Origin of the sequence: Emticicia agri, from assembly GCF_004168285.1 — a bacterium.
GTDB classification, from domain to species: Bacteria; Bacteroidota; Bacteroidia; order Cytophagales; family Spirosomataceae; genus Emticicia; species Emticicia agri.
Window position 1 is genome coordinate 1 of the sequence record NZ_SEWF01000026.1, and the last position, 57,671, is coordinate 57,671.

General features: G+C 36.6%; 52 protein-coding genes and 1 pseudogene (1 of these 53 running past the window's edge). 27 read left to right on the forward strand and 26 right to left on the reverse strand.

Annotated elements, in window-relative coordinates; all coding sequences use genetic code 11:
* Window positions 1-559: transposase (locus EWM59_RS17050; protein ID WP_130022439.1), on the forward strand; the 559-nt coding region annotated here is incomplete at its 5' end.
* A 13-nt stretch (window positions 560-572) separates the two neighbouring features.
* Here EWM59_RS17050 and EWM59_RS17055 read toward each other — a convergent pair.
* Window positions 573-1,467, reverse strand: a pseudogene (locus EWM59_RS17055) (IS982 family transposase).
* 248 nt (window positions 1,468-1,715) lie between these two features.
* Between EWM59_RS17055 and EWM59_RS17060 the strand changes: the two are divergent.
* From EWM59_RS17060 to EWM59_RS17090, 7 genes are all read left to right on the forward strand, one after another.
* Window positions 1,716-2,201 carry an LbetaH domain-containing protein gene (locus EWM59_RS17060; RefSeq protein WP_207220007.1) on the forward strand — a complete coding sequence of 162 codons (486 nt, stop codon included), beginning with the start codon at window positions 1,716-1,718 and terminating at the stop codon, window positions 2,199-2,201.
* Between the two features lie 19 nt (window positions 2,202-2,220).
* The gene (locus EWM59_RS17065; protein ID WP_130022441.1) at window positions 2,221-3,351 is read left to right on the forward strand and encodes an NAD-dependent epimerase/dehydratase family protein; all 1,131 of its coding nucleotides are present in this window, start codon (window positions 2,221-2,223) and stop codon (window positions 3,349-3,351) included.
* Between the two features lie 3 nt (window positions 3,352-3,354).
* Window positions 3,355-4,395 carry a WaaS/CpsH family glycosyltransferase gene (locus tag EWM59_RS17070; RefSeq protein ID WP_130022442.1) on the forward strand — a complete coding sequence of 347 codons (1,041 nt, stop codon included), beginning with the start codon at window positions 3,355-3,357 and terminating at the stop codon, window positions 4,393-4,395.
* Between the two features lies 1 nt (window position 4,396).
* On the forward strand, window positions 4,397-5,305 hold the full coding sequence (locus EWM59_RS17075; RefSeq protein ID WP_130022443.1) for an NAD-dependent epimerase/dehydratase family protein: 909 nt from the start codon (window positions 4,397-4,399) through the stop codon (window positions 5,303-5,305).
* A 185-nt stretch (window positions 5,306-5,490) separates the two neighbouring features.
* Window positions 5,491-6,255: an MraY family glycosyltransferase gene (locus EWM59_RS17080; RefSeq protein WP_262709285.1), complete on the forward strand. Its 765-nt coding sequence runs from the start codon at window positions 5,491-5,493 to the stop codon at window positions 6,253-6,255.
* Window positions 6,256-6,352: 97 nt separating this feature from the next.
* On the forward strand, window positions 6,353-7,750 hold the full coding sequence (locus EWM59_RS17085; RefSeq protein WP_130022445.1) for a phage tail-like protein: 1,398 nt from the start codon (window positions 6,353-6,355) through the stop codon (window positions 7,748-7,750).
* Window positions 7,751-8,189: 439 nt separating this feature from the next.
* Entirely contained in the window at window positions 8,190-9,896 is a 1,707-nt protein-coding gene (locus EWM59_RS17090; RefSeq protein ID WP_229239377.1) for a polysaccharide biosynthesis protein, read from the forward strand.
* Here EWM59_RS17090 and EWM59_RS17095 read toward each other — a convergent pair.
* From EWM59_RS17095 to EWM59_RS17115, 5 genes are all read right to left on the reverse strand, one after another.
* Window positions 9,870-11,351, reverse strand: coding sequence for a capsule assembly Wzi family protein (locus EWM59_RS17095; RefSeq protein ID WP_130022447.1), 1,482 nt, complete (start codon window positions 11,349-11,351; stop codon window positions 9,870-9,872). The genes EWM59_RS17090 and EWM59_RS17095 overlap by 27 nt on opposite strands.
* A gap of 24 nt (window positions 11,352-11,375) precedes the next feature.
* On the reverse strand, window positions 11,376-12,713 hold the full coding sequence (locus tag EWM59_RS17100; RefSeq protein WP_130022448.1) for a capsule assembly Wzi family protein: 1,338 nt from the start codon (window positions 12,711-12,713) through the stop codon (window positions 11,376-11,378).
* Window positions 12,714-12,865: 152 nt separating this feature from the next.
* Entirely contained in the window at window positions 12,866-14,899 is a 2,034-nt protein-coding gene (locus tag EWM59_RS17105; RefSeq protein WP_130022449.1) for a T9SS type B sorting domain-containing protein, read from the reverse strand.
* A 135-nt stretch (window positions 14,900-15,034) separates the two neighbouring features.
* Window positions 15,035-16,237 (reverse strand): DUF1501 domain-containing protein, encoded by a 1,203-nt coding sequence (locus EWM59_RS17110; RefSeq protein ID WP_130022450.1) that lies wholly within the window; start codon window positions 16,235-16,237, stop codon window positions 15,035-15,037.
* A 54-nt stretch (window positions 16,238-16,291) separates the two neighbouring features.
* Window positions 16,292-17,722, reverse strand: a complete 1,431-nt coding sequence (locus EWM59_RS17115; RefSeq protein WP_130022451.1) for a DUF1800 domain-containing protein — start codon at window positions 17,720-17,722, stop codon at window positions 16,292-16,294.
* Between the two features lie 227 nt (window positions 17,723-17,949).
* Between EWM59_RS17115 and ileS the strand changes: the two genes are divergently transcribed.
* Window positions 17,950-21,390, forward strand: a complete 3,441-nt coding sequence (gene ileS, locus EWM59_RS17120; protein WP_130022452.1) for an isoleucine--tRNA ligase — start codon at window positions 17,950-17,952, stop codon at window positions 21,388-21,390.
* A 48-nt stretch (window positions 21,391-21,438) separates the two neighbouring features.
* Here the strand turns inward: ileS and EWM59_RS17125 are convergent, their stop codons facing one another.
* The 10 genes from EWM59_RS17125 to EWM59_RS17170 form a co-directional block, all read right to left on the reverse strand.
* A complete protein-coding gene (locus EWM59_RS17125; RefSeq protein WP_130022453.1) occupies window positions 21,439-22,728 on the reverse strand; it encodes an aminotransferase class V-fold PLP-dependent enzyme in 1,290 nt (429 codons plus the stop codon).
* Between the two features lie 149 nt (window positions 22,729-22,877).
* Window positions 22,878-23,156, reverse strand: coding sequence for a type II toxin-antitoxin system RelE family toxin (locus tag EWM59_RS17130; RefSeq protein ID WP_130022454.1), 279 nt, complete (start codon window positions 23,154-23,156; stop codon window positions 22,878-22,880).
* Between the two features lie 7 nt (window positions 23,157-23,163).
* Window positions 23,164-23,373: a hypothetical protein gene (locus tag EWM59_RS17135; protein WP_130022455.1), complete on the reverse strand. Its 210-nt coding sequence runs from the start codon at window positions 23,371-23,373 to the stop codon at window positions 23,164-23,166.
* A 173-nt stretch (window positions 23,374-23,546) separates the two neighbouring features.
* On the reverse strand, window positions 23,547-25,085 hold the full coding sequence (locus EWM59_RS17140) for a Do family serine endopeptidase (protein ID WP_130022456.1): 1,539 nt from the start codon (window positions 25,083-25,085) through the stop codon (window positions 23,547-23,549).
* A 270-nt stretch (window positions 25,086-25,355) separates the two neighbouring features.
* Window positions 25,356-25,787: an Hsp20/alpha crystallin family protein gene (locus EWM59_RS17145; protein WP_130022457.1), complete on the reverse strand. Its 432-nt coding sequence runs from the start codon at window positions 25,785-25,787 to the stop codon at window positions 25,356-25,358.
* Window positions 25,788-26,028: 241 nt separating this feature from the next.
* Complete coding sequence (locus tag EWM59_RS17150; RefSeq protein WP_130022458.1) at window positions 26,029-26,940, reverse strand: tetratricopeptide repeat protein; 912 nt, start codon at window positions 26,938-26,940, stop codon at window positions 26,029-26,031.
* Between the two features lie 4 nt (window positions 26,941-26,944).
* The gene (locus EWM59_RS17155; RefSeq protein ID WP_130022459.1) at window positions 26,945-27,673 is read right to left on the reverse strand and encodes an SOS response-associated peptidase; all 729 of its coding nucleotides are present in this window, start codon (window positions 27,671-27,673) and stop codon (window positions 26,945-26,947) included.
* 183 nt (window positions 27,674-27,856) lie between these two features.
* Complete coding sequence (locus EWM59_RS28590) at window positions 27,857-28,516, reverse strand: collagen-like protein (RefSeq protein ID WP_262709284.1); 660 nt, start codon at window positions 28,514-28,516, stop codon at window positions 27,857-27,859.
* A 125-nt stretch (window positions 28,517-28,641) separates the two neighbouring features.
* On the reverse strand, window positions 28,642-29,187 hold the full coding sequence (locus tag EWM59_RS17165; RefSeq protein ID WP_130022461.1) for a hypothetical protein: 546 nt from the start codon (window positions 29,185-29,187) through the stop codon (window positions 28,642-28,644).
* A 130-nt stretch (window positions 29,188-29,317) separates the two neighbouring features.
* Complete coding sequence (locus tag EWM59_RS17170; protein ID WP_130022462.1) at window positions 29,318-30,712, reverse strand: BamA/TamA family outer membrane protein; 1,395 nt, start codon at window positions 30,710-30,712, stop codon at window positions 29,318-29,320.
* A 155-nt stretch (window positions 30,713-30,867) separates the two neighbouring features.
* Here EWM59_RS17170 and EWM59_RS17175 point away from each other — a divergent pair, with 155 nt between their 5' ends.
* Both EWM59_RS17175 and EWM59_RS17180 read left to right on the forward strand, forming a co-directional pair.
* A complete protein-coding gene (locus EWM59_RS17175; protein WP_130022463.1) occupies window positions 30,868-32,085 on the forward strand; it encodes an acyl-CoA dehydrogenase family protein in 1,218 nt (405 codons plus the stop codon).
* 12 nt (window positions 32,086-32,097) lie between these two features.
* The gene (locus EWM59_RS17180) at window positions 32,098-32,886 is read left to right on the forward strand and encodes an alpha/beta fold hydrolase (RefSeq protein WP_130022464.1); all 789 of its coding nucleotides are present in this window, start codon (window positions 32,098-32,100) and stop codon (window positions 32,884-32,886) included.
* Between the two features lie 103 nt (window positions 32,887-32,989).
* On the opposite strand, the gene EWM59_RS17185 is transcribed toward EWM59_RS17180, so the two are convergent.
* A complete protein-coding gene (locus EWM59_RS17185) occupies window positions 32,990-34,195 on the reverse strand; it encodes a sensor histidine kinase (protein WP_130022465.1) in 1,206 nt (401 codons plus the stop codon).
* Window positions 34,196-34,401: 206 nt separating this feature from the next.
* Here EWM59_RS17185 and rsmH point away from each other — a divergent pair, with 206 nt between their 5' ends.
* The 15 genes from rsmH (at window position 34,402) to EWM59_RS17260 (ending at window position 50,026) form a co-directional block, all read left to right on the forward strand.
* Window positions 34,402-35,310 carry a 16S rRNA (cytosine(1402)-N(4))-methyltransferase RsmH gene (gene rsmH, locus EWM59_RS17190; protein ID WP_130022466.1) on the forward strand — a complete coding sequence of 303 codons (909 nt, stop codon included), beginning with the start codon at window positions 34,402-34,404 and terminating at the stop codon, window positions 35,308-35,310.
* A gap of 9 nt (window positions 35,311-35,319) precedes the next feature.
* The gene (locus tag EWM59_RS17195) at window positions 35,320-36,303 is read left to right on the forward strand and encodes a glycosyltransferase family 2 protein (protein WP_130022467.1); all 984 of its coding nucleotides are present in this window, start codon (window positions 35,320-35,322) and stop codon (window positions 36,301-36,303) included.
* Between the two features lie 11 nt (window positions 36,304-36,314).
* Window positions 36,315-37,154 (forward strand): glycosyltransferase family 2 protein, encoded by an 840-nt coding sequence (locus EWM59_RS17200; RefSeq protein ID WP_130022468.1) that lies wholly within the window; start codon window positions 36,315-36,317, stop codon window positions 37,152-37,154.
* 60 nt (window positions 37,155-37,214) lie between these two features.
* Window positions 37,215-38,132, forward strand: a complete 918-nt coding sequence (locus tag EWM59_RS17205) for a glycosyltransferase (RefSeq protein WP_130022469.1) — start codon at window positions 37,215-37,217, stop codon at window positions 38,130-38,132.
* A gap of 46 nt (window positions 38,133-38,178) precedes the next feature.
* Window positions 38,179-39,990: a hypothetical protein gene (locus EWM59_RS17210; RefSeq protein WP_130022470.1), complete on the forward strand. Its 1,812-nt coding sequence runs from the start codon at window positions 38,179-38,181 to the stop codon at window positions 39,988-39,990.
* A 24-nt stretch (window positions 39,991-40,014) separates the two neighbouring features.
* A complete protein-coding gene (locus tag EWM59_RS17215; protein WP_130022471.1) occupies window positions 40,015-41,364 on the forward strand; it encodes an NAD(P)/FAD-dependent oxidoreductase in 1,350 nt (449 codons plus the stop codon).
* A gap of 192 nt (window positions 41,365-41,556) precedes the next feature.
* Window positions 41,557-42,501 (forward strand): glycosyltransferase family 2 protein, encoded by a 945-nt coding sequence (locus EWM59_RS17220; protein WP_130022472.1) that lies wholly within the window; start codon window positions 41,557-41,559, stop codon window positions 42,499-42,501.
* 215 nt (window positions 42,502-42,716) lie between these two features.
* Window positions 42,717-43,532: a 3'-5' exonuclease gene (locus tag EWM59_RS17225; RefSeq protein ID WP_130022473.1), complete on the forward strand. Its 816-nt coding sequence runs from the start codon at window positions 42,717-42,719 to the stop codon at window positions 43,530-43,532.
* Window positions 43,533-43,684: 152 nt separating this feature from the next.
* On the forward strand, window positions 43,685-44,017 hold the full coding sequence (nuoK, locus tag EWM59_RS17230; RefSeq protein ID WP_116981554.1) for an NADH-quinone oxidoreductase subunit NuoK: 333 nt from the start codon (window positions 43,685-43,687) through the stop codon (window positions 44,015-44,017).
* Window positions 44,018-44,084: 67 nt separating this feature from the next.
* Window positions 44,085-46,028, forward strand: a complete 1,944-nt coding sequence (nuoL, locus tag EWM59_RS17235; protein ID WP_130022474.1) for an NADH-quinone oxidoreductase subunit L — start codon at window positions 44,085-44,087, stop codon at window positions 46,026-46,028.
* Window positions 46,029-46,070: 42 nt separating this feature from the next.
* Entirely contained in the window at window positions 46,071-47,519 is a 1,449-nt protein-coding gene (locus EWM59_RS17240; RefSeq protein WP_130022475.1) for a complex I subunit 4 family protein, read from the forward strand.
* Window positions 47,520-47,569: 50 nt separating this feature from the next.
* Window positions 47,570-48,964 carry an NADH-quinone oxidoreductase subunit N gene (locus tag EWM59_RS17245; protein WP_130022476.1) on the forward strand — a complete coding sequence of 465 codons (1,395 nt, stop codon included), beginning with the start codon at window positions 47,570-47,572 and terminating at the stop codon, window positions 48,962-48,964.
* 29 nt (window positions 48,965-48,993) lie between these two features.
* On the forward strand, window positions 48,994-49,494 hold the full coding sequence (locus tag EWM59_RS17250; protein WP_310587874.1) for a GtrA family protein: 501 nt from the start codon (window positions 48,994-48,996) through the stop codon (window positions 49,492-49,494).
* Window positions 49,495-49,635: 141 nt separating this feature from the next.
* A complete protein-coding gene (locus EWM59_RS17255) occupies window positions 49,636-49,818 on the forward strand; it encodes a hypothetical protein (RefSeq protein WP_130022477.1) in 183 nt (60 codons plus the stop codon).
* A 28-nt stretch (window positions 49,819-49,846) separates the two neighbouring features.
* Window positions 49,847-50,026 carry a hypothetical protein gene (locus EWM59_RS17260; protein WP_130022478.1) on the forward strand — a complete coding sequence of 60 codons (180 nt, stop codon included), beginning with the start codon at window positions 49,847-49,849 and terminating at the stop codon, window positions 50,024-50,026.
* Window positions 50,027-50,190: 164 nt separating this feature from the next.
* Here the strand turns inward: EWM59_RS17260 and EWM59_RS17265 are convergent, their stop codons facing one another.
* The 8 genes from EWM59_RS17265 to EWM59_RS17300 form a co-directional block, all read right to left on the reverse strand.
* Window positions 50,191-51,129, reverse strand: coding sequence for a hydroxypyruvate isomerase family protein (locus tag EWM59_RS17265; RefSeq protein WP_130022479.1), 939 nt, complete (start codon window positions 51,127-51,129; stop codon window positions 50,191-50,193).
* A 267-nt stretch (window positions 51,130-51,396) separates the two neighbouring features.
* A complete protein-coding gene (locus EWM59_RS17270; RefSeq protein ID WP_130022480.1) occupies window positions 51,397-52,122 on the reverse strand; it encodes an RluA family pseudouridine synthase in 726 nt (241 codons plus the stop codon).
* Window positions 52,123-52,206: 84 nt separating this feature from the next.
* Window positions 52,207-52,539, reverse strand: coding sequence for a LytR/AlgR family response regulator transcription factor (locus EWM59_RS17275; RefSeq protein WP_130022481.1), 333 nt, complete (start codon window positions 52,537-52,539; stop codon window positions 52,207-52,209).
* Between the two features lie 118 nt (window positions 52,540-52,657).
* Window positions 52,658-53,338 carry a DUF3592 domain-containing protein gene (locus EWM59_RS17280; RefSeq protein ID WP_130022482.1) on the reverse strand — a complete coding sequence of 227 codons (681 nt, stop codon included), beginning with the start codon at window positions 53,336-53,338 and terminating at the stop codon, window positions 52,658-52,660.
* Window positions 53,335-53,718 carry a hypothetical protein gene (locus EWM59_RS17285; RefSeq protein WP_130022483.1) on the reverse strand — a complete coding sequence of 128 codons (384 nt, stop codon included), beginning with the start codon at window positions 53,716-53,718 and terminating at the stop codon, window positions 53,335-53,337. The genes EWM59_RS17280 and EWM59_RS17285 overlap by 4 nt, the downstream gene beginning before the upstream one ends.
* A gap of 9 nt (window positions 53,719-53,727) precedes the next feature.
* On the reverse strand, window positions 53,728-54,513 hold the full coding sequence (locus EWM59_RS17290) for a DUF4595 domain-containing protein (protein WP_165372205.1): 786 nt from the start codon (window positions 54,511-54,513) through the stop codon (window positions 53,728-53,730).
* A gap of 40 nt (window positions 54,514-54,553) precedes the next feature.
* Window positions 54,554-55,774 (reverse strand): hypothetical protein, encoded by a 1,221-nt coding sequence (locus EWM59_RS17295; RefSeq protein WP_130022485.1) that lies wholly within the window; start codon window positions 55,772-55,774, stop codon window positions 54,554-54,556.
* A 102-nt stretch (window positions 55,775-55,876) separates the two neighbouring features.
* Complete coding sequence (locus tag EWM59_RS17300) at window positions 55,877-56,239, reverse strand: T9SS type A sorting domain-containing protein (protein WP_130022486.1); 363 nt, start codon at window positions 56,237-56,239, stop codon at window positions 55,877-55,879.
* Window positions 56,240-56,766: 527 nt separating this feature from the next.
* Here EWM59_RS17300 and EWM59_RS17305 point away from each other — a divergent pair.
* Window positions 56,767-57,189 carry a globin family protein gene (locus EWM59_RS17305; protein WP_130022487.1) on the forward strand — a complete coding sequence of 141 codons (423 nt, stop codon included), beginning with the start codon at window positions 56,767-56,769 and terminating at the stop codon, window positions 57,187-57,189.
* An 8-nt stretch (window positions 57,190-57,197) separates the two neighbouring features.
* Here EWM59_RS17305 and EWM59_RS17310 read toward each other — a convergent pair whose 3' ends face one another.
* A protein-coding gene (locus EWM59_RS17310; RefSeq protein ID WP_130022488.1) for a sensor histidine kinase crosses the window boundary here: on the reverse strand, window positions 57,198-57,671 show its final stretch. Its footprint extends 1,668 nt past the window's final position; 474 of the gene's 2,142 nt are visible here — the last part of the coding sequence; its start codon lies beyond the right edge, outside the window — the gene reads right to left on this strand; the stop codon is at window positions 57,198-57,200.

Consider the following 57,671-nt stretch of genomic DNA (forward strand, 5'->3'; position numbering starts at 1 on the left):
TAATGTATCTTTGGTGGATTCATTGCCTATCATGCTTTCCAAACACCCTTATACAGCTAAAGTAGCATCTGAGATAGCAGATAAGGGTTATTGCGATGCAAAAAAACAATTTTATCATGGAGTAAAGCTCCATTTGATAGGTAAGGACAGATTTGAAAAAATACCTAAACCTAACTTTTTTGATTTTACGCCTGCCAGTGTGAATGATTTAACAGCTATAAAACCCATGATTTGCCAATTAAAAAATCAAATTGTGGTCGGTGATAAAGCATATAGTTCAGAAAAATTCAACCAACAACTTTCTAAAAATAACACGGTCGTTTTAACGCCTATAAAATTGAAAAAAAGACAACAATATCTACAATCGGATGATAGCCTATTTTCTAAGTATATTAGCTCTGTTAGGCAACCTATTGAATCTTTCTTTAAGTGGCTCATTAGCAAAACAGATATTCAAAATGCTTCAAAGGTACATTCTGATAGTGCTCTATGGTCGAATTGTTTAGGTAGAATAACTGCTGCCATTTGTTTATTTATTTTTAAACCTTATATTAGTTAACGTGAGTTCGGGATTATCTTTTTATAAAAGTTGTTGGTTTACACTCATAAAAGCAATAAGCTGCCAATGCTCCAAAGATATGTGCTATTGCATTAATTGGACTTCGGTGACGAGTATGCTCAATATCAAAGACAGTCATAAGAATATCATTAACTGATTCAATTACTCCTCTTTTTTTGAGATTGATTTTATCATTGACAGATATGAGCTGATTTTTCATATTTTCTCTAATTTTAGTAACTAAATGTAACCCCTGCTGATAGAAAAAAGTAAAAAGTTTGGAGAGATATCCTTTATCTCCATAACATTTTCCCTTTAATCCTTTAAACATTTTTTTGAGAAGATGCTCATTGTTATCCATCACATTAGCTGGTGTTAGTGTAAAGTTCATAATTTGCCCTAACTCGTTGATAATCAGATGTATTTTCAAACCATAAAACCAACCAGTTGATGATTTGCCTCTTGTAGCAAAGCCAGCAAATACTTTATTGGAATGAATTCTTCGATTATCACAAACAGGCAATTTTTTGCTATCTATAAAATAATGACCCGTCTTTTCGCTTAAAGAGGTCAACACTTTAACGAACATATACAATTTGAGAGTTTGGCGTCCTATTAACTCAATGAAACGATGATAACTCGGTAATTTTGGGAAATAGCTTGTAAAATCTTTTTGTACTAAATGTTCATAATAATAGCGGTCCGCCGCCGCGGTGAAAGTTCTTAAATCCTGACCAATGATAAAAAATCAAGATTGTAATAATTTCACTATCACTTATTTGTGGTTTTCTTGTCAATGAATGACTTCCAATTTGATGATTTTGTAACCACTTTTCATACATCTTATCGAAATCGTCACATGAAATGAATATTTCAATCAATTTATTTTCGTAGTTTAGCTCTGTCATGGGGTTTAAATTTGAGGTTTATGGCGTCGAATACCACAAATATCTCACTTTTTTGCCCTTTTGACTTTTTATTCTAATCCCGAACTCACGTTAGTTAATAAATTTAATTCAGTCCTTATTATTTCAAATTTTATATGCTTAGTCAATATAGTTTTTTACAAATAATTTATCTATTTATCTGCAAACTTAGAACATTTCTAATAAACTCTAAAATACGTCTTATCCGTTTTCCTATTGATATAAGAAATATGTCTCGAATAGACTTTGGCAAAGCACTTACTACTGGAAGAGGCTGTCGTTTAGAAGTAGTAATTTTAGAGAATAATTTACAAGAAAAAAAACTTTTAATTTTTGGAAGTAATATTCAATTAAACGACTATGTGCATATTACAGCAGCGGAAAAAGTGATTTTAGAAGATAATGTTTTAATTGCAAGTAAAGTATATATATCTGATTGTAGTCACGGTACTTATGGCAAGTTTGATATAAATGATCATCCTGATACTATACCTAAAGATCGTAAACTATATAGTATGCCTGTAACAATCAAAAAAAATGTTTGGATTGGCGAGGGGGTTTGCGTTTTAATGGGTGTTACTATTGGTGAAGGTAGTATAATTGGCTCAAACGCAGTAGTAAGTAAAGATATACCTTCATATAGTATAGCAGTTGGTAACCCTGCTAAAGTCATAAAAAAATTTGATACCAATCAACAAAAATGGATTTCTGTTTAATAAAAAATATAAATGTAAAATGCAAATATTAATAACTGGAGGAGCAGGTTTTATAGGGACTTCCCTTTCTTTGGAGCTTGTTAAAAAAGGGCATCAGGTTACAATTTTAGATAATTTTTCTCCACAAATACATGGGAATAATCATAAAAATACATTTTTATATAAAAGAATAGAGAACTTAGTTACTATAGTTGAGGGCGATATAAGAAATAAAGATTTATTAAATAAATTAATTAAAAGCAATGAAGCCATAGTTCATTTAGCTGCAGAAACTGGTACAGGGCAATCTATGTATCAAATTCATAAGTACACAGATGTAAATATTAATGGCTCTGCTTTACTTTTAGATATTCTTGCTAATGATAATCATCATATAAAAAAATTAGTAATAGCTTCTTCCAGAGCTATCTATGGAGAAGGAGCTTATATTTGTTCAGAACATGGTAGAGTTTATCCAGAGCCACGTAAAGAAGAAGATTTAGTAATGGGAAACTTTGCTAATAGATGTCCTACTTGTAATAAAATAGTAGATTTATCTGCTACAAAAGAGAATGATAAAGTAAATGCAAGCTCTATTTATGGTTTGACCAAATATAATCAAGAGCAAATGTTTATTATTATGGGCAAAGCATTAAATATTCCTACAATTGCTTTACGTTATCAAAATGTTTATGGTCCTGGACAATCTTTAAAAAATCCTTATACTGGTATCCTGTCTATTTTTTCAACCCGAATAAAAAATGGTAACGATATAAATATTTTTGAAGATGGCAAGGAGTCACGCGATTTTGTATATATTGATGATGTAGTGCAAGCTACCTCTTTAGCTATAGAAAATACGACTATTATTAATGATATCTTTAATGTGGGTTCTGGCGTTGCAACTACAGTTGAAGAAGTTGCTAAAACACTTTTAGAAAATTATAATTCTAATAATAAATACACGATTTCAGGTGCTTACAGAATTGGTGATATTCGACACAATGTCGCTGATTTATCAAAAATAAGGTCAGTTTTAGGGTATTCTCCTAAATATTCTTTTAAAGAAGGAATTAATAAATTCGTTAGCTGGGTGAATGCACAAGAGATTCAGCAAGACAATTATGATAAATCCATAGAAGAGATGAAAAACAAAGGTCTTTATAAATAGTATATGGAGAGAATATTACTTGAGAAGTTTGCAGGAAAAAAAATAATTCTCTTTTCTGTACAAACCTTTAATTATGAAAAAATTATTGCTGATAAACTTCGGTCATATAATGCTGAAGTATTTTATTTTGATGAGCGCCCAAGTAATTCTAATTTTAGTAAAGGAATTATAAGAATTAAACGCTCGTTATATCAGCAAACAATTGATAAATACTATAAAGATATACTACAAAAAGTTAAAAATGTAGATTTTGACTATTTATTAGCCATAAGAGGAGAAGTAATACCTGGTTTTTTTTTAGAAGAATTTAAGTTAAGGAACCCAAAGTGCAAGCTTATTTTTTATACTTGGGATGCGTTTGCCAATCATAATCATGCTCTTTCTATATTAGATTATTTTGACAGGAAATTTACTTTTGACACGAATGATGCAAATAATTATAAAATTGGTTTTCGTCCATTGTTTTATATAGATGACTATAAGGAAGTATCTTATAAAAGTAAAAATTTTTATGATGTACTTTTTATTGGAACAGCTCACTCTGATAGATATTTAATAAGTAATCAGATATCTGAATGGTGTAAGAAACATGGTTTTAAAAGCTATAATTATTATTACATGCATGGAAGATTAGTTTATTGGTATAAACGCATTTTTGAAAAAGGTTTTGAAAAAGTAAATTTCAGACAATTATCTTTTAAAAGTATTTCGCAACCACAAATAATTACTTTATACAATCAATCACGAATAATATTAGATATTCAACATCCAAACCAGTCCGGTCTTACTATGAGGACCTTTGAAGCAATAGGAGCTAAAAAGAAAATCATAACTACAAATAAGGAAATTTCAAAATATTCTTTTTACAATGAAAATAATATATTAATTATCGACCGCAATGACATTATATTGAATCCTGATTTTTTTAAAACCGATTTTCAGGAAATTGATGAGAAATATTATCTGGCTATGAGTATAGATGGATGGATTAATGAAATTTTCTTTGATGCAACTTCAAATTTTTGGATAAATCAGTTTAAATAATATGAAAACAATTCTTATAACAGGAGCATCAGGATTTGTTGGAAAAAATTTTATAAAAGCTTTTAGTAGTAAATTTCTCATAAAAGTTATCTCGTTGCGTAAAATGCCCGTAGACAACATTAATCTTCAAGGAATTGATGTTATCATTCATTTAGCTGGTAAAGCGCATGATTTGAAAAAAAATTCAAAACCATCAGAATATTATGAAGTAAATACGGAATTAACAAAAAAAATTTACGATAAATTTTTAGAGTCGAATGCTTCCACTTTTATAACTTTAAGTTCAGTTAAAGCAGCGGCAGATAAAATATTAGTTCCATTGACAGAAGAAACTATTCCAGAACCAGAAACACATTATGGTAAGTCTAAACTATTAGCTGAGAAGTATATTTTTTCAAGACCATTATCATACGATAAACAAGTATACGTACTTCGCCCTTGTATCATTCATGGCGAAGGCAATAAAGGAAATTTAAATTTACTTTATCAACTAGTGAAAAGAGGATTCCCCTATCCTTTAGGTTCATTTGAAAACAAAAGGTCTTTTCTAAGTATAGAAAATTTAAACTTTATATTTGAGCAATTAATAAATAGAAAAGATATTCCTTCAGGTATTTATAATGTATCAGATGAAAACCCTTTATCTACTAATAAATTAATTTATATTATGGGGAAATCTTTAAATAAAAAAATTAAAATTTTCTACATTAATCCTAGTATAATTAAATACATAGCAAAGATAGGAAACATTCTTCATCTGCCTCTAAATGAAGAACGTTTACAAAAAATGACAGAAAATTATATTGTGGATAACACAAAAATCTTGAACGCACTAAAACACTCCTTGCCCGTTTCTTCAGAGGAAGGCTTAAAAAGAACTTTTCAAACCTTTATTAATGAAAAATTATAATCTTATAATTTGGGGGACTATTTTTTTTATAGTTATTGAATTAGCTTATTTTAGGATAGCTCAGTTTTTCAATATAATTGATAAACCAAACAAGCGTAGTTTACATTCTGTTAATACTATTCGAGGTGGGGGGATTATTTATTGGATAGCAGGTTTAACATACTTTATATACTCCAATTTTTCTTATCCTTTTTTTTTTTACAGGATTTACTATTATAGCATTTATTAGTTTTCTAGATGACATTTACAGTTTACCAAGCCGTTATCGTTTGATATTTCAGTTTTGTGGAATACTTCTATTACTATGCCAAGTTTACTATTCTAGCCCTTATTCATATTGGCTATTTTTTTTTCTTTCAATTCTAAGTGTTGGGATTGTTAATGCCTATAATTTTATGGATGGTATTAATGGTATTACTGGAATATATAGTCTGATATTAATAATATGTTTAAGTTATGTAAATAATTTTATTACAACCTTTATTGAAGAAGATTTTATTATTACAATAATTTTAAGTGTCTCCGTATTTTTATTTTTTAATTTTAGAAAGAAAGCTATATGTTTTGGTGGTGATGTTGGGAGTGTGGGTATAGCCTTTTTACTTGTTTTTTTTACAGGGCAATTGATAAACACTACTTATGATTGGAAATATTTGTTCTTCTTTTCAATTTATGGGTTAGATACCATTTATACTATTTTATTTCGTTTGAGCAAAAAACAAAATATCTTTGAAGCTCATAAGTTACATTTTTTTCAAATTTTAGTTTACCAAACTGGTTTCTCTCATTTACAAGTCGCAGCAGGTTATGCTATTTCTCAGTTATTACTTAATATTTGGATTATCAATTACTCGGCTAGCAATCCTCTTTTCTATCTACCTATATTATTTTTATTAGTAATTATGCATTTTATAAGGAAAAAGCAAGGTCTTGCCATAACCATTAAATAAAATTTCGATATAATATTTTTTTTAACATAAAAAGCTCATTAATTTAGCATTAAGAAAAATAAGGATTGTTAATTAAAATCAATAAAATTTTTACGTAATGAAAACAAATTTTACTAAGTCGCTCTATGTAGCTGCGATATTTTCAGCAAGTACTTTGGGTGCTTTTGCTCAAAAAGAAAGAGCCAATGTGGGTATTGGTACTACACAACCTCATGAATCAGCTGTGTTAGATATTAAATCTTCTAACCAAGGTTTATTAATTCCTCGTATGTCATTACAGCAACGTAATGCTATTCAGAACCCAGCTAATGGTTTGATGGTTTATCAAACAGATTTACTTTCAGGTTTCTATTTCTTTGATGGTAAGGACTGGAAGCCATTGACATCTGCGACCGAAAATTATTCTGTTGCTGCGGATCCTAACGACTGGACAAAAGCGGGTAACTTGGGTACAAATCCACTTAATGACTTCTTAGGAACCATCGATAATCAACCTTTAGTAATGAGAGTAGCTAATATTCAAGGTGGATATATTGGTGTAGCAGCAACATCAAAGACTTTTTTAGGTATGCATGCTGGAAAAACAGGAACTGGGATACAAAACAGCGGATTTGGGTTCCAGTCACTAAGTAGCTTAACTACGGGAGCTTCAAACACTGGGGTTGGTTCTGGCTCATTAATGTCTACTACTTCTGGAAACTCTAATACTGCTGTAGGTCGTAATGCATTAGGTTTAAACCAAGGTGGTAGTTCTAACGTTGCTATCGGGCAAGGATCTCAATATAATAACATAAGTGGTGCCGGTAACCTAAGTTTAGGTACAAATTCACTTTATGAAGGAACTGCTGCAAATGGGAATATTGGTCTTGGTACACAATCTCTATTTAAAACTCAAGGAACTAATAATATTGCCTTGGGTACTAATGCTGGTTATTCAAATGTTAGTGGTACGCTTAACCTTTTCCTTGGATATAATGCAGGTTATAATGAGACTGGCTCAAATAAACTTTATATAGCTAACTCTACTACTGCTAACCCTCTTATTAAAGGTGAGTTTGATAATAAAAACTTAAAAATTAACTTGGGTGCTACAAAATCAACAACTGTTGGCTTCTTAGCAGTAGGTAACTTTGATGCCGCCTTCGCTATGCCAACAGGTAACCCTTATCGCTTAATTGTACAAGATGGTATTATTACTGAAAAAGTAAAAGTTGCTTTGAAAGGTACTGCTGACTGGGCTGACTATGTTTTCGAACCATCTTATCAATTGATGCCTTTAGAAAAAGTTGAATCTTTTGTAAAAGAAAATAAACATTTGCCAAATGTTCCTTCTGCAGAAGATATGTCAAAAAATGGCTTAGATGTTTCTCAAACAAGTGCTAAATTAATGGAGAAAATAGAAGAATTAACTCTTTATATGATTGAAATGAATAAAGAGATTAAAGCTTTGAAAGCAGAAAATGCTAATTTGAAAAAAGTAGTAGAGCAAAAATAATTCTTTATTGTAAAAAAGCCCTTTGACTAACTTGTCAAAGGGCTTTTTGTTTCTTCTAACCTCAAAAGTTTTATCTTGTATTTATTGTTGGACTTACCGATTAATAAATTTCTTTGCTGTTATTTCTATAAAAACTTGTCACAAATTAAACAGTAGCTATATTTGTTTAATTTTCTAGCCATCACACTAAAACATATTCTCTATGACCAACTTTTTACGTAAACATACCGAAAAGTTCGCTTCTAAGTGGTTAATTCTTTTAGTTGATTTACTTATTTGTTTTGTTACATTTACGATTGCTGTTTTTGTTCATTTCAACTTCGAATTGACTTATGTAGAGCCTCATATCTACAAATATCATCTATTGTTTGTATTAAGTGTCAGGACTATATTTTTTGTATTCTTTAAATCATACGAAGGTATTATCAGACACACAAGCATGGAAGACGCTGCTTTGTTACTTAAGGTGGTAACTATCAGTAGCATTTTTATTTTTCTACTTTCTAATTTTGGTTGTTATCACAATATAGTGTATTTATGTATTCCCCCAAGGATTACTATTATCAGCTATTTTATTACACTTTTTGCTCTTATTTTTAGCCGCTTTTTAGTAAAAAGCCTATATGATTCTTTCTTCAGAAAAATTAAATTAACCAGTTCAGTAATTATCTATGGAACTGGTTATATGGGTCTTATAACCAAAAACAGCTTATTAAATGATAAAGTAAAGAATTATAAAGTATTATGTTTTATTGATGATAATCCGCAAAAAATTAACAAAACTGTTGAGGGTATAAGGGTTCTATCTAGAAATGAGGCAATTGAAAAATACATAACTAATCCTAATTCAAAAGAGGAAAATGTTGAAGTAATTTTTGCGATACAGAATATTAGCCCTTTGGCTAAAGCAAAAATTGCAGAAGATTTCCTTACTAAAGGAATCATATTAAAATCTATTCCTCCCATTAATAAGTGGATCAAAGGAGAATTGACTACTAAACAGATTCAACGAATAGAGATTGATGATCTTTTAGAAAGAGACCCTATTGCTATTAATAATAAGTTTGTAGAAAGATTTATTAATAATAAGAGAATTTTAGTAACCGGAGCTGCGGGATCGATTGGTAGTGAACTTATACGTCAGCTTATAAAATTTTCACCTAAAAAGATTATTTTGGTTGATCAGGCTGAATCGGCTTTATATGATTTAGAGAGTGAATTATTAAGAACATCAACCTCTGAGAATAAAGAATTGCCCAATATAAGGGTTGAAGTATATGATGTAACCAATGAAAAATTAATGGATAATCTCTTTAACGAAGAGTTGCCACAAGTAATTTTCCATGCTGCTGCTTATAAACACGTTCCTTTAATGGAAAAAAATCCATATCAGGCCGTTAGGGTCAATGTTTTGGGAACAAAAATTATTGCAAATCTTGCATCTAAATATGGTACAGAAAAATTTGTTATGATTTCAACCGATAAGGCGGTTAATCCAACAAATGTAATGGGTGCATCTAAGCGTTTGGCTGAAATGTATGTACAAGGTTTAGATAGTCATCATAATAACAATACGAGATTTATTATTACTCGTTTTGGTAATGTGCTTGGCTCTAATGGTTCGGTAATTCCTTTGTTTAAAAAACAGATTGAAAATGGTGGACCTATTACTGTAACTCATAAAGACATCATCAGATATTTTATGACTATTCCTGAGGCTTGTCAATTGGTTTTAGAGGCAGGAACGATGGGAAAAGGCGGAGAAATCTATGTGTTTGATATGGGAAAACCTGTAAAAATCTTAGATTTGGCTAAGAAAATGGTTCAATTATCCGGATTAGAATTAGATAACGATATAAAAATTGCTTTTACAGGTTTAAGACCTGGGGAGAAATTGTATGAAGAGTTACTAAACAGCAATGAAAATACTCAACCAACTTATCATCATAAAATTATGATTGCTAAAGTTGTGCCTGAAGATTACGATTTGTTAAATATTGCTATAAAGAATCTTGAATCAACATTGACCAGATTAGATAAAAATTCAATTGTTTTAGAATTGAAAAAATTAATTCCTGAGTATATCAGTAATAATTCTGTCTATGAAGATTTAGATGAATTAGAAGAAAGTTCGTTGAATACCTAAATAACCGCCTAATGATGAGGGAAATAATGTTCCTTCATCAAAGGATAGGTAAGAAATAAGAGAAAACTGAGGGAAATTATATTTTACCTTATACAAAAACGAAAACTGTTTCGCATTAATCGGCACCTGATAAGTTCCTAAGTTTTTATTAAAGATAAGTTTTGTATAGTAATTTATATTTTTGCCTTTCCCTTCAATGGCCAGTGAAAAAGCTTCAACTCTATTTAAAATATAATACGTTGAATATTTCTCTAAGTCTTTATTAGCAAGAAGCTTTTTATCAACTGAATTAATGGGTGTTAATAACGGTGTCCCAATTGTATTTCCCCCATAAGTCCATCCGTCAGTATAAACGCCATTATTGAAATAATTATCTGCTCCTCTTAACTGAGGAATATCATCATATCGGTCTTGCAAGCTACCTCCCTGATTGGTTGTATGTAAATATTCAAAACAAACACGTACAATACCCTTCACCGCATTTTTTCTTCTAAAAGAAATCCCTGTTAATCCATCACTTATATTGTTTAGATAAAACAAAGAACCATCTTCATAAATATTCTGTCTGTAGAGAAAGATATCAAACTTCTTAAAATTAATTTCTGTGGCAATATCTATAGTGCCTAAATGGTTTCCTGCCCTATTCATTGCTTCGTTAACCGGAATCCCTGTTCCTACTCCATTATCTCCTTTATTAAGGCTTGTTCCTGCAACTACCTTCAGGTAGGTATTAAAATCAGATGGAAATGTTGTAACCAATAGCCCGGTAGTCTTATCAATATAAGGCGTAGCAGGCTTTCCACCCCATTGAACCTGATGATTAAAACCTGAATAAATCTTAATTTTCCAATTAGGCTTCCCTATTCGAGCATATAAATTTTTCTGATGTAAATAGAAATTTCTAATAGCACCGTTATCAAAAAAACCATCGCTGTAAAGCCCTTTGATTGACAAAAGCCCTTTTCCAAGTATAGGCACATAATTTGGGATAGAAATTTGTACTTTAGGGATTGGAAGGGCATTCCCTGACCAGATATACGAACCCATTGTAAGAACAGTATCCACTAAACCTATTATCTCTCTTTTACGACCTGCCGACAACTCAAACGCTCCATAGCGAACTTTAAGATACGCTTCCGGCAATAATACTTCATTAACTTTTCCTACGTTGCCTATTGCATTTACACCAAAACCAAAGCCGAATTTATGCAATTGATTATTCGAATTAAATGTAGAATCATAGTCTTTATAGATTCCTCCTTTAATAGCTACTACAGAGGACTCTAATGGTACTATACCATATTGATTGGCACGAGTAAGAAACGGTGTTTTTCCTGATGTAGAAAGATAAACACCTGCTTCAGCCTGATACTTTATCTTCTCAAAAAAACTCTGCCCTAAAACACAGGAAGACGATATAAAAAACAAAAAAATAGCTTTGTAAATAGATGGCATAGATAGGCGGTTTTGTGCAAATTACTACCAATTTTTAACAATAAAAAAACTAATCCCCATATTATTACCGTATAATTTACCCGAATCAAAGGCTATACTGACTTTTGAATCAAGTTTGAGTTTTGATAAAGGGATGTTTACTGCAAGAAGGCTTGAAAATTGTTTAAAATTATTTCTCGGTAAGCCAAAAGTACCAATGCTTGAAATAAGTGAAGATTTAAAGGTATAGGTATAATTAAGTAATTTGCCGGTAGCAGAAATATAGTATGCCTGCACGCGATTATCGATAGAAAATAGTGGATAGTTTTTCCGCTGTGCGTTTTCTGACAAATCCTGATTGGAAATAATTAAAGGAGTACCAACCCCATTTCCCTGATAGCTCCAGCCTTCTATGTATTGTCCATGATTGAAATAATTCTGTACTTCTCCATAATGTGTTTCTTTTTTTCCCAACCACTGAGCAAATTTTGTTATATCACCTGCTTGTCTTCTAGTATCAAGATAGCCTATATTAAATCTATGCAATTTCGCCTTATTTTTTAAATCAAAGCTTAAAGAATAGTTGCCATCCATTGAGAGCAAAACTTCAGGCATCTGCCCATCTTCATAAGGACTTTGGCGATAGAAATAAATGTCGGCAAATGATGTTTTTACACTCATACCTACATCTATACTCCCTAAATGATTACCGAACCGATTAAGCGTTTCAGCCGGGCTATAAGTACCATCATTAGGGATACGCCAGGGTATCGGCAAAACAACATTGAGATAAACAAACGGGTCTGCTGAGAAATAGCCATTTTTTGTAGTAAAGGTATTGTCTTTTTGTAATTCAGCATATCCACCCCACACAACCTGATGGTTAATTCCTCCATAAAAATTAAACTTCCATGAATCTCTTCCTATTTTGCCATATAACCACTTCTGATGCAAATAGTGGCCATCAGTATAGGGTTGATTACCAAACCAACCATGTGAATGACCCAATTTAACTGACAGTAAGCCTTTAGCAACTACAGGAACAAAATTAGGAGTAGAAAACTGAACTTTAGGAAGGGGTAGCGCATTGCCAGACCAAACAAAAGCACCTGAATTGAGTAAAGTATCTGTAAGACCTATTATTTCTTTTCTGCGCCCGGCATAGAACTCGAATAAGCTATAGCGAATTTTCAGATAAGCTTCGGGTAATAATAGCTGGCTCTGTTTTCCGGCATTTACTACGAGTGAAGCACCATAGCCTATATCAAATTTTTTGATTCGTTGAAGTTCTCTTTTAGTGGAGTCATATTCTCTGTAAGCACCTGCATGCAGGGTTACAAAAGGCCCATTCAAAGGTATAATACCATATTGATTAGCTCGCATCCAGAATGGTGTTTTCCCGGAAAGATTAGCCCCCCCACCTAATTGGTATCGAATATCGGATAGAATGTTCTGAGCATGAGCATTAATTATACTGCTTAAAAAAAAAAAGTAGTACAAGTAAAGTGGAAAGGGTTTTTATCATAAAGCGTGTTTTATCTCATAAGCAAAAACTTACCAGTCTTATTTACTTCTGTTCCATCGATTAATTTAGCGAAAATTTTATAAGTATAAGTATCTACAGGTGCTCCGGTTCCCTGAAAGTTTCCATCCCACGTTTTGAGAGGGTCATTAGAAGTAAATACCGGATTACCCCATCTGTTGTAAATCTGAAAATCAAAGTTGACAATTCTTCTGAATGTGCCTTTTACTTCCAGATTATCATTAATTGCATCGTTATTAGGTGTAAAGGCATCAGGTAAGAGTATCTTTACAGCTAAAGGAATGGTATAAACATTAGAGAAGCTTTCACTTCCATCAGGGGCAATAATCCGGATTCTGAACTTGGCCTCTTCTTCAAAACCACTTAAATCTGGGCTATAGTTAAATTGTGTAGAAGATAGCGGAGGTGAAGTAACAGTAGCTATTGTTCCTGTATTCTCATCGTAGCTTTGTATCTCAAAATTACTGATACCTGTATCTGCAAATGGCGTTTGACCTGTCCAAAGTAATTCATTTTTAGCTTGTTCCGAAAGCAAAACCGTACAAAATGCGTCAGACAGCATTGATGTACTGCCACATTGGTCTAAAAAAGCGATTTTATAACAGTTCGATTTTAGAGAATTGTCTACGTTCGTATCCGTAATTGGCGCAACTGTCGGGTTGGTTTTTATCTCTTTAAATTCCGTACCATTATCATGATAAAGAATATATTTTTCGCGTGGTATAGTCCAGGGGCTATTATCTGTAAATATAATTTCAGAGGTATTGGCATCAGTTACTGTTACTAAAGCGTCTGTGATTGCCTCAGGGTGATAATCTTTCCGTTCCAGGCAGATAGGTTTTGATATACTAATGCCCTTAAACTTCCAGTAAAAAATTTTACCTTCTGTCTCCGTTTTTATTCTATAGCAATATTTCTTCTTGCAATCTACATTATCTGTATAGGGGCTACTACTCACAGGTATCTCAGGCAATAATATATCATCTTCTTCTTTCAGAAGGGTCATTGTCCGATTCATGAATCTGCCATACGTTATACTTGTGCCACCGTCTAAAATTATATTTGACATTTCTGTCGGATAATTTTCCCATAAAATTTCCTGAGTGGTAATAGAAAGCGGGTTCACCTCGTTTAATACAGTCGTACAAATTTCTGCTGATTTAGCACCACAGCCTCCCCCTTTGCTTAAATAAAAACAGTAAGATTTATTTGTATCAGGTATAGCAATCGACATTTCTCCCGGAAAAACGTTGGTTTTAAAAGGAGTAAAACTATAAGGTGTTCCTTGTTCTGTCATAAATAAATCATATCCGCCGGCTTCATAACCGCCATTTATAGTTAAAACAGCTTCATCGGCTGTTTTTAACACCAGCTCACTTACATTAATATGATTGGGTGATTCATATCCTCCGGGCACTGTTCCCGGAGTAAGATAAGGAAGATACTGCCCTGTATTAGCCGGGCAGCTACTGGCTGTATTAAATACACCATTTACTGTTACTGTTCGTGGTGTAGATAAATTCTTTGCACGATTATAGGGTAATTGTGTTACTCTTTCGAGGGGGGTACCATCTCCCCAGTTGATGGTATAATAATCGAAATTATTTCTTGAATCGGCAGGAATAGCCACACTAACAGAAGAATTATTGCAACTCTCGATACTTGCTACGGGTTTTGTATTCTTTCTTACTGTAACCACTTTGCAGGAATAAAAATCTCCACCGTTCTTTTTTCCGTATTGCAGAATTATATAGTTACCGTCCACAAGAAAAGGCCATTCAGCATTTGGCCCCGTTTCAGCAGGGATAGTAGGCAGTTTTGAAGCAGCTTGCCCGCTATAACCAAATATATATTTTATATCTGTTGCGCCTGAATTATTATCCTTTACTTTTACTTTTTCGCCGATACAAACCGCTGACGGACCATCAAAAACAAAACCGTCAGGTGTTGCATTATCGCAGATTCCCTGAGCGAAAGTTGAAATTGATACAAAAAAAAGTAGAATTATTCTCAATACACTTTTCATTTACTGTTATAAAATTAGTAAATAGCGGGATACAAATTTCCTAATAAATAACGTATTGAGGCAACAATAATTCTGTTTTTCTTTTGTTTTTTATTTAATGGTCATATTTAATTGAAGACCTTAAAATCTAACCCGTTATACCAAACGCAAACTTTTAAACTCTCTCCCCAATACGATTTTGCCCTTCATATTCAGCCAATCTTGTAGTAAAGAAGCATAAATCTGCCGAAAATCTACTGAAAACTTCAAATCTCCCTCATCCAAATCAGTTAAATCAGGTGCTTCGTTCAATACTTTCGGACGCTTCAGGTTGCCTCCTATCAGAAAAACATTATTCGCAGTACCGTGGTCTGTACCGCCGCTGGCATTTTGCTTTACTCTTCTGCCAAACTCTGAAAAAGTCATGATAAGCACCTCATTGAGTTTATTATTTTTCTGTAAATCGCTTACAAAAATATTCATCGACTCAGCATAGTTCTTCAGTAACCTTTCCTGCTGATTTACCTGATTGAAATGTGTATCAAAACCTGAAACACTTACATAATATACATTGGTTGGCATTTCAGATATTATCAGTTCTGCAATGGTTCTGAGTCTTTGTCCCAACTCTCCTTGCGGATACTGATTCCGACTCTTATATACTTTCGATTTGGCATGTAAAAACTCGGCAGAAGAAGAAGTTTCGGCCAGAGTCTTATACATATAGGCTAAATTCTCGTTCTGAACCGCAGGAGTAACCTGTGAGATTTTCCTGACAAAGTCTCTGCTGACTTGTTTATATAGTTTTTCCGGATCTTTTACTGCTAATGCTTTTACTTTTTCACCTTTCATTGATAAGCTAAGGGTATCGTCTATTTCTAAAGCACGATACGGCACGCACTTACCCTCACAATTGGCATCTAAATACCTGCCTATCCAACCTGTATTCAGGTATTCGGTTGACTCACTACCTGTGTGCCAGATGTCCATTGAACGAAAATGCGAACGGTCAGGGTTTGGATAGCCTACATTATTGATAATGCTTACCAGCCCCTCATCATACAAACGTCTGATGCCTTCCATAGCCGGATTCAGCCCCAAATCATCATTCAGTTTCAGCACCTTATCAGGGGCTATGCCAATAGTCGGGCGAGATTGATAATAAATGTCATTCCGGAAAGGAATAACCGTATTTAAGCCATCGTTTCCACCTGAAAGTTGAACTATGACTAATACTTTATTTGATGTCTGACTGATACCCAACTGCTCTCTTTCGTAAGCTTTCAGAAAATTAGGTATCAACATTCCTCCTACTGTTGCTAAAGCTGATTGTCTGATAAACTCTCTGCGTGATGCCATAGCTGTATATCTGAATAAATAGTAAGAAAATCTTTTAAAAATAATTAAGGAACATCAGCATAACTGATACTCCGGTAACATCATCAGAGCCATAGCGGCTTTTCTGACAGTTTCAGTTCTGGAATCAGTTTTTGTTTTATCCTGAATCCCTTGAACAACTGCTTCGGCAGGTGAAACCTGCAAAAGAAAATCACTCATCTCTGTCATGAGTTTTGCCTCTTTATCCGAAAAAATGCTGGCATAGGCTGTCCAGTCCATATCGGCTCTGAAGCTCCTTTTACGAGTCTGATAATCGGTATTGATGTCTCCATCACTTTTGGCATTTATTTCAGGCTGCTTGTCTGTAAAAATCAATGCCGGAATCTGCATTCTGAACAGTAGACTTGAACTATCTATCCAGTTTTTTCCCCCGGGCCAACCTGCTACATTGGGCGGATAAAGCAATACCTGCCCCAATACCCTTTGAATGAAAAGGCTGGTTTGTTCGTCTTCAAACTTTAGACCCAGGGTTCTTTTCAGACCAACTAATAATTCAACAGGAGATTTTACGTGGCTACCAATATTTTGTTGTGCATAAAACCAGTCAGCCGTAAAGATATTTTCGAGCAGATTAGCTATATCATAATTAGTTTTATAAAACCTGGTGGCCAGTTCCTGAATTTTTTCCTGATGCCCGTGCGTTGAAATATTTTCATTGACGAAATGCTGATAGACTTTAGTCGTAATAAAAATAGCTGTTTGCTTATTTTCTAATAGTAATTGAATAATGTCTTCACCCTTAAAATAGCCCTTTTTCCCAAAAACTGTCTTTTCTTCCTCATCATGTTGTCTTTCCCGGAATACAAAATTGCCCTTGATGTCAAAATCCCAACCTGTAAAGGCTCTGGCTACTTCTTTAATATCTCTTTCTGTATAATTCCCCCGCCCAAGTGTAAATAATTCCATCAACTCACGAGCGAAGTTTTCATTTGGGCTTCTTTTTCTATTTTGTCGGTTATTCAGAAACTGCAACATGGCGGGTTCTTTTGAAACTGCCAGCAGCAAATCGCCGAATTTGCCTAAAGCATATTTTCGGAGGGTATTGACATAACTCTGTGAGAAAGAAGCATTAATGCTGCGAGCTACCAGATGCCCGTGCCAGAAGAACGCCATTTTTTCTCTCAACATTCCCTTTTCTGTACTCATAACCTCAAGCCAGGTAGTATTGAGTCTGGCTTGTTCTTCTCTTCTTTCTTTTTGTAGTTCTTTTAGTTTGCTACGCTCAACCCCCTCACCACCATTCTCTTTTTTATCCATTCGCAGTTTTCTCAGGTCTCCGGCTATATCGGTTGGTTCTACTACGGCAATAGGCACATATACTTCTGAGTCTTTCAACATTTTTCTGAAAACTTGTTTAGCCGACTGCTTCTCTGTTTCTTTTATAGCTGAAAGCGACTCTCCGAATCCGGCTCGCCAGCATAAGTGTTGGGCGTGCTTTTGTAACATAGCTTGTATGGTTAAGGTACAAGGTATTAGATAGGTTAAAGTAGGTGCAGGTTTAACGCCCGGCTACCAATTTGTAAGATTTAATCTGTTTGCTTAATTTTTTTACGCTAAATCTGTTCTCTGTGTAGTATAGTAATCTAAATCTCTGCAATCTGTATTACGCCTTGGACTAAAAATGCGTATCTTTGCACTCTATTTGGGGAAAGAGCCCCTATTCGCTTATTATTATGCACTACAAAGAGTATAAATCAGTCAACTATGCAGCAATTGCTGACGAGATTCTTGAATTCTGGAAGCAGAACAAAATATTCGAGCAATCTATTGAGGTAAGAGAGGGGTCTCCTGCTTTTACCTTTTATGAAGGACCACCCTCAGCGAATGGAACGCCGGGTATTCACCACGTAATGGCTCGTACAATTAAAGATATTTTTTGCCGCTATAAGACACTTCGTGGGTATCAGGTAAAACGTAAGGGCGGTTGGGATACACATGGCTTGCCTATTGAGTTGCAGGTAGAAAAAGAATTAGGTATTACCAAAGAAGATATAGGGGTTAAGATTTCGGTTGAGGATTATAACAAGCAATGTCGTGAAACAGTAATGCGTTTTACTGACCAGTGGAATGACCTGACTGAAAAGATGGGCTATTGGGTTGATTTAGATGACCCATACATTACTTATAAAAACGAATACATAGAAAGTATCTGGTATTTGCTGAAAGAGTTCTATAAAAAGGGCTTATTGTATAAAGGCTATACTATTCAGCCTTATTCGCCTGCGGCCGGAACAGGGCTTTCGTCGCATGAGTTGAATATGCCGGGTACTTATAAAGAAGTAAAAGATACTTCTCTCACCGCCCAGTTTAAAGTAAAAAAATCAGAGAAATCGGACTTTTTATTTGAAGCAGCCAAAGGAGATAACGTGTATATATTGGCATGGACGACTACCCCCTGGACGCTCCCTGCCAACTCTGCTTTGACCGTAGGTAAAGGTATTGATTATGTATTAGTACATACTTTCAATCCATATACCTATCTGCCCGTAAATGTAGTATTAGCCAAAGTACTGGTTAATAAATATTTATCAGAAAAAGGGCATGAGGGTGATTTTGAAGGCTTTGAAGCATCAGACAAAAAAATCATTCCGTGGACAGTTCTTGCTGAATTTAAAGGTTCAGAGTTAGAGGGTATTGAATACGAACAATTATTACCTTATGTACAGCCAGAAGCGGCGGCATTCAGAGTAATTATCGGTGATTTTGTAACCACAGAAGATGGTACAGGGGTTGTGCATACCTCTCCTACTTTTGGTGCCGACGACTTCCGGGTAGCCCAACAAAATGGTATTCCGCCTATTATGATTAAAGATGAAACAGGCAAAGATGTACCAATTGTTGACAAGCGTGGCCGCTTTGTAAAAGAGATTACAGATTTTGCGTTGGACTACGTAAAAGAGCAATATCTGACCGATGCCGAAAAAGAAACAGAACGCCAGAAACAAGGGCGTGATAAATACCTGTCGGTTGATGAGCGCATCAGTATCAAACTAAAAACAGAGAACAAGGCTTTCAATGTACAGAAGTTTGACCACCCGTATCCGCATTGCTGGCGTACTGATAAGCCTGTGTTATATTATCCGTTAGATAGTTGGTTTATCCGCACTACGGCCATGAAAGACCGTTTGGTGGCTTTGAATAAAACCATTAACTGGCAACCGGAAAGCACAGGTACAGGTCGTTTTGGCAACTGGCTGGAAAATGCCGTTGACTGGAACTTATCCCGTAGCCGTTACTGGGGTACTCCACTACCTATCTGGAGAAGTGAAGATGGAGAAGAGGTCTGTATTGGTTCGTTAGAAGAATTGAAAAACGGTATTCTTCATGCACAGAAAGACGATGCCCTATCAATAGAGCAAAAACAAAAGAATGCTTATTTCCTTGAATTACTGGCCGAAAACAAAGAAGATTTACACCGTCCGTTTGTAGATGAAGTATATCTGGTTTCAACAAGTGGCAAAGTAATGCAACGTGAAAGCGACCTGATAGATGTCTGGTTTGATTCTGGTGCCATGCCTTTTGCCCAATGGCATTATCCATTTGAAAACAAAGAGATATTTGATAATAGCTATCCGGCCGATTTCATCTCTGAGGGTGTTGACCAGACTCGTGGCTGGTTCTTTACCTTGCATGCTATTTCGGGTATGTTATATGACTCTATTGCCTTTAAAAACGTAGTATCAACCGGATTAGTCTTGGACAAAAACGGCAATAAGATGTCGAAGCGTTTGGGCAATGCCGTGAATCCGTTTGAAACACTGGCACAATATGGCGCAGACCCAACCCGCTGGTATATGATTACCAACGCCGAACCCTGGGATAACCTGAAATTTAATGTAGAGGGTATTACAGAAGTACAACGTAAATTCTTTGGCACGCTGACCAATACGTATAATTTCTTTGCCCTATACGCCAATCTGGATAATTATAAGATGACAGAGTTCGACAGGGTACCATACGAGCGTTTGCCGGAAATGGACCGTTGGATTCTATCGAAATTGAATACTTTAGTAAAAGAAGTAGCTGAACAGTACGAGACCTACAACCCTACAAAAGCGGGGCGTCTGGTACAGGATTTTGTGTGTGACCAACTCTCTAACTGGTATGTACGTTTGTGCCGTCGCCGTTTCTGGCAGGGTGAAATGACAGAGAATAAACAAGCGGCTTACGAAACGCTTCAGCATTGTCTGGTAGTAGTCTCGCAGTTGATGTCGCCTATCGCTCCTTTCTATGGCGATTGGTTGTATCGAAACATGACCGATTGTATCCGTGAAGAAGCGAAGGCTAAAAGAACGCATTTTCTGCATGAGTCGGTACACTTTACAACCTGGCATGAATATGATGCAAGCATGGTTGATACTGATTTGGAAGAATCAATGGAATTGGCACAGAGAATCTCTTCTCTGGTACACTCTTTGCGTAAAATTCATAAAATTAAGGTGCGTCAGCCTTTACAAAGAGTATTGATTCCGGTACTTTCTGAAAGCACACGTGAGAAGATTCGCCATGTGGAAGAAATCATTAAATCGGAAGTAAATATCAAGGCTGTTGAATACCTTGACGATGATTCGGGTATTTTGAAAAAGAAAGTAAAACCTAATTTTAAAGTATTAGGCCCTAAGTATGGAAAAGATATGAAAGAAGTGGGCAACTTTATCAATTCCATGACAGGCGAACAATTGAAGGAATTAGAGAAAAGTGGTGAACTTTACACCAATTCAGCTTTAGCAACTTTCTCATACCTGAAACTGGAAGATGTAGAAATTCTGACAGAAGATGTACCGGGTTGGTTAGTAGCCAGCGAAGGAGGCATTACAGTCGCTTTAGATATGACTATTTCAGAAGAATTACGTAACGAAGGTATAGCCCGTGACTTTGTAAATCGTATCCAGAATTACAGAAAAGACAATGGTTTTGAAGTAATTGATAAAATTGTTATATCTTTGTATAATAATAGCGAAATGCTTGTTAACGCTATTGAAGCAAATAAAGAGTATATTTGTCAGGAAGTACAAGCACTTTCATTAGCAATTGTTCAGGACTCCCCTCAAGATGCCAGTCAGATTGAAATGGACGAGTTCTTACTAATAGTAAAAGTTAATGTGGTTAAATAACAATCCCATAGATATGAAAAAGGTGGAGAAATTCTCCACCTTTTTATTTTAGGTTTTAGCTATATGCTTAATCCCCTCAAGCAACCTGTCTAAATCATTGAGTGTTGTGTACACATGCGGTGTTACACGCACCCCATCTAATTTCTCCCATTTTACAGGAGAGGTATGAATTTTAAACTTACCTAACAATTCGCCCTCAATTTTGCCCCCTTCCAGACCTTCTATGCCAAAATGCGCCAAAGCTCCTGAGAACTCTTGTTTGAGCGACGTATTGAGTTTAAATTTAGGAATATGACTCTGTGCCTCTTTAGCCCAGTAGTTTTTCAGATACCTTAAACGAGCTTCTTTACGGGCATTGCCGATTGCTAACTGGAAATTCAATGCCTGTCCGATAGCCTGCTCAATCATAAATGGTCTTGTACCCAGGTTCTCAAATTTTCTGATATTATCCGAGTTGGGTTTGTCATTAGGTATCAATGGAAATACTTTACTGATTTTTTCTTTTTTCATCCATAACATACCTGAGCCTATCGGCGCAGAAAGCCATTTATGTAAACTTGTTCCGTAATAATCACCCCCTAAATCGGGGATTTTATATTCAAGATGAGCAAAAGAATGGGCGCCATCAATTACTACTTCAATGCCTCTTTTATGTGCCTCGTCTGCTATGCGTTTAGCTGGTAAAATCTGCCCGTTCCAGTTAATAATATGTGTAATATGCACTACTTTGGTTTTGGGTGTCATTTGCTCTACAAACTTTTTCACTATTAAATCATTGTCTTCGGCAGGCAGGTCTAACTCTACATAATTAATTTTCAATCCTTCTCTCAACTCTCTTTGTCTATACGCATGCAACATATTAGGGTAATCGTAGCGTGTCATAACAATTTCATCACCTTTTTGCAGCGGCAAGCCTAATATAATGGTGTCTAATGCTTCTGTGGCATTGCGGTTTATCGCAATTTCTTCCGGCGATACCCCGGCATATTTAGCCAGATTTTCTCTCAGTGGCTCACGTCCCTGGTCTAATATACGCCACATAAAATAACTGGGAGCTTCGTTGGCAAATTTGCCATAACGCTCAACCGCATTTTGCACTACCAAGGGCGCAGGGCTTACCCCACCATTATTCAGGTTAATGATTTGGGGCGAAACTGTATAGGCTTGCTGAATCTGATACCAGTAGTCTTCATCAGTAGCCAGTTCTTCTACGGTTTTATTGGGGCTTAGCTGACTGATAGTTAAAAGGTTATCAGCTGAGAGGGCCTTTAAGGAAGGTAGAAGCGATGCACCTGTAAAAGCTGATAGTTTTTGAATGAAGTGTCTGCGTGATTTCATTTCTGGAGTTTAGGTATTGAGTGTATGCGAATATAACGAAATTGATAGTAGAAGCAAATGGAGGAATGGCATTTACTGAAGATTCTATTGAATATCTATCAAATACTTAAATAAGTCCTATGAAAAGGCAAAAAGCCCTCTAACGGGCTTTATTGATATACTTCTTTCCTATGTGCTACTTTCAAAATATAGATTGTCAAAACATTATTTTCAATAGAATAAATAGCTCTGTAATCGCCAACTCTTATCCTATAAACTTCCTCCAAATCTATCCCTAATGATTTTGGATTAATTAATTTTTTTGTCCCTTGTACATCGTATGGATTCTCCGCAAGTTCCTGAAATTTCTCTCTAAATTTCTTTATATAATCTATAGGCAATTTTTTAAGTTCTTTCAGAGCTTTTCTGCTGATTTCAACTGTGTACATTGAACATTTATTTTGAAGATAAAATTTTGTCAACAGATTCAAAGAAATCTACTTTTTCATCATCAATCCTGTCCTGAACTAATAATAAATCCTGTATATCTTCAAAAAACTCTTTCATTATCTTATTCTTCAAACTAACTATTACTTCCGTTCTCTCACCTTTTTCGTTAGTAACGAATTTGATATTTTCTGATATGATTTGCGCTTGTGTTGCCATCTTAATAAATCAAATTACATTTAGTTTATACTTTAATAGGCAAACATAAATTTACCTTAATCTCTATATTAAACCAATAAATTCACATAAAAATTTAGAAATTTCATACAAAGCTATACACAAAAAAATCCCAACCATTTGGCTGGGATTCTTATTTGCACTACTCTGCGCCACTATTCCAAACTCAAACCATAACAAGTCGTACGTGATGCACTCTGGTAAGTGCCACAAATCATTACGCCTTCATCTCCGTTTTCTTTCGCTTCTTTTATTGCTGCTTTGAAGTCGTTGATATTGTTGATTTTCTTCTCACCTACTTTCAATACTACAAATCCTTCACGCATTTGTGTATAGTCTGCAATATCGCCATCATAGATTTTCTTCACTACCACACCACTGGATACTCCGATTTTTTGTTTATCTACTGATGAAAGCTCGCCTAAATCAATGCCTAATTTTTCAAAAGTGCTATTAGCTGAAGCCACTTCTTTTTTCAGGAAATCTTTGCCACCGTCACGGTTGCGTAAGGTTACATCGAAATCCCTTAATTTACCATCACGGGATACCGTTACGATAGCAGATTCACCCGGACGTTTACGACCAATCATTTCCTGTAATCTTGGACCACTTTTGGTATCTACGCCATCTACTTTCACAATTACATCACCTTTCTGGATTCCCGCAGCTTTGGCAGCACCATTATCAATCACATCGGCTACATAAATACCTTCTGATACTTTTGAGCCTACTTCTTCTGCTCTTTTGCTATCTAATTCTACAAGGTTGATACCTAAATACCCACGTTGTACATTACCGAATTTAACAATATCAGCTGTTACTTTTTTCACGATACTTGATGGAACCGCAAAAGCATATCCTGCATAAGCACCATTCGGGCTGGCAATAGCTGTATTGATACCGATTAGCTCACCTTTCAGATTTACTAAGGCTCCACCACTATTGCCCGGGTTTACAGCAGCATCGGTCTGGATAAATGACTCGATAGCATCGCTTGTTCTTTGTTGACGGTCATCGCCATAACGTCTGTACATTTGTTGTTGTTTCTGTGCCAAGATACCGATGTTACGGCCTTTTGCACTTACAATACCTGCAGTTACAGTCGATTCCAGATTGAAAGGGTTACCTACTGCCAACACCCACTCTCCTACTTTCACATTATCAGAGTTGGCAAATGCCATTGCAGGGAAGTTTGAACCTTCTATTTTAATAACGGCAATGTCTGTCGATGGGTCAGTTCCTAATACCTTCGCTTTATATGAACGGTGGTCAGAAGTGACTACTTCTAATTCATCTGCCCCTTCTACTACGTGGTTGTTAGTGGCAATGTAACCATCGTTTGAGATAATTACACCTGAACCCGAAGATTCCTGCTGCTGATTACCGCCACGTGGCATTCCGAACGGAGAGTCGTCGCCAAAGAAATCATCGAAAATAGAGCGTTGTTGACGCACCATACGAGATGATTTAGCTTTGATGTGTACTACCGATGGAGTCGATAATTCTGCTGCGTAAGTGAAATCGCCGGGAACGGCGCCACCTCCGGGAAAGTTGGCTAAACGATTAATAGAGGTTGGTGATGAGGCTTCGTTAAAAATTACATCTTTTCCTTCAAAACCTAACATACGATACCCACCTATGGTAACGATACTACTGGCCAAAGCAATACCGATTGTTTTTAATGTGTTGTTCATAGTTCTTTACTGCTGATTTAAAACTGAATTATTCTGATTACACTGATTGGGGTTACAATCATTGGTAAAATATTATCAAATCTGACTCTTTGCTTTATAGGATAACAAAAATAATGTCTTTGTTGTTTTATACAAATTTAACGTAAAACCATTTACTATAATTCGTAGTGCTGTGGATTTTTAACAAATTTTAACTATCGGGTTTTCTGGTACTAATAAAGGGCAGGAAACCCTGTGGAATCCTGCCCTTTTAAAAAGGATTACGGCTATTTATGCTATTTCAATTAAACGTGGTTCTTTTGGTTTTGCTTCCTCTTTTTTAGGCAATGATAACCCTAAAACGCCTTCGTTATAAGAGGCAACTATTTTATCGCCATCAACCGTTTTTGGTAAAGTAAACGAACGTTTGAATGAAGAATAATTAAATTCTTTACGAGTGTATTTACCATTGTCTTTGCTTTCTTCGCTTTCAGTTTTTTGTTCAGCCGAAATGGTTAATACATTTTCGTGAATATTAATTTTGAAATCTTCTTTTTTCAAGCCCGGAGCAGCCAATTCAAGTTTAAATTCGTTTTCATCTTCTAATACATTCACTGCAGGGAATGAGTGTTGATGAGTTGGTGCTACTCGCTCGAAATCATTAAAAAAGTTTTGTAATACTGATGGAAATGTAGGTGCGAAACTTCTTACTAATGTTGCCATGGTTTTATAAATTTTATCTTGTTTAACATTTAACTGCCACAACCTTGTGGCGACGTATGCTATATTATCAATTTGTGTACCACTACAAAAACAAAGACAAAATGACATATATTTACTATTAAAAGAAAGAAGCAAATGACAAATTGTCATTTACACTATTTAAAGACTGCTAAAACGTCATAAAACCAAGAGGGAGCCGGCTTATGACCAACTCCCTCTCAGCTTGCGTGTATTTGTTCTATCAATCCAGTTTCTTTAATAATTCTTTGGCATAGGCATTATCCGGATTTACGGCCAGTGATTTTTCACAATATTGAAGTGCCATTTTTTTCTGCCCTTTCTTTTGATAGGCTTCGGCTAACCGATAAAATCCGTTATCGCTTTGCGGATTGCTTGTTACCGCTTTCTGATAATAATTAATAGCCATATCATAATTTTCTTTATCAAGATATAACCCTCCCAGATTGAAATTAGCCTCATAATGCTTTGGATTGAAACGCACTACCGATTCAAGGTCGGCTATAGCTCCGTTTACATTACCCAAAGCTGTCTTGCAATTCCCTCTTTTATAATAGCTCATTTCGGGATTAATTCCTAAACTGATACAACGGTCGAAGGCTACAAGCGCTTTTTCAGTATCATTACGGGTATAAAACTCCATCGCTTTTTTAAATAACTGTGGTGGAGGAATCTTATTGATTTCTTCTGTCAAATCAACTTCTTCGTTGGCGTTGTTATCCATTTTCAACTCAAAGCCATCAAATATCTCTACATTATTGGCATTAGCCAATGCTTTCAGTTCTTTTCCTCTCTCAATGGCAGAACCTGCCGTGTGCGCTTCTTTTTTACGAACTTCTAACTGGAATTTCCCCTTTACTTTAGCAATCCCTATATACTGATAATCCTGGTTAATCAGGACTTCTTTTAGGTGAGCTATATCTTTTGGGTCGCTATCTATAAAATAGTAATGATAATCTACGGGCTCTTCCTCATTAAAACCATTGTTTTTCAGATGTGTAAAAAGTGTCTGCACTTCGCTGGCATGGTTACATTTCTGCCCCAGACTAACCAATGGCATCACCGATATAGCCCAAAAGCCAAAACTGATACCACTCTTGTGAAGAGATAAATTTTTAATTATGCTATTAATCATACAATTAAAAAAGACTGGTTTGTGTAATCTCTGAATAGGTGTAGGGTTTCAGCACATCAGGTGTATTTGAGTCTTTCTCCGAAATTCTGCGGCTTATGGTATAAGCCTCCATTTTCTTTTCGTCGAAAGGTCTGGCAAAAGAGTCTATGGTAGTTTCATCAAACCCTTTATGAAGCCAATCCAGTTCAGTTTCCTTAGCTAATATAACGGGCATTCTTTTCTTCGAATTGTGTATCCGTGCCATTAAAGGATTGGCATCGGTGGTAAGAATCGAAAAGGTTTCTTTCGTTTCTCCGCTTTGTTTATCAGTCCACACCTCCCATATTCCGGCCATACTGAAAATCTCTTCGTCTTTCAGATGAATGTAATACGGAAATTTTTTGCTGCCTATGGTTTGCCATTCAAAGAAACCCGTGGCAGGCACTAGGCAATGTCTTTTATGAGCCGATTCTCTGAAAGACGGTTTTTCAAAAATGGTTTCTATGCGTGCATTAGGCGTATTTTTGCGCAATTCCATCGCTTTATCATGGTTGCTTGCCCATGACGGTATCAAACCCCATTGCATCAGTTGAATCGTATCGGGTTCGGCATCAGTAATAACAGGCAAAGGCAAAAAGCTGAAAGCATTTGCATGATACACTGGTTTTACCTTTTCTGAATCGTTGAATTTTTTGGCTCTGTACCGCTCTTTCAGCCTGTCAGGGTCAATTGCCTGTGATAGATGATAACACATTTTTGTAGGATGTTTTGTGGAAATAAGTATGCAAATAAAATACTAATTTACGCATTTACAGGCATTCAGGCAAGGATTTTCTGCCTGAATTCAGGTGCTGACAGTTTTACCAAATGCCTGTAAAAAAGCAAAGACACCCCGAAGAGTGTCTTTACCATCCCATTTCCTGACAAATTTTCCAAACTATTCCGGGATTCCGAAAGCGCGGGCAACAGCTTCAAAATTAGTATAATCTAAATTGGCTCTTGCTTGTACGCCTCCGGGTATAATAACGTAACGAAACTGCAAATTATTGGCTGGTTTGCCTGATGGTTCTAATAATTCCAGAAAATTAAAAATTACTTTCTCCATACTTATGCCAACATTATAATTGCTGATGCTCGAATTGGTGGTTAAAGTAAGCGGCAGTAAAAAACTTGCACTATTGGCATTCTGGCGGCTATACGCTAAAACCACACCTCTATCTACAATATCCTGCGTAATTTTTCCTTCGGCTATGGTATAAGTATAATTAATTTCCGACAATTTCTGCCAGTCGCTGGTATTGGGTATAAACCAACCCGAATAAATGACATTGGCCGTACCGGGGTCTCCTTTATCGCCCTTGTCTCCCGTAGCTCCATTAGACCCGTTTGTGCCAGGGTCTCCTTTATCACCCTGGGTGCCTGTTGCGCCTGTTGGGCCGGTAGCTCCGGCCGGACCCGTTGCACCCGGAGACCCGGTCGCTCCTGTGGCCCCCGTTACCCCTTGTGGTCCGGCTGCTCCGTCAGGTCCTTGAGGGCCTTCGCACGCAGCTATTATCAGGCAACTAATTACTATCAGTGGAAGTAGTTTTGTTTTCATGTTCATGTCTTGTGCAATAGTTTGGATTTTATTTTTCTGTATATCTGCGCTAAAAATATCAAAATTAGTCCATAAAAAACCCTCTAAGTTTTATTTTTCTCAGAGGGTTAATGTTGATGTAAAATTTAAATCGATTTGGGTTGCTGGGTAAATCTTACTTCAAGACCTCTGTCCAATTTATTCTTCACAACTTTAATGCTGACTTGTCCTGTGGGTTTAATTTTCCATACAAGTATCGGGTTTTCCGATACAGGCTTTCCATAGCGTACCGAAAACAAATTACTAAGTTCCTGCTTTAGGCTTTCATTTGTTTCGTCGGTGTTCATATAGATGTCTAATTCAATACCTGAAACACGATTCTGACTGTTTTTCTCATAAAGAATGTCAACGGTTTCAAGATTTTCAGAGTCAAAAGAATAGCCAACGTGCGAATCTTCTTCTTCAAAAAGTTCGGTTGTTTCTTTCTTTTTTACTTCTTCTATTGAATCGCCAAATTTAACACCTCGTAAAAGACCTTCACCTGTACCCATAATGTTACGAGCCAGGGTTTGCACATTGCTTGAGGCAGGTGCTGTTGGTGGGGATGGGACACTTACTTCCACTTTCTGGGTTTCTTTTGGGTTACTACAAGCAAGAATAAACAAAATTAAAACAAAAATGTAGATTTTCATGATTTTGAACGAATTGTATCGGTATTTAATCTATTATAGAATATGTTTAAAAACTCTTGTTCTACCTGCAAAGGCAATCGTACAACACCTGTTTTCTGGTCAGGTAGTAAATTTTAAACATCATCTGTATTTAAAAATCTCTGGTAACCGCAAAAAAAACTCTTCTCTCCCCTAAACCATTTAATGAATAATTGATTCTTCCGACTACGTTGTAAAATGTAACTACATCAAGCCCTAAACCTGTTCCGGCAATGAGTTTGTTTGCCAAACGACTATTATTCCATGCCGAAAACTCATTCTTAACGTACCCAACGTCAATAAATGAATTTAAGTATGCCGCTATCGGAAAAGTATTGAATTGTTTTATTTTAAGATACTTTTTCAAATCAAAGGTGCGGTTAAAAAGTTGGTACTTCAGGTTGGTTTTTATGAGTCCGTATCGTTGCCCGTCAATCACATAGAGTTCATAGCCTCTTACCAGGTCGTTACGATACCCTAAGCCCAATGTTTGTAAAAAAGGCTGTGTTTTCGGGAATGACACTCTGCCTCTTACACTATAATTGGCGTAGAATTTTTTTCCTAAAGGGATATACTGTGTGAATCCTGCCGATAAACTGAATAAATTGATATTATCGCTCGGTAATAATCCATATTTGGTAGCCCCGAAACTCACCGAATAGCCATCTAACGCATATTGTCTGTTATCTCTTTTATCATACACATAAGCATAACTCGCCAGGAAGTAATTCTGTTTTTGTCTGGCCTCTAAAAGATAGTTCGGATTAAGCACTGCAATGGTATCACCTATCTGTACTTGTGTATAACTCAGTTCTAATTGTTGATTCTGATAAAAACCTTTTCGTTGGCTAAAAACCGAATAGATATACAACCGTTCTCTTTGCTTGCTTTCACTTTGAAAAAACTGTAATTTATCTTGCCAGGTACGGTAAGCCATTGTTTTATTCATCACATAGAGCACACCTACCGATATTCTTTTGGTCAGGTCTTTATCTAAATAAGGCGTCGAATATGCTATTTCGAAATTAGGCACAAAACCAAATTCTGCCCGTAGTTTTAGCTGGTCGTTATTTCCTGTCAGGTTTGAATGCTTACTATACACCCCATAAATAGTGCGTTTTAAATCCCGCTTTCGTTCATACCACCATTCATTAAAATTACGGTCGGCTAAATAAAACACCGGAAAAGCGACAAAATAGAGGCGTTCTTTTACTTCAATTTCTAAATCAATTACCGAATCGCTGATGTCTATTACAGCTATATTTACCGCAATAAACAGATTGGTATTCACTATTTTCCTGCGATCTGTTTCTAATACTTCATTCATTAATGCTTTTTTCAGACTGTCTCCGGGTCTTACTCCTACTTCACGCAGAATAATTTTGTCTTTGGTGCGCACATTCCCTTTTATCAATATCTGGCGAACAAATACCGAATCGGCAGCAAAGCCCTGGCAATAGCAGACCTGTAAAAAGCAAAACACAAAAAAGAATCTGAATTTATTCATTCAAGCGGGTAGATAGGAAATTTCGTTTTAGCACCTGAAGCTGGTTTCAAAAACCAAAATTACGCTATTTCTATCAAAAAACTTAAAATTTTACAAATCAATACAGGAAATCTAAATTATTACCATATTTACAAATTCAACCTTAAAACCTGTTTATGGAGCGTTTGTTTATTACTGAGAAAATCAGCACGCTATTACCTAAGATTAAAGAATTTGTAGTCAACGAATTATATCCTTTAGAAACTACCGAAAATCTTACTCATCATTTCTCTTACATAGAGCCTGTGCTGCAACAAAAAAGAGCGTTGGTAAAAAAAGCAGGATTGTGGGGGTTGCACTTGCCTGAAAAAGAAGGTGGGTTGGAACTGAGCCTTTGCGAGTTCGGGCAGATAAGTGAAATTTTAGCGATGACACCATTCGGGCATTTTGTATTTAATACACAGGCACCTGACATTGGCAATACCGAACTGATGCATAAATATGCCCCCAAGCACCTGAAAGACCAATACCTGAAACCTTTGATGGATGGGGCTATCAGAAGCTGTTTTTCTATGACCGAGCCTGAATTTGCAGGGTCTAACCCTACCCGTATGGGTACAATGGCCATCAAAGACGGCGATGATTATGTGATAAATGGTCATAAATGGTTTACCTCGTCGGCCGATGGTGCGGCGTTTGCCATTGTGATGGCCGTAACCAACCCCGATGCAGCCCCTCATAAAAGGGCCAGCCAGATACTGGTACCCACTGATACGCCCGGTTTTAAACTGGTAAGGAATATTCCGATTATGGGACATGCAGGTGATAGCTGGGCAAGCCATGCAGAAGTAACCTACGAAAATGTACGAGTACCTCAAGCCAATCTGATTGGTGTAGAAGGAGCCGGATTTTTATTAGCTCAGGAACGTTTAGGGCCAGGCAGAATACACCATTGTATGCGTTTTATAGGCATTGCTGAGCGTAGTTTTGAACTGATGTGTAGGTATGCGGTTTCGAGAGAAATGGAAGAAGGAGTTGTACTGGGTGAAAAGCAGTTTATTCAAGGGTTTATTGCTGAAAGTAGGGCAGAGATTGATGCGGCACGTTTGTTGGTACTACGAACAGCCAAAAATATAGACGAACAGGGAGCAGCAAATGTACGTGACGAAATATCGATGATAAAGTTCTTTACAGCTAATATGATGCTTCGGGTAATTGATAGAGCCATACAAACGCATGGTGCATTAGGCATGACCAACGATATTCTGTTATCGCATTGGTACTCGCACGAAAGAGCCGCCCGTATTTATGATGGTGCCGATGAAGTACATAAAACAGCCTTAGCCCGTGGTATCCTGAAGGACTATGGTCTGGATGTCAGGAAAGGCAAATAATTTAATACCCCTATGAAAACCCTAATATTTATCCTTCTATGGCCATTACTGGTTGTTGCTCAGCATGAGAGAGAACCCTTATTCACTTCTTTTGATGGCACAAAAATTCATTATGAAGTAACAGGTGAAGGTACGCCTGTGGTACTGCTTCATGGTTTTATGAGTAGTAGCAAATCATGGAAAAGAGGAGTGCTGATTCAGACATTGGCTGATAATGGCTTTAAAGTCATTAATGTTGACTTAAGAGGCAACGGGGTATCTGACAAACCTCATTCGTTAGCGGCCTATCAGGAAAATGCCGAGATAAAAGATGTAATGGCATTAATGAAGCATCTGGGCTTTAAAAAATACCATGTAGTAGGCTATTCAAGAGGCGCGATTCTGGTAGCCAAACAACTGACCTTAGACAAACATATTATGAAAGCCGTAATTGGTGGGGCAGGAGTTGATTTTACAAATCCGAACTGGGAAAGAAGAAAGATGTTTGCCGAAGCCTTTTCGGGTAAGGCGCACTTGTATCCCGAAACTAAAGGAGCCATTGAAAGTGCCAGAAGAAATGGCGTAGATACATTAGTAATGGGTTATCTGCAAAAAGTACAACCTACTACCCTGCCTTCTGAATTAGCCAAAGTTAAAAAGCCCGTACTTGTGATTTCAGGTGAACAGGATAGTGATAATGGTGATGTACCTGCCCTGGCAAAGATGATACCTCACTCTACTTTGAAAACCGTTCCGGGAAATCATGGGAATACTTCTATTTCAGAAGCATTTGCCAAGGAGATTGTGGCTTTTTTGAAATAAAATATATCACGATTTTTGAAATCGTAGTTTGTAGATAACCAGTAAAATAATTAGGCCTTAGCATACAAAACCATGACAAGTTGAAGAGTTGTGATACAATTCATCAAGCCACATCTAATATAATCCTGAACGTAGTTCCCTTATCAACCTGGGTTTCTTTTACATACAGTCTTCCGTCATGATAATTTTCGATGATGCGTCTGGCTAAGGTAAGCCCAAGCCCCCAGCCTCTCTTTTTAGTACTGAAACCCGGTTTGAATATTTTGCGCAGATTGGTCTGAGAAATCCCTTTACCTGTATCTGTTACATCAATGGCTATTCTGTTTTTATTCAGAGGCAATAGCGATACAAATAATTCTCCCTTGCCAACCATCGCATCAACGGCATTCTTACAAAGGTTTTCTATCACCCATTCAAATAAATGCCGGTTTACTTCTACCATTGTATCATCTGGTATCTGACTTGCGAAATGCACTTTTACTTTGGTCGAAATTCTTCTTTCTAAATATTTTAGTGTCTGCTCTACCATTTCTGCAATTCTCTCCTTACTCATCTGCGGAATAGACCCTATATTCGAGAAACGGGTAGTAATGGTTTCCAGTCGCTTCACGTCTTTCTCCATTTCATCACCTATACTTGCATCAAATTCAGGGTTAGCTCTTAACACTTCTACCCATGCCATCAAGGCTGATATAGGCGTACCCAACTGGTGAGCCGTTTCTTTAGCTAAACCAACCCATACACGATTTTGCTCGGCTTTGCGTGATGAGCTATAAGCGATATAGGCCAAAGAACCAAAAATCAGAAAAGTGCCTATTAAAATATAAGGAAAATACCGCAATTGTTTGACTACTACCGAATTGCTATAATAAACATAGCCTTTATCTTTGCCAGCGACAAACTCAATTGGCGGATGCTCCTGTCCCATTTCTGCCACTATATTATATTTAAAATCCAGGAGTTCCTGCTCTGTCCACTTTCTGGTTTTATCTTCAAGCTCTGGTATATTCTGATGAGTTTTTGACGGTACGCCGTTGATGACCAATATCATCGGAACTGTTTCATTCGCCTCTAACATTTCCTGTACATAGGTATAATCGCATGAGCTATTGAGGCTCTGCTCAATGGTAAATCTAATCCCTTCTGCATAGAGTTTAGCATACTTTTTCTCACGGCCATCAAGCGTTTCACCCAGTTGATTAAAATAATATAGAATACCTGTGCCTACCAGTAACAATATAATAATTGCAAAAAACCGCCAGCCCGTAATTTGCTCATATATATTTACAAACACCTCTCGTCGTGCCATGAAAAATTAGATTTTGAATAGTTTTAGGGATAAAGGTGTATCTTTTTTCTGAATATCCTTTATTCGTTTATAGATATTCCAACGAAAATTCATCAAATTAATTTTGCGCTTTTCTGATTACCAAAATTAGATAAACTTCGCTTAAAACGGGAATATTTTCATTTTTCACTATTTTTGCAATTATTATCGATATTTAATTGCTTTATATGTCTGCCTACCATGTACCCGTTATGCTCAAACAATGCCTCGATGGCCTTAATATCAAGCCAGATGGCGTATATATAGATGTAACATTTGGCGGTGGCGGACACTCAAGAGCCATTCTCGAACACCTTACGACAGGTAAACTCTATGGTTTCGACCAGGATGCCGATGCCAAAGCAGAATCTAAATTGATAGAGAATAAAAATTTCACCTTTATTGATGCCAATTTTCGTAATATCAGGCAATATCTGCGTTTATTTGGCGTAAAAAAAGTAGATGGGATTTTAGCCGATTTAGGTATATCATCTCATCAGATTGATACGCCTGAACGTGGCTTCTCTACCCGATTTGATGCAGAACTGGATATGCGTATGAATCAGAAAGCTGATATTACAGCTAAAAATATTGTTAATGAATATTCGGTTGAACAACTGCACAAAATTTTAGGCATGTATGGCGAAATACAAAATGCCCGTACAGCCGCCCAGGCCATCTATACTGCCCGATTGAATAAAAGCATAGATACTATCAAAGATTTGAAAGGTATATTGCAGAAGTTTACACCTCGTGGCAAAGAAAACAAATACTTTGCACAGGTTTTTCAGGCTTTGCGCATTGAAGTCAATCAGGAAATGGCTGTTCTGGAAGAATTTTTGCAACAAACACCTGAGGTATTGGAAGAAGGCGGAAGACTGGTGGTAATGTCGTACCACTCACTGGAAGACCGACTGGTGAAGAACTTTATCAGAAGCGGGAAGTTTGGTGGAGAAGTAGAAAAAGATTTTTTCGGAAATGATTTAAAACCCTTAGAGGCCGTTAATAGAAAAGCAATTGAAGCCAGCGAACAAGAAAGACAACAAAACCCGAGAGCCAGAAGTGCTAAATTGCGAATAGCGGAGCGTATAAAATAAGTGAATGAGATGGTAAAAGTAAGTGTAATGGTTCTGACGTACAAGCACGAAAAATTTATTCGTAAAACGTTAGATTCCATTCTTAGCCAGAAAGTTAATTTCAAGTTTGAGGTATTGGTTGGCGATGATGCTTCGCCTGATAATACGCAGGCTATTATTCGAGAGTATCATCAGAAATACCCTGATATAATTGTTCCTTTGCTTCATCAGGAAAACCTTGGTGGTTTCGGGAAAAATAATACGTTAGTTGCTTTAGAAGCAGCTAAAGGCCAGTACATTGCTCCTATGGACGGCGACGACTACTGGACAGATGATAATAAGCTGCAAAAAATGGCTGACTTTCTGGATACTCACCCCGATTTTGTAGCCTGTTTTCATAATGCAGAGATTATTTTTGACGATGATTCTCACCCTAATCAATTCGTAAATCCGCCTGACCAGAAGGAAATAGTAACCGTAGAAGATTTTATCGGCGAAGATGAGGTGTGGTTTATTGCTACCTCAGCTATTCTGTTTCGTCATGGGGTTATTAATCATTACCCACAGTGGTTTCATGAGTCTAAGAGTGGCGATATTCCCCGTTATATTTTGTTAGGTAAAGGCGGAGGCAAGTTTAAATACATGAATGAGGTAATGTCGGTTTATCGTAAAAACCGTAACAGTGGCATGAGCTTTACTGATGGCTACGCCGATGCTGAATTTCTGAAAAACCGCATAGATATGTATAGAGGCATTGACAAAGAGCTAAACTACCGTTTTCATCAGACTCTCAATAAGAATGTTGCCCGTTATTATAGAATGATGCTTGATAGTAAGCAATATGTTGATAAATATTTCAAAAAAGTGTCTGCTGCTATTCAGTATCTCAGGTTAGGTAAACCTTCTTCTGCTACTACTAAAGAAATTATAAGAGAGTATATTTTCCCTAAATGGTTGAGCAGAACTTATAGTTTTTTTGCGCTCTTGCCGCATCGTATCAAAAATAACACCTAAAATTACTCCACATGCCAGCTACTCATCCAAAAGTCAGTGTTTGTATTCCTACTTATAACCACGAACAATTTATCCGTCAGACATTAGATGGAATACTGATGCAAAAAACTGATTTCGAGATTGAGATTGTGATTGGCGATGATGCTTCTACCGATAATGCTCCTGCTATTATACGCCAATATGTGGAACAATACCCGCATCTTTTCAATCCGTTTCTTCATCAGGAAAATCAGGGGCCGAAAGAACCGAGAGAATTTGCCGGACGTAACAATGTATTGATGATTGTAAAGGCATGCAAAGGCGATTATGTAGCCATGTGTGAGGGCGATGATTACTGGACAGACCCGCTGAAATTACAAAAGCAATTTGATTTTATGGAGGCCAATAAAGATTATATGATTTGCCACCATAACATGAGAGTGATTTATGAAGATAAGTCTCCCGAACAGCTTTTTAATTTACCGGGACAGAAAATTCATTCAACTATAGAGGATATTTTAGAAGACCGCTGGTTTATTGGTACTGCCAGTATTTTTTATCGCAATTTTTTCCGGGATCACGATTTTGCAGATTGGCACAGTAGAGCCGCCGCAGGAGACTGGGCGATGGTGATACAACTGGCAGCACAGGGTGATATTCATTATATACCTGAAATAATGGGTGTATATAGAAAACACCGTGACGGTTTAAGTAATGTGCAGTCTGCTACCAATTTGTGGTTTCTGAAAAACCGTAAACAGATGTTTATGGATGTGAATAAATGGCTTGATTACAGATATGACGCAACCGTTAAGGAAACTTTAAGGCGATACGATGAACAAATTGAAGCATACGAGCGTAATTTTTCCTAATTTTGCCACACAACCGAATTTTTAAGTAGATGTCCTCAATAGCTATCAGAGGTTTATTGTATGAAAATTACCATTGTTACTCCACTTTTTAATGACTGGGATTGTTTGTATCAGCTCATCGAACAGATTCGATTAGTACTGGCACCTACCAAATACCACAATTACAGCATATTAGTGGTTGACGACTGCTCAAGCCTCGAAGTGGAGAAAGATAAACTAAAAGGACACCCCGTTGAAATTTTACATCTGAACAAAAACCTCGGTCACCAGAAAGCTATTGCCATCGGTCTGTCTTACCTGAATGCCCATTCTGACAATGATTTTTTTGTAGTGATGGACAGCGACGGAGAAGATAAACCGGAGCATTTACCTATTCTGCTTGAAGAAGCGTCTGCTAATGGTGGGAAAGAAATTGTTTTTGCCCGCCGAACCAAACGAAAAGAGAGTTTCCTTTTCAAGATTTTCTACAAGATTTACAAATACGCTTTTATTTTCCTGACCGGAAAGGTGATAAATTTTGGTAATTTTTCGGTGATTCCTAAGAAACTGTTAGATAAAGTTACCCACGTTTCCGACATCTGGAATCATTATCCGGGGGGTATTATCCGTTCAAGGCTTTTGTATAAATCAGTAGGCTTAGAACGAGGCGAGCGATACACCGGTAAATCCAAAATGAATTATACCTCTCTGGTAATACATGGGCTAAGTGCCATAGCAGTTTATATTGATACCGTCTCTGTTCGTCTGTTAATTGCTATTTCATCGCTCAGTTTAGTAGCCATTGTAGGCATTATTATTGTTTTTATTTATAGCAGCTATTTTCCCAGTTGGGCGGTATTAATCATTTTCGGGATTCTGATGCAGGCCTTTCTGAGCGCTTTAATACTGGTTTTTACAGTACTCTCCTATCGGGTAAATTTTAATTTTCTTCCGGCAGCACATTTTCAGGATTATGTCGAATCAGTTGAGAAATTTTAAATGGGCATAACTCCGGAATTAATCACACAAATCATTGAATTTTTGAATGAAAAATAAAGCAGGTATATACTTTCTGATTTTAGCACCAATTATCGCATTTTATGTTTTTGTTGAAAGAAATGCGTTTAACATTGGCTGGAATGACGACTGGCACGGCATAGAGGGTTTTTTAGCCAGTTGGATGCAACAAACCACTTTTGGCGAAAAACTGACACTTCTGTTTTCGCAGATGTGCGAGCATCGCATTATTTATGTGAGACTAAGTACCCTACTTTGTTATAACCTTTTCGGCGAAGTCAATTATAAGATATTGATGCTGATGGGGGTTTCTTATCTGCTCATTCTGCCTTTTGTTTTTTATCGTTTACTGAAAGAGATTAATGTAGGGTTAGCTTACTTGGTGCCTATCATCTTTATTATTTTTAATACCCAGCCTATTGAGAATATATTCTGGGCTATTACTTCTTTACAGCCTAATACCGTAATTATTTTCGGGCTCTGGGGTTTTGGGCTGCTATTATTCAATAAAAAAGCGTGGGCTTTTTATATGGCTAATTTTCTGTTTTTTCTGGCTATGTTTACCAATGGCAATGGTATGTTCTCATTTTTAGCTGCCATTCCTCTGGTTTTATATGCTCGTACTAAAAGTGAGAAAATACAGTATCTAATAATTGTAGTATTTAGTTTTTGGTTGTATTTCCACGATTTCCAGAAACCGGGCATCCGGCCTGATGTGATGGTTAATATCACCCAATTCCCACATATTATCTTAGGCGATTTCTTTGCTTTCTTCGGTTCACCTATTGATAGTACTGTTCAGATTTATGATATTACGGTTAAACACGTAGTAGCTATTGTAGTGGGTCTGGTCATGATTGGCTGGTTGGCGGTGCTATTGTTTACTTTTCTGTATTATCGTTTCTGGTCGAAAGCAAAAAAGAATATGCACAACTGGTTTTATCGATTGTATGATAAACTGTTAAAATATCCCAAATTCAATCTCTATTTGTTGGCGGCTTTTCTGTTTGTGGGTTTAAGTGGGGCTGCTTTTTCAGTGTCAAGAGCCAGTCAGGGATTAGAACAAGCCTTTGCCAGCCGTTATAAAACTGTATCAATTATTCTGTTCATTGTACTGTATCTAAGTTCTTTCAATATTCTTCCTGTCAGCCAGTGGAAAAAATATCTGCAGATTTCGATTATAGTAACCTTGCTATTCAATCTCTTTTCTTATTATGAGAGTTGGGACGATGTAGAGAATCGCCGTCGTTTCTTTGGCACAACCATTCTGAACTGGAAAAACAACGGCCGATACTATTATTATGCCTTTCCTGATTCCCGTAATCCTGACGACCACGCGCCTATTACACAATACCAGCGATTGCCTATTCCACCTTTGAATTATGCAGGTTTTGTGCCGGGTATCATGAAATATGTGAATGATATACTCTGGGTTAGTCGGGTACATTTCAAAAACTATACTCCCCCGGCTGAAATCGATGTAATGCACAAAGCCTTATACGAAAATCAGGTGGCCAATACAGGCAATGAAACGGTGAAGATAACTGATGGCTCTAATACCTTCCGTATAGAAATGGAGAACGTTTTTGTGCCATTCGGCACCCGTTATGATGGTTACTATGCCATTTTTACCAACGAAAAAAATCGTGTGGCTTTTCCTTTAGAAACGCAGGCCAATAAATTTACGACATTTCTGGGTACGCAACGGTTTTATAACAATAGGATTGATGTGATAGTAGCCAAGCCCGAAATACCAAGCGGACAATTCAGTATGAAAATCGGAAAATTAGAAAATAACCAGTTTAAAGTCATTAAGGAACAAACAATTAACATTCAATAAACAAACTACATAATAGCTTTCAACATGAAATTAAATATAATAGGTGGTGGAATGACTGGACTGGCAGCGGCCTATATAGCAGCCAAGCAAGGGATTAAAGTAACCGTGGTTGAGGGGAGCGATAAGTTTGGCGGATTATTGAACACTTTTGAAATTGGCGGCAACCAGTTGGAATATTATTACCATCACTTTTTTACGCAAGATGCCGAATTACGCTGGCTATTGAATGATTTAGGCATTGCTGATAAAGCCTTTTATAAGAAAACAACCATGGGGGTTTTCAGAAATGGCAAAATATATGACTTTAATTCTCCGATGGATTTGCTGAAATTTAAGCCTGTTGGATTTATCGGGAAAATACGTTTTGGTTTAACCAGTATTTTTTTAGGGAAATTTGCTAAATGGCGTGAAAATGAAGAAATATCTACGTTAGACTGGTTTTATAGATGGGCAGGCAAAGACATAACTGATGCACTCTGGAAACCTATGCTCAATATCAAGTTTGGCCCTTATGCCCATCAGGTACCTTTGTCGTGGATGATTGGTCGTATGGCGCAACGGTTGGGTTCTCGTAAAGAAGGCGATGAAAGTTTAGGCTATATACAAGGAAGCTGGAAAACGCTGATAGATACCTTATTGAAGAGATTGGAAGAAATGGGCGTAGAACTCATTAAAAACGAACAGGTAGAAGAATTCAGAATTGAGAATAACGAAATAAAAGGCATTAAGACCAAAAACTTGGAGCTTGGTGGCAATGGTGATAAATTCTTGCTGACCATTCCATCTATTTATTTTGACAAGATTAAAAACTCTCCGCTTGATGCCAATGGTATCGAATACTTTGGGGCAGTATGTACGATTCTGGAATTAAAAAAATCATTCAGTCATATTTACTGGATGAACGTAGCCGACCAGGGCTTCCCGTTTGGTGGCGTAATTGAACATACCAATTTTATACCGAAGGAGCAGTACAATGGCTCGCACATTGTGTATTTATCCCGCTACTTTGCCATGAGCGAAGATCTGGCAAAAATGAGTAATGATGAAATCAGAGCCTTAATGATTCCGCCATTGAAGCGCATCAACCCTGAGTTTTCGGAAGATTGGATTAAAAATGTGTATATCTTCAAAACTAATACGGCTGCCACCGTTTGTGATCTGAATTTTTCGGAGAAAGTACCGGCCTGTGAAACGTCAACCAAAAATTTGTATATAGCCAATATGGCACATATCTACCCTGACGAACGTAGTACCAATAACTCTATCAGAGTAGCTGCTGAGGCATGCAAAGTAATGGGTGTAAACAGTGATTTTGTTCCTTATGGAGCTTCACTTTCAGGAAAGATTGGATTTGGAAACAATTCTGAAAAATAATACGATAATTTTTCAAGCATAAAACTTTTTGGTGTTGATAAGCGTTTCTACATCATACACGTTTTTCAAAGGAAAGTCTTGCTTCGATAAAAAAGCAGGACTTTTTTGTTGCTATCTTTTTCTTCTTTGCCCTTTTGTGTTTCAAATACCCTATCTTTGCGGACTAAACATTCGCACTAAGCCCTTGTTATAATGATTTCTATTGTAATTCCCATTTTTAACGAAGAAGAAAACCTCCAAAATCTTTATAATCGATTAACCGCTGCTGCTCCTTCCTGGGGAGAAGATTATGAAATTGTATTAGTTGATGATGGCTCTCGTGATAGTTCATTAACCATGATGAGAGTGATGGCTGAAAAAGATAGCCGTGTAAGAGTAGTGAAACTTTCCCGCAATTTCGGACATCAGCCTGCTATTTCAGCCGGAATAAAAATTGCCAAAGGCGATGCGATTGTGATTATGGATGGCGACCTGCAAGACCCACCGGAAGAACTACATAGATTTCTGGCTAAATGGAGAGAGGGGTATGAAGTAGTATTTGCAGTAAGAACCAAACGCAAAGAAGGTTTCTTCAAAAAAATGGCGTATTCCACTTTTTATAGAATACTGGCCTGGATTTCAGACATTGAAATTCCATTAGATTCTGGTGATTTTTGTGTAATGGACAGAAAAGTAGTGAATGTATTAGTACACGAGATGCCCGAACAATTGAGATTTGTACGCGGTATGCGTGCCTTTGCCGGATTTAAACAGATTGGTGTTACTTACGAAAGAGCCGAAAGAGCGGCAGGAGAAGTAAAATATACTTTCAAGAAATTAGTGCAGTTAGCATTAGACGGCTTATTCGGCTTTTCAAGTTTCCCACTTCGGCTGGCTACCTATATGGGTTTTATTATCTCTATTCCCTCGTTTTTCTTAGGTATTTTCTTTGTTTTACATCGTTTGATTGGTTTTAAGGTTTTCGGTCATGCCCCCGAAGAGACCCCTGGTACAGCTTCGCTGGCAGTAGGCATGTATTTCTTAGGCGGTGTTATCCTGATTATCTTAGGAATTTTAGGCGAGTACATCGGTAGAATTTATATTGAAGTAAAAAAACGACCGTTCTTTGTGATTGATGAAGTGATTGAGAAGAAATAAAAGACTATAAGAATATTTATATTTTGAATTATGCCATGCTCTAAAAGAGGTGGCATTTATTGTATAGCAGTCCTTTAATGAAATTCCGTTAAATTGTTCTATTAAATTACTGATTTTGCCATTATGACCTGAGCAACGATTTAAAAAATCGTGAGACATTCTTCAATCCGTTCGATTATTTTCTACCTTTGTATCTTTGATTTAAATGACCAATAATGCTTACTCATTCTCTTAAACTCCGAAAACCCCTTGCCGTAATAGACCTCGAAACTACCGGAGTTAACATTACCAAAGACAGAATTGTAGAATTGTGTATTGCAAAAGCCAAAGTTGATGGAACGGTTGAAGTAAAGACAAAACTGATTAATCCCGGCGTACCGATTCCACCGGAGACGAGTATGATTCATGGGATTTATGACGAAGATGTGAAAGATGCGCCAAGTTTTAAGCAAATCGGTAAGTCATTAGCTCAGTTTTTAGAAGGTTGTGATTTAGCAGGTTTTAATAGCAATCGTTTTGATGTGCCGATGCTGGTAGAAGAGTTTTTAAGAATTGATGTGGATTTTGATACAAAAAACCGTAAACTGATTGATGCCCAACGGATTTTCCATCTGATGGAGCCTCGTACACTTTCGGCGGCTTATCGGTTATATTGCCACAGAGAATTAGATGGTGCACACAGTGCTGAAGTAGATACGCTGGCAACTTTAGAAGTACTATGCGCACAGGTAGAAAAATATGAGGGCGTAAAACTGAAAAATGACAAAGGTGAAGAATACGAGCCTGTAAAAAACGACATGGATGTATTGCACCAGTTGACATCGGCCAATATTGTTGATTTTGCCCAAAGAATGACACGCAATGCCAAAGGAGAGATAGTTTTTAATTTTGGCAAGCATAGTGGCAAAGCCGTTAAGTTTGTTTTAAAACAAGAACCACAGTATTATGACTGGATGATTAACGGAGATTTTCCGTTAGATACTAAAAGAAAATTAACAGAAATCAAGCTGAAAATGATGCTTGAAAAGTAGTTTTTAAGCATTAAAAAAGCGTTTTTTTAAGATAAATACTCGAATTTTTCTAAGAATTACCTCTAAGTTAAAATTCGGGTTGATAATTGTTTATTGATAATTGTTCATTATTTTTGCGAAAATCTTTTCGGAAAACAACCATAATTCTGCAAATGCAAAGTAAAATACCAGACATTATCCAGACCGTTCCTTTGCTAAATTATGTCTTATTGGCAAGTATTTTATTCATAATCGGTGTCGTGGGTGTATTGATACGTCGTAATGCTATCATCATATTTATGTCAATAGAGTTAATGCTCAATGCTGTTAACCTTTTATTAATCGCGTTTTCTTCTTATCGGGCAGATGCATCAGGGCAGGTTTTTGTATTTTTTATTATGGCAGTAGCCGCGGCAGAGGTAGCCGTAGGTCTGGCTATTATCGTAATGATTTACAGAAATATCCGCTCTATCGATGTCGGTTTGCTGGATAAACTGAAGTGGTAATCTCTTCATTAATATAATAGTTTTTAAACCTTATTTAACATGCCTTTGAGGCCAGGGCTATTAATATATGTCAATCATTACTCTAATACCTTTATTTCCACTCATTGGTTTTCTGATCAACGGTCTTGGATTTCGTAAAATTCCTGCCAGTTTAGCCGGACCAATAGGTGTTGGGGCTTCATTATTATCATTTATTGGTACTGTAATAGCCTATACACAACTCACCGAAACCAGTCAACCTGTTTTTGTAAATGTTTTCGACTGGATTACCGTCGGCACATTGCAGATTAACTTCTCATTTCAGATAGACCAGCTATCTATTATTATGCTCTTTGTAATTACGGGTGTAGGTACATTGATACATATGTATTCGATGGGCTATATGCACGACGACGAAGGATATGGTAAATTTATGGCATTCCTTAATTTGTTCTTATTCTCGATGTTACTATTGGTAATGGGGTCAAATTATATAGTCATGTTTATTGGTTGGGAAGGTGTTGGTTTGTGTTCTTACCTACTCATTGGTTTCTGGAATAAAAATACAGAATATGGCAATGCCGCCAGAAAAGCCTTCATTATGAACCGTATCGGTGATTTAGGCTTTCTGATTGGTATTTTCTTAATCATATTAAATTTTGGTACGGTTGAATACGCAGAAGTATTTGAACAAGCCAAAGGATTAACCGTAGGCGATAGCACTATCATTGCTATTACAGGCTTTCTGTTTATCGGGGCAATGGGTAAATCGGCGCAGATTCCGCTTTATACCTGGTTACCTGATGCAATGGCTGGCCCTACACCTGTATCAGCTTTGATACACGCTGCTACTATGGTTACTTCGGGTATTTATATGATTGTTCGCTCTAATATTCTTTATACACTTGCCCCTGAAACATTGAATCTTGTGGCATGGATTGGTGTAGCAACGGCTGTAGTAGCGGCAACCATCGGTATCTTCCAGAACGATATTAAGAAAGTATTGGCCTACTCTACTGTAAGTCAGTTAGGGTATATGTTTATGGGATTAGGCGTATCGGCTTATACGTCGGGCTTCTTCCATGTAATTACGCACGCTTTCTTCAAAGCCCTTCTATTCTTAGCGGCAGGTAGTGTCATTCACGCCATGAGTGGCGAGCAGGATATTCGACGGATGGGTGGCTTGTGGAGCAAAATCAGAATTACAGCTATTACATTTTTAGTAGGTACCATTGCTATTTCAGGTGTTTTCCCGTTAGCCGGGTTCTTCTCAAAAGATGAAATATTGGCGCATGTGTATGAGCATAATAAATTGATGTGGGTATTGGCATTAATTGGCTCTATGATGACAGCCTTTTACATGTTCCGTTTATTCTTTCTCACATTTACAGGTTCTTTCAGAGGTACGCATGAGCAGGAACATCATTTACATGAATCTCCGGCAAGCATGACTATTCCTTTGATAGTCTTGGCAGTTTTGTCGTTCATTGGAGGTTTTATCGGTATGCCTGAAGTTTTTCATACGCCTCATTTTTTAGCAGATTTTCTGAATCCTATTTATGAGGGCTCAAAAGCTGTTAATCCTGAGTTCGGGGCTCATCCGATTGAACATTCAACCGAGTGGATGTTGATGGGAATTTCGCTGGGAGCTGCCCTGATTGCTATTTTTGTAGCTTATACTCAATTTGGTGGAAGCAAAAACGTACCTGTGGAAGACAGCGAGATTACAGGTGTACAAAAAGTGATTTACAACAAATACTATATCGACGAAATTTACTGGGCTGTTTTTGTAAACCCTGTAAAACGCTTGTCAAACTTATTTGTGAGCGTATTTGAGCCTAAAGGTTTTGACGGCATTGTGAATGGCGTAGGTAAACTGGTTAACTCATTCAGTGGGCTTACCCGCAGATTACAAGCCGGAGGAACGGGCTTCTATTTATTTGCAATGGTAATCAGTATTGCCTTGTTTATGACTATCAACCTCGGTTATCAGGTTTTAGAAACCATTAAAGCATTTGTTGGAATAAAATAATCCAACCAAACATTACGACTTAAAAATTAAAACTCATTACGGATGTTAGCACTAATCCTTATACTAATTCCTCTTATCGGCAGTCTTTTACTGTTTGCATTAAGAGGTAGTAATGATGGAGTATCAAAAAATGTAGCTTTATTGACTTCACTTGTAGAATTTGTCATTGCTGCCTACGCTTTTATTACTTTTGATTCTCAGACCATTGTAGAAGTTAAATATGCCTGGATGAAAGATTTGAGAATCAACTTCCATTTAGGAATAGATGGCATCAGCCTGCTGATGATTGCCCTGACAGGTTTTTTAGTACCGTTGATTATTCTTTCTACATTTAAGTACAGCTATAAAAAACACGAATCGTTCTACTCGCTAATCTTATTGGCGCAAACAGCTTTGATGGGTGTTTTTATGGCAAAAGATATTTTCCTTTTCTATTTCTTCTACGAAGTTGCCCTGATACCGGTATATTTTCTGGCAGCTATATGGGGAGGAACAAATGCGCCAAGAATAACTTTCAAAATGTTTGTATATACCATGTTTGGAAGTTTGTTTATGTTGGTAGCTATTGTGTATTTATATATTAAAGCCTCAACAGCCAACATTCAGGAATTATATACAGCTGCTAAATTTATTTCGCCTGCAAGCCAGAACTTATTATTCTGGGCTTTCTTTATAGCCTTTGCTATCAAAATGCCTGTGTTGCCTTTTCATACCTGGCAGCCAGATACTTATAGCGAGTCTCCAACTCCGGCAACCATGTTATTATCGGGTCTTTTGTCGAAAATGGGGGTTTATGGGCTTATCCGCATCTTATTACCTTTGGCTCCGGTAGGCTTATCTAATTATGGTTTAATAGCTATGATTCTGTCAGTAATCGGCTTGATTTACGGTTCTGTCATTGCCATTCAGCAAAACAATATCAAACGCCTCATTGCCTATTCATCATTTGCACACATGGGCTTAATGGCCGCCGGGGTATTATCGGGTACTTTAAGTGGTATTCAGGGTGCATTATTGCAGATGGTAGCACACGGAATCAATGCAGTAGGTTTGTTCTTCATCGTAAAAATTATGTATGACCGCACCAACACGAGAGATTTAAACTCTTTAGGCGGAATTACTCAGAATACGCCTGCATTAAGCATCTATTTCATGATTATTATGCTGGGCAGTGTTGCTCTACCTTTAACCAATGGATTTGTAGGAGAATTTTTATTACTGAAAGGTGTATTTGATAAAAATGCGTGGTTAGGCGGTGTAGCAGGATTAACCATTATTTTAGGCGCAGTTTATATGCTACGCATGATGCAACGCTCTATGTTTGGCGAGCGCAATGAAGTTACTGCCCAATTCAGCGATGTAAAAGGCACCGAAATAGCCGTTTTATTACCAATTGCCGCTGTAGTCTTATTAATGGGTATTTTCCCGAATGTGTTTCTGAAAATTACTGAACCTGCGGTTAATAGCTTATTACAACTGATTCATCCTTAATTCATAGTTCATGCCCGACAGTCGTGAACTGATAATGATAAATAGATATTATGTATCCAATACTCGTACTTTCTATTACCGGAATTATTACCCTTTTCTTAGGTTTTCTTAAATCTAAGAAAGTATTACTTCCTGCTACCTTATTTTTTGTAACACTTGCCTTTTTATCTAATTTCTACGACTGGAATAAACCGGGCTTGTATTTCAATAATATGTTGCAGGTAAATAACTATACTATACTGTTATCGGCTATTATTCTGCTTTCCGCTTTTCTAATCATCGCTTTATCAAAAGGATTTATTGACGATGAACATGCGCAACCTGCTGAATATTTTGCCATATTACAGTTTTCGCTGGTAGGGGCTATTATGATGACCGGATACCAGAATCTGATAATGCTTTTTATAGGTGTTGAGATTCTTTCTGTTTCGATGTATGTACTTACCGGAAGTGATAAACGTAACCTGAGAGGCAATGAAGCGGCCCTTAAATACTTTCTGATGGGGTCATTTGCTACGGGTATTATGCTTTTTGGTATTGCTATGTTATATGGTGCTAATTTCTCATTCAATATTGAGGCAGCACGTACAGTAATTATACAATCACAAATGACAGGACGCTCTGTGTATCTGTTTGTAGGGGTTACTTTCTTACTAATCGGCTTATTGTTTAAAATATCTGCCGCTCCGTTTCACTTCTGGACTCCTGATGTATATGAAGGTGCTCCGACTATCTTTACCACTTTCATGTCAACGATTGTAAAGACAGCCGGATTTGCCGCTATTTATCGCATCTTAGAGGTTTCTTTCTCGCCTATTTATAATTTCTGGTGGGTAATGGTCATTATCATGACAGTATTGAGCTTAATCATAAGCAATGTTACAGCGGTTTCGCAGAGTAGCTTTAAGCGTATGCTGGCGTTTTCGAGTATTTCGCATGCAGGTTATATGTTAATGGCAGTAGTGGGTTTAAGCAATAAATCTGATGATTCTATCGTATTTTATTCATTAGCCTATTCTTTGGCTACTATCAGTGCTTTTGGGGTATTGATGGCGGTATCGAAAGAAAAACTGGTTGATGGCAGACCGGACGAGAGTATTGCAGTACTGAATGGGTTATCGAAAAGAAATCCTTTCCTTGCTTTTATTTTAGCTATATCCATGCTTTCGTTGGCAGGTATTCCACTAACGGCAGGTTTCTGGGGTAAATTCTATGTATTTTCAGATGCGGCTTTCAGAGGGCATACCTGGCTATTAGTAGTAGCTGTTTTAATGTCAGCAGTAGGTATCTATTATTATTTCAAGCCTATTATTGCTGCTTATATGAAAGAAAACGAGGGCGAAGTGATAAGTCTGACGCCTTTTTATAAGATAATTCTCGGAATCACTACATTTGGTTCTATTTTACTTGGACTTTTCCCTGATTTATTACGTAGCCTTATGTGATTGAAAGTATATCTATAAATCATACAATCTTGTTAAAAATATTAAAAAAAATAAAGAATAAGGAAATAAGAAGTTTTATTTCCTTTTTTCTTACAGCTATACTGGGCGCCGGCACAAACTTTATCACACAAATCCCCTATAAATCTCTTTTTCTCTATCTGGGCTTTGCAGATAAACCCGCCTTCAATCTCAGCGTTTCTGCAGGATATTTAACCGCTACTATCGTAAGTTTTATTCCGGCAAAGGTTTTTGCTTTTTCTGCCAAAGAATCGGGCAATACTCGTCGGGAGTCTGTCAAATTTTTGATTATAGCACTTGTTGCGTGGGGGATACAAGTAGGTGTTTCTTCGCTTACTTTCGATCACATAGCTAATAAATATTTTTCTGAGTACTCTCTCTTCGTTCGTGAAAAAAGCTCTCACGTGGTTGGTATGGGCTTTAGCTTTCTTGCCAATTACTTCGGTCATAAGTTTCTCACTTTTAGAAGTACGGGCATTTATGATAAAATAAAGACCCGTAATATCCGATAAAATTGCACAATATCAAGATAATATTGCCCTATTAAGGCATATTTAAGGTAATTTTAAAAAAAATTTAAGAAACGCTTGCGTCATATCTTAAAATAAACTTAAATTTGCAATGCGTTTCAAACCTTAAAAACATCACAAGAAATGAAAAAAGTATTTGCAATTTTATTCGTAGCTGGTATGGCTTCTTTGGCCGCTTGTACATCTAAAACTGAAGGTTCTGCTGATTCTACTGCTGCTGCTGATTCAGCTGCTTCGGTTATCGCTCCAGTTGATACAACTGTTACAGTTGATACTACAGCTACTGCTGATACAACTAAGAAATAATTTTTAAAAACAATATAAAAATAAAGAAATGAAAAAAGTATTTGCAATCTTATTCGTAGCTGGTATGGCTTCTTTAGCCGCTTGTACATCTAAAACTGAAACTGCAGCTGATTCTACAACTGTAGATACAACTGCTTCAGTTATGGCTCCAGTTGATACAACTGTTACAGTTGATACTACAGCTACTGCTGATACTACTAAGAAATAATTCTTATTCAGTATAGTAGAAAGGTCTTATTCGGTAATTCGGATAAGACTTTTTTATTTTATGACTTTCATTTAGCACCAATAATAAAAAAGGTATCAGTGTTTTAACGCTTCGACGTTTCGACCTGATACCTTAATTTTTATTTAAACTGATGAGATAGCATTTTAGAAATTATCACTCCATCTGTAAGCCTCAATAAGCTTCTTCTCTCCTTCTATGCCTTTGTAGGCATTTCCGTGTTCCATACCTAAGATAAACTCCTGATTGTTTGCTTTTGATTTCTCGTAGATATGTTTGAACAGGCTTTTGTAGTTTACTTCTCCCGTGGTTGGTTCATTACGCCCTGGCTCATCCCCAATCTGGAAATAAGCGATTTCGCTCCAACACCAGTCCATATTTTGTGTGATACGGCCTTCGTTGCGTTGCATATGCCACATGTCAAATAAAATCTTACATGAGGGGCTGTTTACTGCCTTACAAATCATATACGTCTGGTCAGAATTACGTAGGAATAAATCAGGTGTATCACTTAATGGCTCCATCACCATAGTAAGGTTATGCGGCTCTAATATATCGCAGGCTCGGCGCAATGCGTCTATCACATTGGCTGTCTGGATACCAATGGGTAATCTTCTTTCAAAAAAGCCCGGCACAACTGTCGCCCATCTGGCATTGACACGCTTGGCTACTTCTACCGAAGTGCGGCATGTTTTCAGGAAATTCTCTAAAAACTCTTTTTTTCCGGTTGCCAATGATGTTTTCCAGTTGTCGCCACCATCAATCACAAAAACACCCATTTTCATATTCAGTTTGGTCAACGTCTCTCCTATCTTTTTTTGTTCCTCTACCGAACGCCCCAACATGCCATTATCTTCTAATGCCATAAACCCGTTATCGGCCATAAACTTTAACTGGTCTGTAAGGTTTTTTCCGGCAGAGTTTTCGAACATACCGAAATGGGGAGCATACAAGAGTTTGAATTTATCGGCTGCGGCAGTTTTAGGTAAATTTTCTTGTGTTTCTGCTACCAAAGCAGTACCCATAGGCAAAGCAGAAGCACCTGCTACCATAGCACTCTTTGAAAGAAAGTTTCTACGATTCATTAGTAATAAATTAAGGGTTGATTGATGCAGACAAATTACGAAAATATTGTCAATGAAGCGTTAAATCAATCTAAAATGTCTTCTGGATTTCTCAATACGACATGGGCTCGATACAATAAGTCCCGTAGGAACGATATATTAAATCAATATATCGTTCCTACGGGACTTAGACATAATTATAGCTATTTTTTCTACCGCGCGGCGGCCGCCTATATATCGTCCCTGACGGGACTTAAAAAGCCAAATAGACCGATTACTAAACTTACGTTAATACAAGAAATCCAGGTTTTCTGTTTTTATTTCTTCTGTTTCAAGCTCCAGAAATTCTTCCCAGAAAGGATTTTCAGGAAGCGGAGCTTTACATAAAATAGGTTCTTTTTTGACAGGATGAACAAAATACAACCGACGGGCATGAAGGTTGATATTGCCTTCAGGATTAAGTCTTGGATAACCATATTTAACATCTCCTCTGATAGGGCAACCCATCGTGGCTAATTGCACCCTAATCTGATGCGGACGCCCCGTAATAGGATTTACTTCCAGTAAATGATAGTGGTTAATTTCGCCAAGGTAGCGGTAGTTTAACTCTGCTTTCTGCGAACCTTTTACTTCTGTATCAAAGGCTTTTACTGTATTTTTCTCTTCGTTTTTTACCAACCAGTGGGTTAGTTTACCACTTTTCTTCTCAGGCTTTTTACCTACTACTGCCCAATAGGTTTTCTGCACATCTCTTCTACGAAATAGTTCATTCATTCGCTCAAGTGCTTTTGAAGTACGGGCAAAAACCACTATACCACTTACGGGGCGGTCAAGCCGATGCACTGTACCTAAAAACACATCGCCCGGCTTATTATATTTTTCTTTGATGTAGTCTTTTACGTAATCTGATAAAGTCTTATCTCCTGTAGCATCGCCTTGTACTAAAACTCCTGCTGCTTTATTGACAATAATGATGTGATTGTCTTCGTAAAGAACATAAAAAGGCTGTTTCATATCTTTAATAATTTCTCACAAAGATACTCAGTTTTTTCAAGTTAAACTATAAAACTGTGAGAGATAGCCTTTTATGAGTCATTTTTAAGCTACTGCAAACATATTCTGGCGAACAGTCTCTAATCTTCTGCGTGAGATAAGAATCTCAGTGCCGTCTTTCAGAAGAACCGTTTTATGGTCGAAATTAAGATTAGCTATAAAGTTGATATTCACAATGCAAGACCTGTTTACACGCACAAAAGAATGAGGCAACATAGAGTCATATTTTTTAAGGGTGTAAGACATTATTTTTTGTTTGCCCCCATTCAGAATAAAGGTAGTGTAATTAATATTTGCTTCTAATCTTACAATGTTTTCAGATGCTCTGAAAAGTAGCTTGGTGTGTGTTCTGTGAGGTTTTCTGATTTTAGTTTCCATGTCTGTTTTTGTTATTAGTACGATACAAAAATGACTGATAATCAGGAGGTAATAAAATTTAAGACACTGAACACTCGAAAACGCATACTGAAAGGTAGGAAAACAAAAATGAATGGTTTTATGGCTTAAATTCAGTTTCTACTATATAGTCGGTATAATCATCCGGGTTTACTTTTACCACGATATTGTCCTTCAGATAAGGCGTAGGATTGAACCAGATATTGTCGCTATGGAATATGTATAGCTTATTATCAAGCGGTGATTTATAGGTACTGCGTATAATATACGGGTGCTCATGATTGACACTTACGCTGTAATTTTTATACACCTCATCAACATGGGCATGAATGCTTATACCTATCTCCTGCAGGTTTTTCCTCTGATTGAGCGAGAATAGTTGTTTGGTCAGACCAATATATCCTATCGACCCGAATACAACAAAAAATACACTTAGCAGAATAGTAACAAACCAGGCATCTATACCCCCCCCTGTTGCCTCCTCGGGTTTATCTGGCGAATAATACACAGGCACTTTATCGCCATAGTTTAAGGCATCTGTCCAGGCTTGTTTCTCCAGCCAGTAGACATGATTATTCAACTGGCTATCAATATACACCAATTTATAACGGGTATGCCCCTTTCTGTCTGTATAGCTATCTGCTACTACAGCATGGGTTTTTATGCCCTCGTGTAAGAGTTTATGCGTCTTTTTATAATTAATGTAGGCAACTATACCCATAATAGTAGCTGCCAGAGAGAAGATTCCGAAGAATATAAGATAGAAATTATTTTTAATCATTTGAGTACGAAGAAGAAGAGTTTAACAATACTGGCTATTACCAGACATACGATAGTAAAACAAATACCTACTAAGTATATCATACCTGCGCCTGGCCCACCTGCTGTATGCGATTCGGCACAGACACTGAACACAGAATGACTGCCTATAATAGAGACAAAGATAATCCGTATCAGCAGGAATTCTTTAGGGGCAATGGCTATGCCATATATACTCATGCAAGTGATTACTAAAAACAAAGGCACAAGGTAAGCCATGTTTTCTATGGTGTCATTGTATCTACCCTGCATACTTATATTATATTTACCCAAATATCTGACACAGATAAAAGCCAGAAGCCAGAGTATTTCGGGGCCTATGAAATACCTTAAAGTTTTCATAATGATGTTTTAGTTTTTGTAATGATACAACTTCTCAACACTTATCTCATTCATGATATCCTGCTCGGTAGTTTTTACCAGATACCCTTCTTTATCAAATTCATTCTTATACTTCAGGTAGCTCAATGTATCGCCTTCAGGAGTTTTGCATACTGATTGTTTCATTACATTTTTACTTAATTTACCCATTCTATAATCAGTAAAATACTCATCGACACTTGAAATATTCAAAGCCACTTTATTTTCATTCATACTATCGTACTCATAAGACAGTTCCATATCAAGTTTATCATTAGTAAGATACCTGGTACGCACCAGATTTCCGTCATGATAGCTATGCTCAATGATATTATCCTTATTAGTAGTAAAGTTTTTAGTAATTACTTTTGTCAGGAAACCTTCAGCATTATACGCATAAGAACTTTCATAAATTTTGCCGATAGCAGTCTCTGTAAAGGTAGAAGCAATGATTCTTCCTTGTTTGTCTAAAGAAAAATCCTGTTCTGAAATTGTAGCGCCTTTGGCATCTATCCATTTTCTGTGAATATGGTCTTTGCTGTAAGTATAAAAGGCTGTATCTGAAATACTGTTAAACTTTATCAGATTGCCTGAGGCATCATAGACAAAGTTCTTTTGTGATAACTCATCTTCGGGATAAGTGATTTTTACTAAATGCTTTGCTATTTCAGGCGATTCTTTTTGTAATGCAACTTTCGTTGTAGCCTCAGATTTTTCGTTAGTCATACACGCCTTTAACGTGATAGATAGAAATAAAATGGCAATTTTAGTTTTCATAGTTTTTATCTTTTCTTGAAATTTTCTTATAAATGATTTATTAGTCTTCAATAAAGTGATTTTGATACTTACCTTCATTTAAGGCTTTATTAAAAGCATCGCCAATTTCATGAATTATTTTTGTATATGCTTCAGAGTCGGCCTCGTACACGTTTTTCATGAATACTAATTGCCTCTCTTCTTTTCTATACCAAACAGCCAGTTTTAATCCTTTTACCATTACATTGAGTTCATCAGTACTATACTCACTTCCTGGCAATATGGCCTTTTCTGACAATTCATAGCGTTTTAGTATAAATTCAATTAGTGTTTTTTGAATTTCAGGCTTTACATAATTGATTTCGTAAACACTGCCATCGTCTTCATAAGCCCCCTGCCAGTACGGTTGTCTTGTCAGTTTCTTTAGTTGAAGCGTATAAGTATCATTTTGCGGTGTCCAGTCAAAATAGGTCTCAAACCAGCTTCTATTAATATAAAACTGGTTTTTGAGGCGGGTATTAATTTTACTGAATGGAACTGCATAGCCGTTATCAGTTTCATAATTATATACTACAATGGCGTTCTCATATTTAGGTTCCTCATTGGTATTGTAGAAGGCAAATTCTCCTATAAATGCGAGCCATTTTTTATCAGGCGAAAAAGCAATGGCTCCGGCATCGTTCTGAAAACTATAATTATCGATCAGGTTATTATTTTTATTTATTACATATTGTTTCAAAGTAGGTACATGCAATACAGTATGCTGATTTATCAACAGATACTCCCCACCTTTCAGGCTTTCCAATTTGTCATCTTCACCATTAGCCATAAATACCTTAAATGATTTTTCAGGCTGGCCGTTATCGGTATCTAAGAACTGTAAGCTCGCAAAATCGTAGCCTTGCTCGTCTAATGGCTTTACTGTAACTTGGCTATTTTCTTCTCTGATCAGATAAAGGCTCTGACTGCCTGCTATAAGAGTTGTTGTTGGAGCATCAGCCAGTATATATACTCGCCATAGGTGCGAATAACCCGTATTATTTTGCAGTTTTTTTGAGAATTGTACCAAGTTACCCTTATATAGAACCGAGTATTTGATACTTACATGATTCACTATCCCATAGTTTATATCAAAGTTTCTTGTCGAAAACTTTTCCATCTGGATAGTAAATGGACCATGCACTATACTTTTAATGGTAGAAGATACCCGTGTACGAAAAGTATTGAAAACAATAATACTTGCTATGGCGAGAATAGTGATAATGATGACTGATACTTTCATATGCTTATTGGTATCTAAAATGCGATAAAATGGTATAAAAAAAGCCCCACCAATATGGAAGAGCTTTTGTTTTAACCCCTAAACTCATGAGAAAAACCCTACTTAATAACTTAATGATTGTTGACTACGATTTACTTCTCTGGTAATGATTCTATCGCCACTTGTTAGTTCGACATAATACTTACCTGCTGGTGCCGAAGATAAATCAAAGCGTACATTTACTGCGGTTGATTTTCTGCCTATTACCTCTTCATGCAAAATTGAGCCGTTGACATCCATCAATTTTACTTTTGCCTTCTGACCCTTGTCTTTCATAATATTCAGACTCAGTTTCAAAGAATTTACGTGTTCGTACTCATACATAGCAATGTTCAGATTACTACTTCTGTACTCAATCTTTTTGTCGTCTGCATTCGCTTGCAAACTGAAAAGAATAATAGCGATGATTAATAATTGCTTTTTCATTTTTATAAATGCTTTTAGTTTTCTATGACTATTCGGTTGCTTGTCTGTTTTTGACGCTACAAAGTTGGGGGAATGTAGTCCGCAAAAAAAATATAAAATATTGAAGTGCTAAAAACGGACATTGGATTGCAGAAAAATGGGTTTTAATGGTTTTTTATGCGCTTTCATGCCTAATTATTATCATTACTTTACAAAAACATCATTATTCGGGTTTTATAAAAAAAGGCAGACTACTCATAGCAATGCACTCAAATTATCTCTTCTCTTTCTTTCTTAATTAGTTTAATACAGCAGTATTTCAGGTTCAGCGTTTGCTGATAGGGCTTTCATTTACAGATGATAATCTTTTTTAAACCTTTCATTTTCAAATTAAGACCACTCAATCTGAAATTTTTGTCAGACTTCAATGGGCTTTCTACTTTTGACACAGGGTGATACAAAAGCCATGAAAATCAGTTCATCAGTAAACCTGTTAGCCCGTGCATCAAGCATAAAAATTATATTTATTACATAACACTCATACATACATGAAAACAAATCAGATTTTACTCGTCAAAGAAAGTTTTAGCTTAGTTGCTAAAATTCCTGCTGAAACCGTTGGCAGTCTTTTTTATAACCGTTTATTTGAAATAGCACCTGAAGTAAAGGCTATGTTCAGAAATGCCGATATAAGTGAACAATCACGTAAGTTATTATCTATGCTTTCTTATGTTATCGGCAGATTAGATAAGCTCGATACCATTCTTGAAGATGTAGCCAGACTCTCTCAGCGCCATGTGAAATATGGTGTGCAGGAATATCAGTATGAAAAAGTAGGTGAAGCTCTTTTATGGACGTTAGAGCAAGGCTTAGGTAAAAACTGGACAGAGGATACAAAGGAGGCATGGGTGGCCTGTTATACGCTTCTTTCGGGAGCTATGAAAGAAATGAGTCAGGAAGTACCTGCCTGATAAGTAAACTAAAGCAAAGGCACCTTTACCTTAAATAATTGATGGGTTTCTATAATTTGAAAGGGTTCGGAAGTTAAATAATAATAGAGTTTTTTCAGACTTTCGAGCCCTTGTTTATTAGAGGTTTCAACGTAGGCTTTTCGCTGAATATTGTTTTCTACTATCAGGTATTCGTCTTCAATATATACAGAAATAACCAGCGGCTTTTCGTCTTCAATGGTATTATGCTTAATGGCATTCTCAAAGAGATTCTGTAGCGTAACAGGTACAATACCACTACTCATATACTCTTTCGGAATATCAATACTAATACTCAACCCTTCTTCGAAGCGTGATTGCTGGAGAGCGATATAGTTTTTCACAAAATTAATCTCATGCTCAAGCGTAACCGATTCTTTTTCTTTATTCTGTAGTATATAACGGTAAATTAATGAGAGTTTTTGTAAAAACCTGGAGGCTTGTTTAGGCTCAGTCAGAATCAG

Coding starts and splice junctions, on each gene's coding strand:
- EWM59_RS17060 (WP_207220007.1), top strand. CDS start 1,716: ATGTCTCGAATAGACTTTGGCAAAGCACTTACTACTGGAAGAGGCTGT.
- EWM59_RS17065 (WP_130022441.1), top strand. CDS start 2,221: ATGCAAATATTAATAACTGGAGGAGCAGGTTTTATAGGGACTTCCCTT.
- EWM59_RS17070 (WP_130022442.1), top strand. CDS start 3,355: ATGGAGAGAATATTACTTGAGAAGTTTGCAGGAAAAAAAATAATTCTC.
- EWM59_RS17075 (WP_130022443.1), top strand. CDS start 4,397: ATGAAAACAATTCTTATAACAGGAGCATCAGGATTTGTTGGAAAAAAT.
- EWM59_RS17085 (WP_130022445.1), top strand. CDS start 6,353: ATGAAAACAAATTTTACTAAGTCGCTCTATGTAGCTGCGATATTTTCA.
- EWM59_RS17090 (WP_229239377.1), top strand. CDS start 8,190: ATGGAAGACGCTGCTTTGTTACTTAAGGTGGTAACTATCAGTAGCATT.
- EWM59_RS17095 (WP_130022447.1), bottom strand. CDS start 11,351: ATGCCATCTATTTACAAAGCTATTTTTTTGTTTTTTATATCGTCTTCC.
- EWM59_RS17100 (WP_130022448.1), bottom strand. CDS start 12,713: ATGCGAGCTAATCAATATGGTATTATACCTTTGAATGGGCCTTTTGTA.
- EWM59_RS17105 (WP_130022449.1), bottom strand. CDS start 14,899: ATGAAAAGTGTATTGAGAATAATTCTACTTTTTTTTGTATCAATTTCA.
- EWM59_RS17110 (WP_130022450.1), bottom strand. CDS start 16,237: ATGGCATCACGCAGAGAGTTTATCAGACAATCAGCTTTAGCAACAGTA.
- EWM59_RS17115 (WP_130022451.1), bottom strand. CDS start 17,722: ATGTTACAAAAGCACGCCCAACACTTATGCTGGCGAGCCGGATTCGGA.
- ileS (WP_130022452.1), top strand. CDS start 17,950: ATGCACTACAAAGAGTATAAATCAGTCAACTATGCAGCAATTGCTGAC.
- EWM59_RS17125 (WP_130022453.1), bottom strand. CDS start 22,728: ATGAAATCACGCAGACACTTCATTCAAAAACTATCAGCTTTTACAGGT.
- EWM59_RS17130 (WP_130022454.1), bottom strand. CDS start 23,156: ATGTACACAGTTGAAATCAGCAGAAAAGCTCTGAAAGAACTTAAAAAA.
- EWM59_RS17135 (WP_130022455.1), bottom strand. CDS start 23,373: ATGGCAACACAAGCGCAAATCATATCAGAAAATATCAAATTCGTTACT.
- EWM59_RS17140 (WP_130022456.1), bottom strand. CDS start 25,085: ATGAACAACACATTAAAAACAATCGGTATTGCTTTGGCCAGTAGTATC.
- EWM59_RS17145 (WP_130022457.1), bottom strand. CDS start 25,787: ATGGCAACATTAGTAAGAAGTTTCGCACCTACATTTCCATCAGTATTA.
- EWM59_RS17150 (WP_130022458.1), bottom strand. CDS start 26,940: ATGATTAATAGCATAATTAAAAATTTATCTCTTCACAAGAGTGGTATC.
- EWM59_RS17155 (WP_130022459.1), bottom strand. CDS start 27,673: ATGTGTTATCATCTATCACAGGCAATTGACCCTGACAGGCTGAAAGAG.
- EWM59_RS28590 (WP_262709284.1), bottom strand. CDS start 28,516: ATGAAAACAAAACTACTTCCACTGATAGTAATTAGTTGCCTGATAATA.
- EWM59_RS17165 (WP_130022461.1), bottom strand. CDS start 29,187: ATGAAAATCTACATTTTTGTTTTAATTTTGTTTATTCTTGCTTGTAGT.
- EWM59_RS17170 (WP_130022462.1), bottom strand. CDS start 30,712: ATGAATAAATTCAGATTCTTTTTTGTGTTTTGCTTTTTACAGGTCTGC.
- EWM59_RS17175 (WP_130022463.1), top strand. CDS start 30,868: ATGGAGCGTTTGTTTATTACTGAGAAAATCAGCACGCTATTACCTAAG.
- EWM59_RS17180 (WP_130022464.1), top strand. CDS start 32,098: ATGAAAACCCTAATATTTATCCTTCTATGGCCATTACTGGTTGTTGCT.
- EWM59_RS17185 (WP_130022465.1), bottom strand. CDS start 34,195: ATGGCACGACGAGAGGTGTTTGTAAATATATATGAGCAAATTACGGGC.
- rsmH (WP_130022466.1), top strand. CDS start 34,402: ATGTCTGCCTACCATGTACCCGTTATGCTCAAACAATGCCTCGATGGC.
- EWM59_RS17195 (WP_130022467.1), top strand. CDS start 35,320: ATGGTAAAAGTAAGTGTAATGGTTCTGACGTACAAGCACGAAAAATTT.
- EWM59_RS17200 (WP_130022468.1), top strand. CDS start 36,315: ATGCCAGCTACTCATCCAAAAGTCAGTGTTTGTATTCCTACTTATAAC.
- EWM59_RS17205 (WP_130022469.1), top strand. CDS start 37,215: ATGAAAATTACCATTGTTACTCCACTTTTTAATGACTGGGATTGTTTG.
- EWM59_RS17210 (WP_130022470.1), top strand. CDS start 38,179: ATGAAAAATAAAGCAGGTATATACTTTCTGATTTTAGCACCAATTATC.
- EWM59_RS17215 (WP_130022471.1), top strand. CDS start 40,015: ATGAAATTAAATATAATAGGTGGTGGAATGACTGGACTGGCAGCGGCC.
- EWM59_RS17220 (WP_130022472.1), top strand. CDS start 41,557: ATGATTTCTATTGTAATTCCCATTTTTAACGAAGAAGAAAACCTCCAA.
- EWM59_RS17225 (WP_130022473.1), top strand. CDS start 42,717: ATGCTTACTCATTCTCTTAAACTCCGAAAACCCCTTGCCGTAATAGAC.
- nuoK (WP_116981554.1), top strand. CDS start 43,685: ATGCAAAGTAAAATACCAGACATTATCCAGACCGTTCCTTTGCTAAAT.
- nuoL (WP_130022474.1), top strand. CDS start 44,085: ATGTCAATCATTACTCTAATACCTTTATTTCCACTCATTGGTTTTCTG.
- EWM59_RS17240 (WP_130022475.1), top strand. CDS start 46,071: ATGTTAGCACTAATCCTTATACTAATTCCTCTTATCGGCAGTCTTTTA.
- EWM59_RS17245 (WP_130022476.1), top strand. CDS start 47,570: ATGTATCCAATACTCGTACTTTCTATTACCGGAATTATTACCCTTTTC.
- EWM59_RS17255 (WP_130022477.1), top strand. CDS start 49,636: ATGAAAAAAGTATTTGCAATTTTATTCGTAGCTGGTATGGCTTCTTTG.
- EWM59_RS17260 (WP_130022478.1), top strand. CDS start 49,847: ATGAAAAAAGTATTTGCAATCTTATTCGTAGCTGGTATGGCTTCTTTA.
- EWM59_RS17265 (WP_130022479.1), bottom strand. CDS start 51,129: ATGAATCGTAGAAACTTTCTTTCAAAGAGTGCTATGGTAGCAGGTGCT.
- EWM59_RS17270 (WP_130022480.1), bottom strand. CDS start 52,122: ATGAAACAGCCTTTTTATGTTCTTTACGAAGACAATCACATCATTATT.
- EWM59_RS17275 (WP_130022481.1), bottom strand. CDS start 52,539: ATGGAAACTAAAATCAGAAAACCTCACAGAACACACACCAAGCTACTT.
- EWM59_RS17280 (WP_130022482.1), bottom strand. CDS start 53,338: ATGATTAAAAATAATTTCTATCTTATATTCTTCGGAATCTTCTCTCTG.
- EWM59_RS17285 (WP_130022483.1), bottom strand. CDS start 53,718: ATGAAAACTTTAAGGTATTTCATAGGCCCCGAAATACTCTGGCTTCTG.
- EWM59_RS17290 (WP_165372205.1), bottom strand. CDS start 54,513: ATGAAAACTAAAATTGCCATTTTATTTCTATCTATCACGTTAAAGGCG.
- EWM59_RS17295 (WP_130022485.1), bottom strand. CDS start 55,774: ATGAAAGTATCAGTCATCATTATCACTATTCTCGCCATAGCAAGTATT.
- EWM59_RS17300 (WP_130022486.1), bottom strand. CDS start 56,239: ATGAAAAAGCAATTATTAATCATCGCTATTATTCTTTTCAGTTTGCAA.
- EWM59_RS17305 (WP_130022487.1), top strand. CDS start 56,767: ATGAAAACAAATCAGATTTTACTCGTCAAAGAAAGTTTTAGCTTAGTT.